At 69.4% G+C, this 57549-nt stretch carries 55 protein-coding genes and 1 tRNA gene (2 of these 56 running past the window's edge); 25 read left to right on the top strand and 31 right to left on the bottom strand.

Annotated elements, in window-relative coordinates; genetic code table 11:
• Positions 1-613, bottom strand: the 5' portion of a protein-coding gene (locus NTM_RS09525; protein ID WP_104862662.1) for a GntR family transcriptional regulator. The gene continues 89 nt to the left of window position 1, outside the view; the window shows 613 of its 702 coding nt (coding positions 1-613); its start codon is at positions 611-613; its stop codon lies off the left edge, out of view.
• 109 nt (positions 614-722) lie between these two features.
• On the opposite strand from NTM_RS09525, the gene NTM_RS09530 reads away from it, so the two are divergent.
• Complete coding sequence (locus NTM_RS09530; RefSeq protein ID WP_163766153.1) at positions 723-2090, top strand: carotenoid oxygenase family protein; 1368 nt, start codon at positions 723-725, stop codon at positions 2088-2090.
• A 13-nt stretch (positions 2091-2103) separates the two neighbouring features.
• Here the strand turns inward: NTM_RS09530 and NTM_RS09535 are convergent, their stop codons facing one another.
• Positions 2104-2940, bottom strand: a complete 837-nt coding sequence (locus NTM_RS09535; RefSeq protein ID WP_163766154.1) for an RDD family protein — start codon at positions 2938-2940, stop codon at positions 2104-2106.
• A 28-nt stretch (positions 2941-2968) separates the two neighbouring features.
• Here NTM_RS09535 and NTM_RS09540 point away from each other — a divergent pair, with 28 nt between their 5' ends.
• The gene (locus tag NTM_RS09540) at positions 2969-3961 is read left to right on the top strand and encodes a stage II sporulation protein M (protein WP_104862659.1); all 993 of its coding nucleotides are present in this window, start codon (positions 2969-2971) and stop codon (positions 3959-3961) included.
• Positions 3962-4028: 67 nt separating this feature from the next.
• Here NTM_RS09540 and NTM_RS09545 read toward each other — a convergent pair whose 3' ends face one another.
• The 7 genes from NTM_RS09545 to NTM_RS09575 all read right to left on the bottom strand — a co-directional run bounded on the left by NTM_RS09545 (position 4029) and on the right by NTM_RS09575 (position 11462).
• Positions 4029-4913 carry a type IV toxin-antitoxin system AbiEi family antitoxin domain-containing protein gene (locus NTM_RS09545; RefSeq protein WP_104862853.1) on the bottom strand — a complete coding sequence of 295 codons (885 nt, stop codon included), beginning with the start codon at positions 4911-4913 and terminating at the stop codon, positions 4029-4031.
• Positions 4914-5076: 163 nt separating this feature from the next.
• Positions 5077-6402 (bottom strand): DUF58 domain-containing protein, encoded by a 1326-nt coding sequence (locus NTM_RS09550; RefSeq protein WP_163766155.1) that lies wholly within the window; start codon positions 6400-6402, stop codon positions 5077-5079.
• Positions 6403-6411: 9 nt separating this feature from the next.
• The gene (locus tag NTM_RS09555; RefSeq protein WP_435405124.1) at positions 6412-7332 is read right to left on the bottom strand and encodes an AAA family ATPase; all 921 of its coding nucleotides are present in this window, start codon (positions 7330-7332) and stop codon (positions 6412-6414) included.
• Between the two features lie 38 nt (positions 7333-7370).
• Positions 7371-8462, bottom strand: coding sequence for a DUF4350 domain-containing protein (locus tag NTM_RS09560; RefSeq protein ID WP_232079910.1), 1092 nt, complete (start codon positions 8460-8462; stop codon positions 7371-7373).
• Positions 8463-8521: 59 nt separating this feature from the next.
• A complete protein-coding gene (locus tag NTM_RS09565) occupies positions 8522-9172 on the bottom strand; it encodes a DUF4129 domain-containing protein (protein ID WP_104862656.1) in 651 nt (216 codons plus the stop codon).
• 1 nt (position 9173) lies between these two features.
• Positions 9174-10307, bottom strand: a complete 1134-nt coding sequence (locus NTM_RS09570; RefSeq protein ID WP_179963911.1) for a glycerophosphodiester phosphodiesterase family protein — start codon at positions 10305-10307, stop codon at positions 9174-9176.
• Positions 10308-10391: 84 nt separating this feature from the next.
• Complete coding sequence (locus NTM_RS09575; RefSeq protein ID WP_163766158.1) at positions 10392-11462, bottom strand: NAD(P)-dependent alcohol dehydrogenase; 1071 nt, start codon at positions 11460-11462, stop codon at positions 10392-10394.
• Between the two features lie 151 nt (positions 11463-11613).
• On the opposite strand from NTM_RS09575, the gene NTM_RS09580 reads away from it, so the two are divergent.
• Complete coding sequence (locus NTM_RS09580) at positions 11614-12600, top strand: LLM class F420-dependent oxidoreductase (RefSeq protein ID WP_163766159.1); 987 nt, start codon at positions 11614-11616, stop codon at positions 12598-12600.
• Between the two features lie 10 nt (positions 12601-12610).
• Complete coding sequence (locus NTM_RS28995) at positions 12611-12739, top strand: hypothetical protein (RefSeq protein ID WP_272955227.1); 129 nt, start codon at positions 12611-12613, stop codon at positions 12737-12739.
• Positions 12740-12747: 8 nt separating this feature from the next.
• Here NTM_RS28995 and NTM_RS09585 read toward each other — a convergent pair whose 3' ends face one another.
• The 5 genes from NTM_RS09585 to NTM_RS09605 form a co-directional block, all read right to left on the bottom strand.
• On the bottom strand, positions 12748-13659 hold the full coding sequence (locus NTM_RS09585; protein ID WP_163766160.1) for a phosphatase PAP2 family protein: 912 nt from the start codon (positions 13657-13659) through the stop codon (positions 12748-12750).
• Positions 13660-13711: 52 nt separating this feature from the next.
• Positions 13712-14659, bottom strand: coding sequence for a hypothetical protein (locus tag NTM_RS09590; RefSeq protein ID WP_232079670.1), 948 nt, complete (start codon positions 14657-14659; stop codon positions 13712-13714).
• 201 nt (positions 14660-14860) lie between these two features.
• Complete coding sequence (locus tag NTM_RS09595; RefSeq protein ID WP_104862652.1) at positions 14861-15856, bottom strand: hypothetical protein; 996 nt, start codon at positions 15854-15856, stop codon at positions 14861-14863.
• On the bottom strand, positions 15846-17498 hold the full coding sequence (locus NTM_RS09600) for an N-6 DNA methylase (protein WP_163766161.1): 1653 nt from the start codon (positions 17496-17498) through the stop codon (positions 15846-15848). Before NTM_RS09600 ends, NTM_RS09595 begins: the two co-directional genes overlap by 11 nt.
• A gap of 56 nt (positions 17499-17554) precedes the next feature.
• Entirely contained in the window at positions 17555-18439 is an 885-nt protein-coding gene (locus NTM_RS09605) for a LysR substrate-binding domain-containing protein (RefSeq protein ID WP_163766162.1), read from the bottom strand.
• 69 nt (positions 18440-18508) lie between these two features.
• On the opposite strand from NTM_RS09605, the gene NTM_RS09610 reads away from it, so the two are divergent.
• From NTM_RS09610 to NTM_RS09625, 4 genes are read left to right on the top strand one after another with little or no spacing between them, the layout of a single operon-like run.
• Positions 18509-19735, top strand: coding sequence for an acetyl-CoA C-acetyltransferase (locus tag NTM_RS09610; protein WP_163766163.1), 1227 nt, complete (start codon positions 18509-18511; stop codon positions 19733-19735).
• Positions 19732-20502: a 3-oxoadipate enol-lactonase gene (pcaD, locus tag NTM_RS09615; RefSeq protein ID WP_104862648.1), complete on the top strand. Its 771-nt coding sequence runs from the start codon at positions 19732-19734 to the stop codon at positions 20500-20502. Before NTM_RS09610 ends, pcaD begins: the two co-directional genes overlap by 4 nt.
• A complete protein-coding gene (locus tag NTM_RS09620) occupies positions 20499-21284 on the top strand; it encodes a CoA transferase subunit A (RefSeq protein WP_163766164.1) in 786 nt (261 codons plus the stop codon). The genes pcaD and NTM_RS09620 overlap by 4 nt, the downstream gene beginning before the upstream one ends.
• Positions 21281-21967 (top strand): 3-oxoacid CoA-transferase subunit B, encoded by a 687-nt coding sequence (locus NTM_RS09625; protein WP_163766165.1) that lies wholly within the window; start codon positions 21281-21283, stop codon positions 21965-21967. Before NTM_RS09620 ends, NTM_RS09625 begins: the two co-directional genes overlap by 4 nt.
• Here the strand turns inward: NTM_RS09625 and NTM_RS09630 are convergent.
• Genes NTM_RS09630 through benA form a run of 4 tightly spaced genes read right to left on the bottom strand, consistent with a single transcriptional unit; the run spans position 21913 to position 29172 of the window.
• Positions 21913-24540, bottom strand: a complete 2628-nt coding sequence (locus NTM_RS09630) for a helix-turn-helix transcriptional regulator (RefSeq protein ID WP_163769434.1) — start codon at positions 24538-24540, stop codon at positions 21913-21915. The two genes, NTM_RS09625 and NTM_RS09630, sit on opposite strands and share 55 nt — an antisense overlap.
• Before the next feature lie 46 nt (positions 24541-24586).
• On the bottom strand, positions 24587-27271 hold the full coding sequence (gene benC / locus NTM_RS09635) for a benzoate 1,2-dioxygenase electron transfer component BenC (RefSeq protein ID WP_170311972.1): 2685 nt from the start codon (positions 27269-27271) through the stop codon (positions 24587-24589).
• On the bottom strand, positions 27246-27770 hold the full coding sequence (gene benB, locus NTM_RS09640) for a benzoate 1,2-dioxygenase small subunit (RefSeq protein WP_104862644.1): 525 nt from the start codon (positions 27768-27770) through the stop codon (positions 27246-27248). Before benB ends, benC begins: the two co-directional genes overlap by 26 nt.
• Position 27771: 1 nt before the next feature.
• Positions 27772-29172 carry a benzoate 1,2-dioxygenase large subunit gene (gene benA, locus NTM_RS09645; protein WP_163766167.1) on the bottom strand — a complete coding sequence of 467 codons (1401 nt, stop codon included), beginning with the start codon at positions 29170-29172 and terminating at the stop codon, positions 27772-27774.
• A 252-nt stretch (positions 29173-29424) separates the two neighbouring features.
• Between benA and NTM_RS09650 the strand changes: the two genes are divergently transcribed.
• Genes NTM_RS09650 through catC form a run of 4 tightly spaced genes read left to right on the top strand, consistent with a single transcriptional unit; the run spans position 29425 to position 32612 of the window.
• Positions 29425-30336, top strand: coding sequence for a LysR substrate-binding domain-containing protein (locus NTM_RS09650; protein WP_163766168.1), 912 nt, complete (start codon positions 29425-29427; stop codon positions 30334-30336).
• Positions 30333-31457, top strand: a complete 1125-nt coding sequence (locus NTM_RS09655; RefSeq protein ID WP_163766169.1) for a mandelate racemase/muconate lactonizing enzyme family protein — start codon at positions 30333-30335, stop codon at positions 31455-31457. Before NTM_RS09650 ends, NTM_RS09655 begins: the two co-directional genes overlap by 4 nt.
• Positions 31454-32320 carry a catechol 1,2-dioxygenase gene (gene catA / locus NTM_RS09660; protein WP_163766170.1) on the top strand — a complete coding sequence of 289 codons (867 nt, stop codon included), beginning with the start codon at positions 31454-31456 and terminating at the stop codon, positions 32318-32320. Before NTM_RS09655 ends, catA begins: the two co-directional genes overlap by 4 nt.
• 7 nt (positions 32321-32327) lie before the next feature.
• Positions 32328-32612, top strand: a complete 285-nt coding sequence (gene catC, locus NTM_RS09665) for a muconolactone Delta-isomerase (RefSeq protein ID WP_163766171.1) — start codon at positions 32328-32330, stop codon at positions 32610-32612.
• A 3-nt stretch (positions 32613-32615) separates the two neighbouring features.
• Here catC and NTM_RS09670 read toward each other — a convergent pair whose 3' ends face one another.
• The 5 genes from NTM_RS09670 to ponA2 form a co-directional block, all read right to left on the bottom strand.
• The gene (locus NTM_RS09670) at positions 32616-33542 is read right to left on the bottom strand and encodes a phosphatase PAP2 family protein (protein WP_163766172.1); all 927 of its coding nucleotides are present in this window, start codon (positions 33540-33542) and stop codon (positions 32616-32618) included.
• Positions 33543-33686: 144 nt separating this feature from the next.
• Positions 33687-33760: transfer RNA gene (locus tag NTM_RS09675), tRNA-Pro, on the bottom strand.
• A 243-nt stretch (positions 33761-34003) separates the two neighbouring features.
• Complete coding sequence (gene cds1, locus NTM_RS09685; protein WP_104862637.1) at positions 34004-35098, bottom strand: L-cysteine desulfhydrase Cds1; 1095 nt, start codon at positions 35096-35098, stop codon at positions 34004-34006.
• On the bottom strand, positions 35095-36066 hold the full coding sequence (locus tag NTM_RS09690; protein WP_104862636.1) for a metallophosphoesterase: 972 nt from the start codon (positions 36064-36066) through the stop codon (positions 35095-35097). Before NTM_RS09690 ends, cds1 begins: the two co-directional genes overlap by 4 nt.
• A 47-nt stretch (positions 36067-36113) precedes the next feature.
• Positions 36114-38570, bottom strand: a complete 2457-nt coding sequence (ponA2, locus tag NTM_RS09695; RefSeq protein WP_104862635.1) for a transglycosylase/D,D-transpeptidase PonA2 — start codon at positions 38568-38570, stop codon at positions 36114-36116.
• Positions 38571-38914: 344 nt separating this feature from the next.
• On the opposite strand from ponA2, the gene NTM_RS09700 reads away from it, so the two are divergent.
• Entirely contained in the window at positions 38915-39271 is a 357-nt protein-coding gene (locus tag NTM_RS09700) for a WhiB family transcriptional regulator (RefSeq protein WP_104862634.1), read from the top strand.
• 132 nt (positions 39272-39403) lie between these two features.
• Here the strand turns inward: NTM_RS09700 and bagB are convergent, their stop codons facing one another.
• Both bagB and bagA read right to left on the bottom strand, forming a co-directional pair.
• Complete coding sequence (bagB, locus tag NTM_RS09705) at positions 39404-40537, bottom strand: ArsA family ATPase (RefSeq protein ID WP_104862633.1); 1134 nt, start codon at positions 40535-40537, stop codon at positions 39404-39406.
• A 13-nt stretch (positions 40538-40550) separates the two neighbouring features.
• On the bottom strand, positions 40551-41594 hold the full coding sequence (gene bagA / locus NTM_RS09710) for an ATPase BagA (RefSeq protein ID WP_104862632.1): 1044 nt from the start codon (positions 41592-41594) through the stop codon (positions 40551-40553).
• Between the two features lie 48 nt (positions 41595-41642).
• Here bagA and sp36 point away from each other — a divergent pair, with 48 nt between their 5' ends.
• Genes sp36 through NTM_RS09725 form a run of 3 tightly spaced genes read left to right on the top strand, consistent with a single transcriptional unit; the run spans position 41643 to position 43032 of the window.
• The gene (gene sp36 / locus NTM_RS09715; RefSeq protein ID WP_104862631.1) at positions 41643-41804 is read left to right on the top strand and encodes a Sp36 family protein; all 162 of its coding nucleotides are present in this window, start codon (positions 41643-41645) and stop codon (positions 41802-41804) included.
• A complete protein-coding gene (locus NTM_RS09720; RefSeq protein WP_163766173.1) occupies positions 41801-42259 on the top strand; it encodes a RidA family protein in 459 nt (152 codons plus the stop codon). The genes sp36 and NTM_RS09720 overlap by 4 nt, the downstream gene beginning before the upstream one ends.
• Entirely contained in the window at positions 42256-43032 is a 777-nt protein-coding gene (locus NTM_RS09725; protein ID WP_163766174.1) for an MBL fold metallo-hydrolase, read from the top strand. The genes NTM_RS09720 and NTM_RS09725 overlap by 4 nt, the downstream gene beginning before the upstream one ends.
• 85 nt (positions 43033-43117) lie before the next feature.
• Here NTM_RS09725 and crp read toward each other — a convergent pair whose 3' ends face one another.
• Both crp and NTM_RS09735 read right to left on the bottom strand, forming a co-directional pair.
• The gene (gene crp, locus NTM_RS09730; protein ID WP_005138643.1) at positions 43118-43792 is read right to left on the bottom strand and encodes a cAMP-activated global transcriptional regulator CRP; all 675 of its coding nucleotides are present in this window, start codon (positions 43790-43792) and stop codon (positions 43118-43120) included.
• 101 nt (positions 43793-43893) lie between these two features.
• The gene (locus NTM_RS09735) at positions 43894-44238 is read right to left on the bottom strand and encodes a hypothetical protein (protein ID WP_163766175.1); all 345 of its coding nucleotides are present in this window, start codon (positions 44236-44238) and stop codon (positions 43894-43896) included.
• A gap of 104 nt (positions 44239-44342) precedes the next feature.
• Between NTM_RS09735 and nth the strand changes: the two genes are divergently transcribed.
• The 4 genes from nth to marP are packed head-to-tail and all read left to right on the top strand — an operon-like array spanning position 44343 to position 47758.
• Positions 44343-45140, top strand: coding sequence for an endonuclease III (gene nth, locus NTM_RS09740; protein WP_163766176.1), 798 nt, complete (start codon positions 44343-44345; stop codon positions 45138-45140).
• A 4-nt stretch (positions 45141-45144) separates the two neighbouring features.
• A complete protein-coding gene (locus NTM_RS09745; RefSeq protein ID WP_163766177.1) occupies positions 45145-45789 on the top strand; it encodes a TlpA family protein disulfide reductase in 645 nt (214 codons plus the stop codon).
• The gene (locus tag NTM_RS09750; RefSeq protein ID WP_163766178.1) at positions 45786-46568 is read left to right on the top strand and encodes an NUDIX hydrolase; all 783 of its coding nucleotides are present in this window, start codon (positions 45786-45788) and stop codon (positions 46566-46568) included. Before NTM_RS09745 ends, NTM_RS09750 begins: the two co-directional genes overlap by 4 nt.
• Positions 46565-47758, top strand: coding sequence for an acid resistance serine protease MarP (gene marP / locus NTM_RS09755; RefSeq protein ID WP_104862624.1), 1194 nt, complete (start codon positions 46565-46567; stop codon positions 47756-47758). The genes NTM_RS09750 and marP overlap by 4 nt, the downstream gene beginning before the upstream one ends.
• Before the next feature lie 3 nt (positions 47759-47761).
• Here marP and NTM_RS09760 read toward each other — a convergent pair whose 3' ends face one another.
• Both NTM_RS09760 and NTM_RS09765 read right to left on the bottom strand, forming a co-directional pair.
• Positions 47762-48727, bottom strand: coding sequence for an alpha/beta fold hydrolase (locus NTM_RS09760; protein ID WP_104862623.1), 966 nt, complete (start codon positions 48725-48727; stop codon positions 47762-47764).
• Positions 48727-49272, bottom strand: a complete 546-nt coding sequence (locus NTM_RS09765) for a phage holin family protein (RefSeq protein ID WP_104862622.1) — start codon at positions 49270-49272, stop codon at positions 48727-48729. Before NTM_RS09765 ends, NTM_RS09760 begins: the two co-directional genes overlap by 1 nt.
• Positions 49273-49446: 174 nt before the next feature.
• Here NTM_RS09765 and NTM_RS09770 point away from each other — a divergent pair, with 174 nt between their 5' ends.
• Complete coding sequence (locus tag NTM_RS09770; protein ID WP_104862849.1) at positions 49447-50109, top strand: chymotrypsin family serine protease; 663 nt, start codon at positions 49447-49449, stop codon at positions 50107-50109.
• A 4-nt stretch (positions 50110-50113) separates the two neighbouring features.
• On the opposite strand, the gene acs is transcribed toward NTM_RS09770, so the two are convergent.
• On the bottom strand, positions 50114-52075 hold the full coding sequence (acs, locus tag NTM_RS09775; RefSeq protein ID WP_163766180.1) for an acetate--CoA ligase: 1962 nt from the start codon (positions 52073-52075) through the stop codon (positions 50114-50116).
• Positions 52076-52195: 120 nt separating this feature from the next.
• On the opposite strand from acs, the gene NTM_RS09780 reads away from it, so the two are divergent.
• Positions 52196-52930, top strand: coding sequence for a Fic family protein (locus tag NTM_RS09780; RefSeq protein WP_163766181.1), 735 nt, complete (start codon positions 52196-52198; stop codon positions 52928-52930).
• Positions 52931-53369: 439 nt separating this feature from the next.
• On the opposite strand, the gene NTM_RS09785 is transcribed toward NTM_RS09780, so the two are convergent.
• Positions 53370-54209: an HAD-IB family hydrolase gene (locus NTM_RS09785; protein ID WP_163769435.1), complete on the bottom strand. Its 840-nt coding sequence runs from the start codon at positions 54207-54209 to the stop codon at positions 53370-53372.
• 433 nt (positions 54210-54642) lie between these two features.
• On the opposite strand from NTM_RS09785, the gene ssd reads away from it, so the two are divergent.
• The 3 genes in view from ssd to NTM_RS09800 are tightly spaced (each overlapping or abutting the next) and all read left to right on the top strand, a layout consistent with a single transcriptional unit that may run on beyond the window.
• Positions 54643-55755, top strand: coding sequence for a septum site-determining protein Ssd (gene ssd / locus NTM_RS09790; protein WP_163766182.1), 1113 nt, complete (start codon positions 54643-54645; stop codon positions 55753-55755).
• The gene (locus NTM_RS09795) at positions 55752-56921 is read left to right on the top strand and encodes a TadA family conjugal transfer-associated ATPase (protein WP_163766183.1); all 1170 of its coding nucleotides are present in this window, start codon (positions 55752-55754) and stop codon (positions 56919-56921) included. The genes ssd and NTM_RS09795 overlap by 4 nt, the downstream gene beginning before the upstream one ends.
• Positions 56918-57549, top strand: the 5' portion of a protein-coding gene (locus tag NTM_RS09800) for a type II secretion system F family protein (RefSeq protein ID WP_104862617.1). Its footprint extends 151 nt past the window's final position; 632 of the gene's 783 nt are visible here — the first part of the coding sequence; it begins with the start codon at positions 56918-56920; its stop codon lies beyond the right edge, outside the window. Before NTM_RS09795 ends, NTM_RS09800 begins: the two co-directional genes overlap by 4 nt.

Here is a 57549-nt window from a genome sequence, read left to right on the forward strand (position 1 = left end):
GCAGCGCTTCGGCGTCGCCGGAGAGGAACGCGTCGAGCATCACCCGGTGGTCCTCGTGCAGCAGGATGCGCTGTTGCGGCTCGACGTGCACCATCAACTGCACGGGTTCGGTGATGTTCCAAGCGGATTCGAGCATGTGCACCAGGCGCAGCATCCGCGACGGCCGGCTCAGCGCCATGTGAAACTGTCTGCTGTGCCGGTGGTAGGCCTGGGCGTCGTCGAATTTCAGTGCCTGCTGCAGGGTTTCGTGGACCTCGGCCAGGTGCGCGCGGTCGGAGTCGCTGGCGTGGACGACCGCGGCCGCCATCGCCGCCGACTCCAGCGTCTCGCGGACCAGATACATCTCGACGAGTTCGCTGGCGGTCAGTTGTGCGACGGCGTAGCCGGAGTTCTGCCGGTGCTGGACCAGTCCCTCGGCGGTGAGGGTCTTGAGGCTCTCCCGCACCGGGATGTGGCTGACGCCGAACATCTCGGCGACCTCGCCGACGGGGATCGGGGTGCCGGGCGGTACGGCGCCGTCGAGGATCACCCGGCGCAGCTCGTCGACGATGCTCACGGCGTCCCGGCCGACGGCCGCCTTGAACAGCGCGGCGGAGTGTCGGCGATCCCGCATCCCGCGATCTTCCTCCTTCCGCGGGTGGCCGGCGACCTAAAGACATTCCACTATTGACATGTCAGTAGTGGGGTGTCAGTGTGAGATAACCGATACAGGAGGTTCACCGATGACCGATACCGACGAATCCGTAGCAGTCGACTCCTCGGGCGAGCCCTCGTCGACCCTCTTCGGGACCGGCGAGTTCTTCCAGGTCGGCAACTATGCGCCGGTTCCCGGCGAACTCAGCGCAACCGATCTCCCCGTCGAGGGCGCCATCCCGCCGGAGATCGACGGCTGGTATCTGCGGAACGGGCCGAACCCCCGCGAGGCGACCGGGCACTGGTTCACCGGAGACGGCATGATCCACGGCGTCCGCATCGAGAACGGGCGCGCGGCGTGGTATCGCAACCGCTGGGTGCGCACCGACAGCTTCATCGACCCGTTCCCGGTCTACAACGAGGACGGCACCCGAAATCTGCGCTCCAGCGTCGCGAACACCCACGTCGTCAACCATGCGGGCAAGACGCTGGCGCTCGTCGAATCCTCGCTGCCCTACGAGATCACCAACGACCTGGAGACCGTCGGCGCCTACGACTTCGGCGGCAAGCTCACCGACGCGATGACCGCGCATCCGAAGATCTGTCCGACCACCGGTGAACTGCACTTCTTCGGGTACGGCAACATATTCGCCCCGCACGTCACCTACCATCGCGCAGATGCCAACGGGGAGTTGGTGATCGACCGACCGCTCGAGGTCCCGGCGTTGACGATGATGCACGATTTCGCGCTGACGCAGAACTACGTCGTGTTCATGGACCTGCCGATCGTGTTCAACTTCGACATCGCGATGCGCGGCGAAGGCGACATGCCCTACCGGTGGGATGACGCCTATGGGGCCCGGTTCGGGCTCCTGCGCCGCGACGATCCGTTCGGCGAGGTGCGGTGGTTCGACATCGACCCGTGCTACGTATTCCACGTCGCCAACGCCCACGAATCCGGCTCCACGCTGGTGCTGCAGGCGGTGCGATATCCCGAACTGTGGCGGGACAACGGCGGATTCGACGCCGACGGGGTGATGTGGACGTGGCGGATCGACCTCGGCACCGGCGCGGTCAGTGAGGGCCCGCTCGACGATCGCGTCGTCGAGTTCCCCCGCATCGACGACCGGCTCGCGACCCTGCCCGCGCGCTACGCGGTGTCCGTCGGCGACGCGCGCCTGGTCCGGCACGACCTGACCACCGGTGCGGCCGAGGAACACCGGTTCGGCACCCCGGAATCTCCGGGCGGGCCGGGCGAAGCCGTCTTCGTGCCGTCGGCGTCCGGTCCGGCCGACGAGAGCAGCGGGTGGTACATCGCCTACGTCTACGACCCGGCGCGCGCCGGCAGCGATCTGGTGATCATCGACGCGTCCGATTTCACCGGCCCGCCGGTGGCGAGGATCACGCTGCCGCAACGGGTTCCGTACGGGTTCCACGGCAACTGGATACCGGCCTGACAGGACGAGCCGGTCAGGACGGCGGGGCGAACCCGCCCGGGCCCGGCGGCGTGGGCATCGACGGGGGTGGCGGCGCGGTCCACTGGGATGTGGCCGGATTCTGCTGCAGGCGGTCGAGTTCGCGGCGGTGCCGCTCGGCCAGGACGGCGGCGAGCACCATCCCAGGGGGCGTCCCCGGCGGCGGTGGCGGCGAGATTCGCGACACCACCTCGGAGGTGATCCGATAGGCCATCTGGTCGCGCACCTGGGGGTCCAATTGCGGTGCGCGGGCCAGGAATTGGCGCGCCATATCGGCCTGCGCCGGGGTCAGTCCGGACAGCTGCAGCGTCGACGCCCACCACGCCAGTTGCGGTGGCATCGCCGGCGGCGGAGCCTGGCGTGCGGCCCGTTCGCTGATCACCACGGTGCCTGCGAAGATGTCGCCGACGCGTTTGCCCTGCGACGACAGCAGACTGCACAGCACGGCCGGGGCGCCGGTCAGCATCCAGAGTTCGATCACCCCGGCCAGTGCGCGGAACAGCGCCTGCCGGAAGCGTTCGGGGCTGCCGTCGTCGGACACCACCCGCAGACCCAGCGCCATCTTGCCGAGCGTCTTGCCCCGGGTGGCCGTCTCGAAGATCGCCGGATACCCGACGATCGCGAGCACCGTGAAGATGATCAGCACCGCCGCGGAGAACGCCGGGTCCGTGTCGGCCAGGGTCAGCGCCCACAGCAACACCCCGAGGACGTAGAGCAGCGCGACGACGGTGACGTCGATCAGCGCCGACAGCACCCGCACCGGCAGCTGGGCGATCTGGATGTCGAGGACCACGGCGTCGCCGGTCACCACGGGTTGTTGCTGGCCGACCATAACCAGCCACGCTACTAAAGTCGCGGGAGTGGATGTCGATGCGTTTGTCCTGGCGAACCGGCCGACGTGGGACCGCCTCGAGTATCTGGTCAAGCGGAAACGGCATCTGAGCGGCGCGGAGGTCGACGAATTGGTCGACCTGTACCAGCGAGTGTCGACGCACCTGTCGATCGTGCGGTCGTCGTCCTCGGATGCGGTGCTGGTCGGCAAGCTGTCCGGGCTCGTCGCGCGGGCGCGTGCCGTCGTCACCGGCGCCCACGCCCCGCTGTGGCGGGAGTTCGCCCGGTTCTGGACCGTGTCGTTCCCGGTGGTGGTGTTCCGCTCGTGGCGCTGGTGGGTGGCTTCCGGGGCGGCGTTCTACCTAGTTGCCGCTGTCGTCGCGGTGTGGGTTGCGCGCAATCCCGAGGTGCAGGCGGCGATCGGCACGCCCAGTGAGATCGCGCAGATCGTCAACCACGACTTCGCCGACTACTACAGCGAGCATCCGGCGTCGTCGTTCGCGCTGCAGGTGTGGGTGAACAACGCGTGGGTGGCCGCGCAATGCATCACCATGGCGATCCTGCTGGGGATCCCGATCCCGTACATCCTGTTCCAGAACGCGGCCAACCTCGGGGTCAACGCCGGCCTGATGTTCGACGCCGGTCGCGGTGACATCTTTCTCGGGCTGATCACCCCGCACGGGCTCATCGAGCTGACGGCCGTGTTCGTCGCGGCCGGGGTCGGGATGCGGCTGGGCTGGTCGGTGATCGCGCCGGGGGACCGCCCGCGCAGCCAGGTGCTCGCCGAGCAGGGCCGCGCCGTCATCTCGGTGGCGATCGGGTTGGTGGCGGTGCTGCTGGTGGCCGGCGCCATCGAAGGGTTCGTGACCCCGTCCTCGCTGCCGACCGCGGCGCGGGTGACGATCGGCGTACTGGCCCTTGCGGCGTTCGTCGGCTACGTCGTGTACTTCGGGCGGCGCGCCGTCGCGGCGGGGGAGACCGGCGACATCGAGAACGCCCCGGACGTGCTGCCCACGGGGTAGGCCTCTTCCTCGCGAGCAGACACAGACCCGCGCGACACGCAGGCGACACGCCGGACTTCGCGTCTGCTCAGCAAGCGATTGCGGCGCGCTCGAGGTGATCGGTGAGGCGTGCCGCCAGGCGTGCGGGATGGAGCCGGACATCGGAGACGACGATCGGGACGACCGTCCACCCGCCGTGCTGGATTCCGGCGAGACGCCTGCGGTCCCTGAGCATCTCAGCGGGACCCGAATGCCAATCGATACTTTCGTACTCGGCCGCCACCAGATGCTCGGGCCAGGCGAAGTCGACGCGCCAACTCTCGTCCGTGCCGTCGATGACGTACTGCAGCTCGGGACGGGGGACGCCGTGGTCGTGCATCACCAGCCGCGCCTCGCTCTCCATCGGGGATTCGGCGCGGGCGTCTGCGAGCGTGAGCAGGTCCCGCACCGCCACGATGCCGCGACGTCCGCGCTGCTCGTGAGCCGCGGCGTCAAGTTCGGCAGGCGAGCAGATCCCGGAGCGCAACGCGGCGTCCAGGGTGGCCAGGGCACGCGGGCGGGTGAGCGTGCGCGCGACCTCGACCGCCGTCCACGCCGGTGTGGTGGCCAGGCGACCGTCTGTGCGGCGCAGAGGTGCGCCGACGCGCTGATGGACCATGAGGCCGACCGTAGGACGAACACGGACTCCCGGATCGAGGATGTGAAGCGCCGTCGTGCCTTCGGTGTCGAAACCGTACAGCTTGGCGGCGGTGCCCATACATGCGACAGCGCGCCGGCCTATGAAGGTATCGAGGGCAGCCAGCTTTCCCCAGTAGTCGGGTTCAGCGCTCGCATACACCCCATGCCACACGCGTACCAGCTCGCCCCGGCGCACGAGCCCATCGAGCTGCTGACGCGAGATGGCTCCGAGCAGCGTGGATGTCCTTGCAAACCCGCCGGCGGCCCGCAAGAGGTCTTCGACTGCTTTCTGCACCCTTGGATCGTCGGCCGGTGCGCGGGGATGACGCGGCACCAGCTGCACCGGCTGGGGATGAAATCGGTTGTGGGGATGAGCCTCTGCTGCCGAGCAGACATGAACTCGTGCAACACGCCCGCGACACGCCGGAGTTTGCGTCTGCTCGCCGAAAAACGGTGACCTACAGGCGGCCGGTGGCTTTCATCGCCAGGTAGTGGTCGGCGAGGTCCGGGGCGAGCTCGTCGGGCGGCGAGTCGACGACCTCGACGCCCGTGCCGCGCAGCCGCGAGGCCACCGCGCGCCGGTCGTTGCGGGCCCGCTCCGCTGCGGCGGCGTCGTAGACCTCGACGGCGTCGGCGCGGCCCGCGGCCAGGCTGTCCACCCTCGGGTCGGACACCGCGGCCACCAGCACCCGATGTTTGGCCGTCAGCTGAGGCAGCACGCTGAGCAGCCCTTCGTCGATCGCCGACGCGTTCAGGTCGGTCAGCAGCACGACCAGTGCACTGCGTCGCACCCGCCGCTGCACCGCGGCGACCATCGCCCGGGCGTCGGATTCGACCAGCGCCGGTTCCAGCGGCGCCATCGCCGAGACCAGCTTGGCCAGCAGTTCGGTTCGCGACGCGTTGACCACCGCCGCGCGCGTCTCCCGGTCGTGGGCCAGCAGGTCGACGTGGTCACCGGCGCGGGCGGCCAACGCGGCCAACAGCAGCGCGGCGTCCATCGACCAGTCCAGCCGCGGCCAGCCGGTGGCGGGGTTCGCGCCGGTCGGATCCACCCCGACCCGGCCGGCCGATGTGCGACCGGTGTCGAGCACGATCACCACCCGCCGGTCCCGCTCGGGGCGCCAGGTGCGCACGACGACGTCGGCGCGGCGTGCCGTCGCGCGCCAGTCGATGGAGCGGACGTCATCGCCGACCACATACTCACGCAGCGAGTCGAATTCGGTGCCCTGGCCCCGGATCCGCACCGGCGTCATGCCCTCCAGCTCGCGCAGCCGCGCCAGCCGCGACGGGAGATGCTTGCGCGACAGGAACGGCGGCAGGATCCGGATCTGCCACGGCACCCGGTGCGACGCCTGCCGCCCGGCCAGCCCGAGCGGCCCGACCGAGCGCGCGGTGACCAGCGCCGAAACCTGATCCCCGCGCCGCACCGGCTGAAGCTCGGTGGTCACCTGGATGCGTTGTCCGGCGGCGAGATTCACCGGATGGATGCGCGGCTGAGCCCGTGCGCTCGGTGCCCACGCATCGCGGATCACCCCGCGGAACCGTGCGCGCCCGGGGTTCTCGACCGTCAGCTCCGCGACCACCGGTTGCCCGAGCCGCGCCGACGTCGGCCCGCTGCGCGTCAGCCGCAGCGCACGGGGGCTGCCCGCCAGCGCGACGTCGACGATCACCGCCACCGCCAGCAACACCGCCAGCGCCCCGAAAACGACTGCGGGGGATGGGGAGAGCGTGACGGGCAACGCGCACAGCAGTGCGATGAGCGCGACCCGGCCGGTGAGAACCACAGCGGCCGGCTATCTCGGCACGGGCACCGCGGACAGGATGCCCTCGATCACGCCGTCGGCGCTGGCGCCCTCCAGCTCGGCCTCCGGGCGTAGCGCGACCCGGTGCCGCAACGTCGGGCGCGCCATCGCCTTGACGTCGTCGGGAGTCACGTACCCGCGGCCGGACAGCCACGCCCACGCCCGCGCGGTCGACAGCAGCGCCGTCGCGCCGCGCGGGGACACCCCGAGCTGAAGCGACGGGGAATGCCTTGTCGCGCCGACGATGTCGACGATGTACCCGAGCACCTCGTCGGCGACGAGGACCTGTCGGACGGCGTCGCGGGCCGCTGCCAGCTCGGCCGGTCCGGCCACCGGCTGGACGAAGGTGAGATCGCGGGGATCGAAGCCGCGGGCGTGCCGACTCAGGATCGCGATCTCCTGATCACGCGGTGGCAGTGGCACATTGAGCTTGAGCAGGAACCGGTCGAGCTGCGCCTCGGGAAGCTGATAGGTGCCTTCGTACTCGATCGGGTTCTGGGTGGCCGCGACGATGAACGGGTCGGGCAGCGGGCGCGGCTGACCGTCGACGCTGACCTGCCGCTCCTCCATCGCCTCCAGCAGCGCCGCCTGGGTCTTCGGCGGGGTTCGGTTGATCTCGTCGGCGAGCATCAGGTTGGTGAACACCGGGCCGGCCCGGAACTCGAACTCGGCGGTGCGGGCGTCGTAGACCAGAGATCCGGTCACGTCGCCGGGCATCAGATCCGGTGTGAACTGCACCCTCTTGAACTCCAGCTGCAGCGCCGCGGCGAGGGTGCGCACCAGCAGCGTCTTCGCCACGCCGGGCACGCCTTCGAGCAGCACGTGGCCGCGGCACAGCAGCGCGACCACCAGGCCGCTGACGACGGCGTCCTGGCCGACGACGACCTTCGCGATCTCGGCGCGAAGCGCCATCAGCGCGGCGCGGGCGTCCTCGTGCGGGGAGGGCTGTGTCACGACTGTGCGACCTGCCTTTCGATGTCGTCGAGTGCACGTGCGAGGTTCACCAGTTCGGTGTCATCGGCCGGTGCGGGTCCGTACAGACTATGGGCGACGGACTGAGGATCCAGGCCGCACCGGTCGGCCACCGCCTGGGTGATCGCCGCGGGCGACGAAGCGTGGTTGAGGCCGAGCCGGGGTAGCAGCCGTTGCCGTGTCGCGGTGCGCAGCGCCTCGGCCGCGACGTCGCGGGCCCGCCGGGACCGGTACAGCCGGCCGCGGCCCTCCACGGTCTCCGATGCGCGCACCACCACCGGCAGCTGCTCGGCGACCAGCGGTCCGACCCGCCGACCCCGCCACCAGGCCAGCAGCGCGACGGCCAGCGCCAGCTGCAGAACCAGCCAATACACCTGCCGCGGAATGAGATCGGGCAGCGCCGCGTCACCGGCCGCACCGTCGCTCTCGCTGAACTGCGGGGCGAACCAGATCATCCGGGGATGGGTACCGGTGAGGTTCAACGCCAGCGCGGCGTTACCCTCCTGCAGCAGTTGGGAGTTCGTCACGAAACCATCGCTGCCGACCACCGTGACCGTGCGGCCGTCGTCGGTGTAGCGCGCCAGCGCGCCGTCGTAGCAGCGGGTCACCGGAACCGAGCCCGCCGCGTCATAGGTCTCGGCGATCCCGAACTGCACGGTGCCCGCACGGGTGGCCTCGCGCAGGTCGCACCCCGGCCGCAGCCCCGCGTACTCGGTCACGTCGTCGCGACGCAGTCGCGGCGCCAACGCCTCGCGGGTGCGCCCGATCGGGGCGATCAGCAGGCGGTCTCCGGGTACGTCGGCGAGGCGGTTCAGCAGTTCCTCGTCGAACAGGTGGAAGGTCTGGGCGGCCACCAGCAGGGTGTCCTCGCGTGCTTCGCGTGCTTCGCGTTCGACGTCGGCGATGGAGGCAGCCTCCACGACGGTGACACCGCGTTCGCGCAGCAGCGCGATCAACGCGTGGGTGCCGTCGGCGGATGTCGACCCGGGATCGAGCGGACCGCCGCTGCGGGGTGAGGTCAGCAGCGTGCTCAGCACCGCCACCGCGGCGATCGCGGCGAGTGCGAGCATCACCCAGCGCAGAACGCGCCACCGTTCGGTCAGGGTCGCCCCGACCACCGTCTGGGCGCTCACCGCACCTCGGCCCACGGCAGGTGCGCGTCGCCGTGCCCGGCTCCTGACGACGTGGGCGTGTGCCTGGCCAGTCCGTCGTCGAGCGCGGTGATCATCCGGTATTGATCCTCGGTGGCCGGCCGCTCGCCGTAGGTGACGTCGTTGAACACCTCGGCAGCGGTGTGCAGGTCAGCCGCCAGCGCGGGTAACGCGCCGCCGGCGGTGCGGGCCAGCTCGGTCGCGGTGCGCCCGGGCACCGGCTGCACCACCCCGGTGTCCTCCAGCTGCCGGGCGATGGCCCGCAGCCGGTGGCGGATCGCCGGAGCCCAATCCCCGGCCGCGGCATGGCGTTCCGCAGTGGCCCGGTGTTCTGCGGCGCTGAGCACGTGATCGTCGAACAGGGCGGGGGTGTCGCCGCGGCTGCTGCGCATCGCCCGGCGCGCGATGCGGACCGCGATGACGACGGCGGCGACGACCAGCACCGCCAGCACGGTGATGGTCAGCCACCCGCCGGGCATCTCCGACGCGCCGGCGGTGAGCCGGTAGAGCAGCCTCTCGAACCATTCCGAGAGCACGTCCATCAACGACGGCTTCGGATAGATCGATTTCGAGAGCTCTGCCTGCGCGGCATCGTGGGCCGCGTCGCGGTCGATGTCGATCGTCGACACGTCAGCGGGTCAGCCAGAGGTCGTCGGTGGACTCGGCCGGGGCGTACGGGCCGGCGGACGCGCCGGTCTGCAGCACCAGATCGAACGCCTCCGCGCGGATCCGGCGGTCGGTGTACTGCAGCACCGCCACCCCGGCGGTGAACGGGCCGGTGATGATCTGGCCGATCGCGCCGCCGATCGCGAGCAACACCAGCGACAGCACGAACGTCGCGTCCGACGGCGACACCGTCACCGCGAACTGCCCGCCCAGGGTGAACGGAATCGACACCGCGGTGGCGATGAACTGCGCGACGATGTAGGCCAGCAGCCAGATCCCGAACACCCGCCAGAAGTCGGCCTTGATCAGTGAGAACGAGCGCTTGACCGACGTGACGAGGTCGCGGCGCTCCAGCACGATGATGACCGGCGCGAAGGTCAGCATCACCGACAGCCACACTCCGGCCACCACCGAGACGATGACCAGCGGGATCGCCACCGCCACCGCGACGACCCCGTTGAGCACCACCGCGGCGACGCCGATGATCAGGCCGACGAGCGCGATCCACAGCAGGAACGCCAGCATCTTGAGCGCGGTGAACCCGATCAGCGCCCAGATCCGGGGCTTGAGTCTCCGCCAGGCCTCCCCGATGGTGATGTGCGCCCCGAACACCGAGCGGCCGATCACCACCGTCAACAGACCACTGAGCACCGTCATCGACAGCGTGGTGGTCACGGCGCCGGCCAGGCTCGAGGCGATCCAGCTGACGATGACCTCGGCCGACGCGGCGTCGGTCTCGAACGCGTCGGCGAACTGCCCGCCGAAGGTGAACGGCCACAGCGACAGCAGCAGCGCGATGATCTGCGTCGCGATCACCACGATCGCCGTCAGACCGAGCGTGGCCTTGGGATTGGTGCGCACGTAGGCGACGGCGCCGTTGAAGATGTCGGACAGCGTCAGCGGGCGCAGCGGCACCACTCCGGGCTTGAGCACCGGCGGGCCGTACGGCGGCGGATGCCCGGAGGGTTGCCAGTTCGGCGGGGGAGGGCCGTATCCGGGCGGGGGGTAGCCCGGATACCCGGGCGGGGGATAACCCGCGGGCGTCGCACCAGGGGGCGGCGGCCCCGGCGGGCCGTAACCGCCCGCGTTGTAGGTCATGATCACCATCCTGTCGATCACCGGCGAAATTGACAACGTCGCCGGTCAAGAGGACGTCGCCGGTCAACAGCCTGTCGCAGCCGGCTAGTCGTAGACGATGACCGCCCGACCCAGGACGTCGCCGCGCGCGATCGCCTCGAGGGTGTCGTTGACGTCGTCGAAACGGACCCGGGTGACCGAATGGGTGATCTGACCGGCCCGCGCCAGCGCCAACACCTCGGTGAGGTCGTTGTAGTTGCCCCAGAATGAGCCGTAATAGGTGTATTCGCGTGCCACCAAAGGAAACAGCGGGATATCGACGCGGTTGCCGATGAGGCCGACCGATGCGACGGCGCCCTCGGCGGCCAGCAGGGAGAAGGCGAGGCGGATCGACTCCGCGGAGCCCGCGCATTCGATGACCGCATCCAGTTCGCTTCTGCCGGTGGCAGATTCGAGCGCGGCGCGGATGGTGTCGGTGTCCTTGTCACGGACGTTGACGACGTGGTCGGCGCCGTTGTCGGCGGCGATCTGGAGTTTCTCGTCGCTGCGCGCGAACGCGACCACGGTGGCGCCGCCGCCGAGCAGCTTCGCGTATTGCACCGCGTAGCTGCCCAGACCGCCGATCCCCGACACCGCGACCGTGCGGCCCGGACCCAGATGACCGGCGTTGCGCAGCTTCTTCAGCCCCCGGTACGGCGTCAAACCGGCGTCGGTCAGTGGCGCCAGGGTCTCTGGAGAGAGCCCGCCGTGGCCCGGCATCTTGATCAGGTAGCGGTAGTCGACCGGCATGTACTCCTGGTATCCGCCGTGCCTGCCGAACCCGGCCCACACCCCGTGCGCGCACAGTTGCTCGTTGCCCTCGTGGCACTGGCGGCACGCACCGTCACCCCAGCTGCCGAACACCACCACCTGATCGCCTTCGGCCAGCCCCGCCGATTTCGGCACCGCCGATCCGATCCCGTCGACCCACCCGGCCACCTCGTGACCCGGAGTGATCGGGAAGTCCATCGACAGACCGGTGTCGAAATAGCCGTCGACGAGTTGAAAGTCGGTGCGGCACATGCCCGCGCCGCCGACCCGCACGAGTACCTCCTCCGGACCGGGGGTGGGCACGTCGATCTCTTCGAGACGCAGTGGCTGCTTATAGCCGTACATACGTGCTGCCCGCATTTTCATGGGCTTCTCCTCTGGATCAAGATCATTGTCGCGGATGGAGCGTCGTCCCCGCAGCACAGTTCCGAAATCGCGCCGGTGAAGTTCCGAGCCGTCGAATGCCGCGCCGAACTGCCGGCGGTTTCGGGTACCGGAGCGCGGGTAACCGTCCCGCATGACCCGTTTCGGCTACACCCTGATGACCGAGCAGAGCGGACCGAAAGACCTTGTCCGCTATGCGGTATCGGCAGAACAGGTCGGTTTCGACTTCGAGGTGTCCAGTGACCACTACTTCCCGTGGCTGGCCTCGCAGGGCCACGCTCCCTACGCGTGGTCGTTGCTCGGCGCGGTCGCGCACGCCACCGAGCGCGTCGAGTTGATGACCTATGTGACCTGTCCGACGCTGCGCTACCACCCGGCGATCGTCGCGCAGAAGGCTGCGACGTTGCAGATCCTCGCCGACGGCCGGTTCACCCTCGGAGTGGGCAGCGGCGAGAACCTGAACGAGCACGTGGTGGGCAAGGGCTGGCCCACCGTCGCCCGCCGCCAGGACATGCTCAAGGAGGCCATCCAGATCATCCGCGAGCTGCAGACCGGCGACCTGGTCGACTGGAAGGGTGAGTATTTCGAGGTCGACTCCGCCCGGCTGTGGGATGTGCCCGACGTGCCGCTGCCCATCGCGGCGGCGGTGTCCGGTGACAGGTCGGTCGAGACGTTCGCGCCGCTGGCCGACCATCTGATCGCCGTGCAGCCCGACAAGAGCATCGTCGACTCCTGGCACGAGGCGCGGCGGGCCACCGGTCTCCCCGGCGATGTGCGGGTGATCGGACAGATCCCGATCTGCTGGGACCCCGACCGTGACGCCGCGATCGACCGCGCACACGACCAGTTCCGCTGGTTCGCCGGGGGTTGGGCGGTCAACTCCGACCTGCCCACCACCGCGGGTTTCGACGGCGCCACACAGTTCGTCCGCAAGGAAGACGTCGCCGAATCCATCCCGTGCGGCCCCGACCTGGATGCGATCGTCGACGCCGTGCGCGAATACTGGGAGGCGGGCTTCACCGACATCGCGCTGATCCAGGTCGGCGGCGATACCCAGGAGAGGTTCCTCGCCGAGGCAGCATCGCCGCTGCTTGAGCTGCTCCGGTCCGCGTCCCACTGAGAGGTTTTCGATGACCCGAGGTCAAGGTATCTACGACGACGAAGACGGCTCCGCTGCGTCCAAGTCCTCCAGCACCGAGAAGGATCCCGAGAAGGACACCCCGGACGTCGACAAAGACGCCGACGAGCCCACGGCATGAGGTGAGGCCTAACGGGCTGCGACCGGATCGCCGCGGCGTTTGGTCTCCAGCCGGTGCCAGGTCCACCAGAACAGCAGCGCCGAGAAGATCGAACCGGCCGCGGCCACCCACTGCGCACTGAGGAACAGCGACCACTCGACATCACCGTCGATGGGTTGGTGCAGGGCGGCCACCAGCGCGGTGCCGCCAAGGGCCAGGCTCAGCGTCCCGACCACGGTGACCGCAGCGACGAACACGGTACGCAGGGTGAACCGGGCCGCGCCCGGTGACACCACCGCCCGCAGGCGGCCGGTACGGGCCAGGAAATGCGATGCGGCACAGGCGACGACCAGCGTCACCGCATCAGCGGCCAGGGTGTCGGACAATCGGTGCCACTGGGCGATCACGGTGTAGGCGCCGATCCCGACGGCCCAGGTGAGCGCGAAGAACATCGCGACGCCGCGGAAGCGGTAGGGCATCACGATCAGCGTCGCGAACAGCACCGACATCGCCGCGGTGGTGTGGCCGCTGGGCAGCGTGTTCTCCAGGTACTGGTGGGTGTTGAGCAGTTCTGGGCGTTGCAGCACAACGTATTTGAGGAACTGCGTGACTGCCTGACTGCCGAGGATGACCGCCATCGCGGCCACCGCGAGGTGGACCTGCCGGCGCAGTAGCCCGATCGCCCCGACCAACACGGTGGCCAGCGCGAGCGACGAATAGGTGATCGTGCTCAGCGCCTTGCTGGCGGCCAGATACGCCCGTGGACCGACCTGGTCGGCCCCGTTGAGCGCGGCGTTCTCGATCGCCTGCCCCGTCGTGGTGCGCACGGCGAGCAGGTACACCGCGACGAAGAACAGCGATGCGCAGATCGCGATGACCGTCCAGCGGTGACGGGCGTGGCGGAGCCGTGTTTCGTCGGGGTAGGAGAGGTCGGTCTGCACGAGAGCAGAATCCTCTCATGCCATCTCGGGTGTGCCGGCCCGGTGGTGCGGGTTACGCGGCGTCCTTGTCAGCGCCGGCGCCGTCGCCCGAGTCGGCGTCGTCGTCCGTGCCGGTGTCGCTGCCCGTGTCCTGATCGGACGCCGACGGGGTTTCGATGGCTGCACCGCGCATCCGGTGCGGCTTGGCGGAGGTGCGCGGCTCAGAATCGGCCTCAGAATCGGACCCAGCATCGGCCTCAGCATCGGACCCAGCATCGGACCCGGCGTCGGATTCCCCGGCCTCCGCTTCGGTGTCCGCGTCGTCGGTGGTCTCCTCGACCGCCGGGTCGACCGCGGTGACCGTGAGAGTCGCGGCGTTCGGATCCGGCACGTCGCCGACGCCCGCAGGGGTCTCGCGCGGCGGGATCGCGGCGCCCATGTCCTGGTCCAGGCTGGTGCCGACGGCGATCGGCCCCGGCGGGAGGTCGCCCGACAGCGGGCTGAGCAGCCCCGGGAGATCCTCCAGGATCCCGACCGAGGCACCCTGCACACCGTTGAGGACGCCGTCGACGATCCGGCCCGGGATGTTGAGTACCGCGTACGCGGCGCCGATCAGGTCGAGTTTGGTGAGCGCCTCGAACACCTCGCCGACAGCGCGGCCGGTGGCGACCAGACCCGCCAGCACCGGGCTGACCGCGATGAGGAAGAAGCCCTCGACGGCGAACGGCTGGCTCAGCAGCGCGCCCAGATGGGAGAGCGCGGCGGCGCCGCCGCGGAACGGTTCGAGCACCACGTCGGTGGCCGCCGCGGCGAACGCGTCGTAGTCACCGGCGTCGAGCGCTGCCACGGCGTCGGCCACCGCCGACGCCTGGTTCCGCAGAATCGCCCTGGTGATCGGGAACGGGTCGGCGAAGTACTGCTGAGCGACGGCTGAAGCATTGCTCAGCGACTGCTGAAAGACCTCCTGGTAGAGCTGCAGCGGGCTGGGGACCGCTGCCAACCGGACCGCCTGCGCAGTCACCGGAGCGGTCGGCGGCTGGACCGGATTTACTGGGTTTATCGCGATCGCACCCGCGCCGATCACCGCGACCCCCGCGGTGACACAAGACCGTACGCCCACCCTCATCCGGATCTCCCTTTTGACGTAGCAGCAAATTATCGATGATTGCTGGCGTAGATTACCTCGGAAGGCGGCGAGGTATCGGCGAGTTGGTGAACGCGATCAGCCGCGGCCCGTGGCGGCACCCCGGCGGCGACGGGCCTCCTCGTGCTGAGTGATGTTCGAGTTGTCCAGCACGATCGTCATCATCACCGCGAAGAACCGCGCCGGACTCAGTTCGTCGGGCACCAGATCGGTGCGCAGCGTGACTTCCGGCAGCGCGGCGAGTTGGGCGTCGACGTCGGTGGTCGCCGGCTCGTCGTCGCCGGTGTCGACCTCCACCTCGAACAGCTCGAGGATCACGTCGTCAGGTTCGGGGACCGGACCGGGCGGCGTGTCGCCCTCCCACTCCGGGACGACGAGCGCGCACGCGTCGTAGGCGTCGTCCTCGCGGCCGAGCTTGGTCAACAGGTCGACGATCCAGTCGAACTGCCGCCGCTCCTCGGTGTAGGCCGTCGAGCGTAGTGAGTACATGAAGCCCAGCGCGGCCAGGGGGTGGCGCAGTGCGAGGTTCTTCGCGTCCCCGTAGGACTCCTCGACACGATTGGCGGCGTTCTTGCCGAACGACGAATCCATCCGCTTGGTCGAGATCAGCAACTCCGGGCCGGTCTGCCAGGACGACATGATCACGTCGACCTGTTTGAAGTAGTTCTTGCCGGCGATGTTCGCCGACGCGGCGCCCACCCCGCCCGAGGATCCGGTGCGCAGCCGCTCCATCAGCTCGTCGCGACCGGCGGACTTCGGGATGGATCTGACGAAGTTCAGCACGTCGCGGTCGACGACCCGAGGAGCTTCGGCACGTGGCCACACCGCGTCGGGTTCCAAACCGGCGCGGCGCAATTCGTAGGCGACCCAGACATCCAGCGCCAGCGCGGGCACCCCGGATCGGCTTTCCGCGCCCAGCAGGATCGGCACGGCCAGCAGCTTGCGCAGCGCGCCATAGTCGGGGCAGAACGAGCCGTCGGCGGTCCACGGGTTGACCGTCTTGAACTCCGACCGGTCGACGATCGCGTCGAACAACGGCCAGGCGAGCGCCTTGGCGCTGGGTTTACCTGCCACCGTTGGCTTTTCCGCGGGCGATCCGGCGGGCCGTCAAGGCGCTGTGGTCGCGCCGGAGCGCGCGCAGCTGACGTTCGGTCAGAGTGGATGTCGCGAGCAGCAGCACCTCGTCGACCAGCTCGACCGCGGCGAGGAGGCGGCCCTCGCGTAGCCGGGCGGCCACCGCGGGCCGGACCTGACGAAGACCATCGGCGTTGCGGCGCACGAGATCCGGTGAGGGGACCGGCAGCACGTCGGCCTCCCGGGGCTCGATCTTCAGCATCCCGCCACCATAGGCGCGCCCGACGGTCTCGGCCCCCAGCAGGGTCACCGAGTTCAGCGCGGCCACCGGCAGCAGGTTCATGCCGTCGGTCCGCAGGCCGTCACGCAGGTAGACCCCGTGCACCGAGTTCAGGTGGTGTGCCCGGGCCCGGTTGGTGGTCAGCCGAGGGGTGTCGGCGTTCATATAGGTCAGGAACAGGTCGGCCGGCCGCAGATACGGCACCCGCCACCACGGTGTGCGGACGCGGCACTTGTAGGCATGGTGCACGTCGAGGTCCTCACCCGACTGGATGTAGTGCCACGCCGCCGGCGACGGCTCGTGGGCGGGCCGGAACAGGTGGGTCGCCCCGCCGGCATCGCCGAGGGCGCGCAGGGTGGCCGCGGTCAGGCCGAGGCCGCGCAGATGTCGCGACCCGGGCGGGGACAACGTGAGCACGTCGGACGGCGTGAGCCCGAGCGCGGCGACCTTGGCAGGAGACAGCGTGAAGAACCGGTTGCTGCCGGTGACCATGCCGAGCGTGGTGTCGCCCCACGTCTCCAGCACGGTGAACGCGTCGCTTCTGGCCGCGGCGTCGAACGCGGACAGGCCCGCGCTCGACAGCAGACCCGCCGACCACTTGGCGCCGTTGCCCGGTGGGGTCCACCGCCGCGACGCGGTCAGCCGGGCCAACCCCTCGGCATCGCGCACCTGCGACAACTCCATGTGTGGCGCGCCGGCACCGCCGTCGGTGCGGTAGCCGTCGGCGAGCAGCAGCACCACCTCTTCGAGCACGCCGGGGAACACCCGCTCGTCGAACAGCACCAGGCCCACGGAGGTGAAGTGGTCCATCAGGAACTGCCGCACCCCGGCGGCGTAGTTCACGCTGAGCAGTTCGGCGGGCAGCACCAGCCCGAGCCGGCCCCCGGGTTTGAGGTGCAGCGCCGAGTGCACGGTGAACGCCGCCCACGAGGACGCGAGGTTGGACAACGTCACACCGGCGCGTAGCGCGGCTTCGCGGGCACGGGCCCGTGATTCCCCTGCGAAGTCCTGGTAGCGCACGTACGGCGGGTTTCCGACCACCGCGTCATAGGCGCCGAACTCGTTGTGGGAGAAAAAGTCCCGAGCATGGATGGTGGCGTCGATGCCGACCTCGCGCAGGCTGTGCTCGGATGCGGCGGCGGAGTCGGCGTGGATCTCGACACCGACCAGGCGGCCGACGTGGCCGCCGCGGCGCCCGATCTCGTGCAGGAACACCGCCTCCCCGCAGGACGGTTCCAGCACGGCGTGGGCGGGATCGCGGACCGCCCAGTCGGCGAGGAAACGCGCCACCGGTGCCGGCGTGAAGAACGCGCCGCGCGCCTTGCGCAGCGCGGCGTCGTCCTTCGGGTCGCCGGGAAGCATGCCGATATCGTGCCGCAGCGCACCGACAGGCCCGCGGTGCCCCGCCGACGTGCGGTTCAGACGGTCGTACGCAGGATGTCGACCACCCGTGCCGTCAGCGGGGACGCGTCGGCGGTCACATAGGCCGCAAGCAGCTCGATGGTGGCGCCGGCTTCGGCGGCCAGCGGCCGGTAGGTCACCCCGCCGATCTCCAGTGCCGCGGTCGGCTCCGGGACGAGCGCGACCCCCAGCCCGGCGGCCACCAGGGTGACCAGCGTCGAGGTCTCGTCGACCTCGTCGCGGATGCGCGGCCGGAAACCGGCGTCGGCGCACAGACCCGCCAGCAGCGCGCTCATCCGGGACCGCCCACCGCCGGCATGACCGATGAAGTCGTCGTCCCGCAGCTCGGCCAGTGCCACCTCATCCTGCCCGGCGCAGCGATGGCCCGCCGGAAGCGCGACGAGCAGCCGGTCGCGGCGCAGCGGCACCGCCGTCAGCGCCGGGTCGTCGACGGGTGGACGCATCAACGCGAGGTCGATGTCCTTGGCGTGCAACGCCGCCAGCTGTGCCGATGCCAGCATCTCGCCGCGCACCCGCAGGTCCACGGCCGGCAGGGCGGCCCGCAGCTCCCGGACCAGTCGGGGCAGCAGCGAATACGTGGCCGAGCCGACACAACCCACCACCAGACGGCCCTCGGTGCCCGAGCCGATCCGGCGTGCCTGGTCGACCGCGTCGTCGACGGCGTCGAGGATGCGGACGGTGCGATCCAGGAACGCCCGCCCCGCCTCGGTGAGCTCGACGCTGCGGGTGGACCGCAGAAACAGGGTCACACCGACCTCGCGCTCCAGCTGACGGATCTGCTGGGACAGGGGCGGCTGCGCGATCAGCAGCCGCTGCGCCGCGCGCCCGAAGTGCAGTTCCTCGGCAACCGCGCGGAAGTACCGTAGGTGGCGTAGTTCCATATCTCCTGCATATCAATGTGCGCTATTTATGTATTTCAGAATATGTCCGCACCGGCCTACCGTCGAGGCATGGACGTCGTCATCTGCAATCCGGTACGGACGCCGGTCGGTCGCATGGGAGGTGCGCTCGCGCCCCTGACCGCCGCCGATCTGGCCACCGTCACGCTGCGCGCACTGATCGACCGCACAGGTCTGCGCGAGGGCGACGTCGACGACGTGATCCTCGGCAACGGCTACGCCAACGGGGAAGCGCCCGCACTCGGGCGGATCGCCGCACTCGACTCCGGGCTGGGCACCGCGGTGCCCGGTCTGCAGATCGACCGGCGCTGCGGGTCCGGACTGCAGGCCGTGCTGTACGCCGCCGGACAGGTCGCCACCGGGGCGGCTCGCACGGTGATCGCCGGAGGCGCGGAGTCGATGTCCAACGTCGAGCACTACGCACTCGGCCTGCGCAACGGTGTGCGCCAGGGTGGGATCGCACTGCGGGACCGCCTCGATCGAGCACGCGAAACCGCGGGCGGTACAAGTCATCCCATCGCCGGGGGCATGATCGAGACCGCCGAGAACCTGCGGGCCCAGTACGAGATCACCCGCCAGGAGCAGGACGAGCTCGCGGCGCGTTCGCACCGGCGCGCGGTGGCCGCGCACGACAACGGCCACTTCGCCGACGAACTCGTCCCGGTCACCGTCCCCGGCGCACGGGGACGTGCGGACACCATCGTCGAGCGCGACGAACACCCCCGCGCCGACCTCACCGTCGAGAAGCTCGCACAACTGCGCGCTGTCCGGTCGCGCCACGACTGCGCCGCGACCGTCACCGCGGGCAACGCGTCAGGCCAGAACGACGGCGCGGCGATGTGTGTCGTCACCACCCGCGCCGAAGCCGAAAAGCGGTCCTGGGAGCCGTTGTTGACACTGCGGTCCTCGGCGGTCACCGGCTGTGCGCCCGAGACCATGGGCCTCGGTCCGGTCGCCGCCACCGCCGCGGCACTGGAACGTGCCGGGCTGACCCTCGACGAGATCGACCTCATCGAGCTCAACGAGGCGTTCGCCGCGCAGGTGCTGGCCGTACTCGCCGAATGGAAGGTCGACCCGCTCGACGACCGCCTCAACCCGAACGGCTCCGGCATCTCGCTGGGCCACCCCATCGGCGCCACCGGCGCCAGGATTCTCGCCACCGCCGCCTACGAGGCGCGTCGGCGCGGCGCCCGCTACGTGCTGGAGACGATGTGCATCGGCGGGGGACAGGGTCTGGCCGCGGTGTTCGAAGCGACGCGGTTCGAGGTGACGCGATGAGCGCCGCCGACGTGCACGTGGTGGAAAGTGGCGTGCCGCACGGGCCCCCGGTGGTGCTGTCCAACTCGCTGGGCGCCACCCACCGGATGTGGGAACCCCAGGCGGACGCGCTGGAAAGCCGGTTCCGGGTGCTGCGCTACGACACCCGCGGCCATGGCGGTTCGCCGGTGCCCGGCGGCCCGTACTCGATCGACGACCTCGCCGACGACCTGATCGGGATCCTCGACCGCCGCGGCATCGAGCGCGCCCACCTGATCGGACTGTCCCTGGGCGGGATGACCGCGATGCGGGTGGCCGCACGCAACCCCGACCGGGTCGACCGGATGGTGCTGCTGTGCACCGCCGCCGAACTCGCACCCGCGCAGGCCTGGATGGATCGCGCAGCGGCGGTGCGTGCCGGCGGCGCCGAAGCCGTCGCGCCCGCCGTGATCGCCCGGTGGTTCACGCTGAGCTACCTGGAGACCCACCCGGCCGAACGCGCCGAATGGATGGCCATGATCGCGGCAACGCCGGCCGAAGGTTACGCCTCGTGCTGTGAGGCGATCGCCGAACTCGATCTGCGCGAACAACTCTCGACGATCACCGCGCCGACGCTGGCCATCGCCGGCGCCGACGACCCCGCGACCCCGCCGGCGAAACTTGAGCACATAGTCGCCGGCGTCCCCGGTGCGTCGCTGATGGTCGTCGACGGGGCGGCACATCTGGCCAACGCCGAACAACCCGAGCAGATCACCGCCGCCATCATCGAACACCTGGAGCAGTCATGACCCTCGACAAAGTGGTCGCCACGGCACGCGAGGCCGTCGACGACATCCCGTCCGGATCGAGTCTCGCGGTAGGCGGCTTCGGTCTGGCCGGTATCCCGTGGTTTTTGATCGAGGCGCTCATGGAGCAGGGCGCCGACGACCTGACCATCGTCAGCAACAACTGCGGCGTCGACGGCGGCGGTCTGGGGCTGCTGCTGGAGGCACACCGCATCACCCGGGTCATCGCGTCCTACGTCGGGGAGAACAAGGAGTTCGCCCGCCAGTATCTGTCCGGTGAGCTCACCGTGGAGCTCACCCCGCAGGGGACGCTGGCCGAGCGGTTGCGCGCCGGCGGCAGCGGCATCGGGGCGTTCTTCACCCCGACCGGGGTCGGCACGCTGGTCGCCGACGGCGGCCTGCCGTGGCGTTACCACCCCGACGGCAGTGTCGCGCTGGCCTCGCCGCCCAAGGAGGTCCGCTCCTTCCGTGGGCGCCGGATGCTGCTGGAGGAATCGATCGTCACCGACTACGCGCTGGTGCGCGCCGCCGTCGCCGACCGGGCCGGAAACTGCGTATTCCACGCCGCGGCACGCAATTTCAACCCGCCCGCGGCGATGGCCGGCCGGGTCACGGTGGTGGAGGCCGAGCGTGTCGTCGAGGTCGGTGAACTACACCCCGACGAGATCCACCTGCCCGGCATCTTCGTGCAGCGCATCGTCGAGCTCAGCCCGGAACAGGCGGCCCGCAAGGGCATTGAGAAGCGCACCACCCGACCGCGGACCCCGCAGGAGGCACTGGCATGAGCTGGACGCGTACCGAGATGGCCGCCCGCGCAGCGCGGGAACTGCGCGACGGCGACTACGTCAACCTGGGGATCGGACTGCCGACGCTGATCCCCGACCACCTGCCCGAAGGCTCCGATGTCACGTTGCACGCCGAGAACGGCATCCTGGGCGTCGGACCGTTCCCGTACGACGACGAGGTCGACCCGGACCTGGTCAACGCCGGTAAGCAGACCGTGTCCGTGCTGCCGGGCGCGTCGTTCTTCGACTCGGCAACCAGCTTCGCGATGATCCGCGGCGGGCACGTCGACGTCGCGGTGCTCGGCGGGATGCAGGTCGCGGTCAACGGTGATCTGGCGAACTGGATGGTGCCCGGCTCGATGGTCAAGGGTATGGGTGGGGCGATGGACCTCGTCAACGGTGCCGCCAAGGTGATCGTGTTGATGGACCACGTCGCGAAAAACGGTGACGCCAAACTTGTCTCGGAGTGCGACCTGCCGCTGACCGGAAAGGCGGTCGTGCAGCGGGTGATCACCGACCTCGGCGTGTTCGACGTCACCGGCACCGAGTTCGGTGTCGTCGAGCTCGCCCCCGGCGTCGACCTCGACGAGGTGGCCGCCAAGACCGGCGCACCGGTGGCCGACCACCGTCAACGTCTCAGCGCAGCCAGCTCGGAACGCGAACGGATGCCCAGCTTGGCGTAGATCCGGGTCAGGTGATACTGCACTGTCTTCGGTGACACGTACAGTTCGGCCGCGACCTCGCGATTGGAGAGCCCGCGCGACACCAGCGTCGAGACCGCCTCCTCCTGTGGGGTGAGTTCGACGGCGTGGCGGGACTCGCGGCTCTGGTGCAGCCCACCGGCTTTGAGCTCCCGGTCGCAGCGCGCCACGTAGGTGCCTGCGCCGAGGCCGTCGTAGAGCTCGCGCGCGGCGCTGATGACCGTGTCGGCTTCGCGCCGCTTACCCGCCCGGCGCAGGGTCTGCCCGTAGGCGAAATCGACCCGTGCCGTCTCGTAGCGCAACGGCAGCCCGTCCAGCAGGGCCAGGGACTGCTCGAAAGCCTCACGGGCGGCGGCGATATCGCCCTGCGCACCGAGAAGGCGGCCGCGAACCCACCCGAGCCGGGCCTGCGCGCTGCGGTGCCCCCGACTCCGGGCTCGCTGAGCGTGCGGGCGCAGGAAGTTCTCGGCCCCGGCCAGGTCGCCGGTCAGCACCATCGCGTTGGCCAGAACGTCGACCCACGGCCAGTACCCGGGTTCCTGCAGCGAGGTGCCGGGGGCCAGCGTCGTGAGCGGTTCCAGGATCCGGCGGACCGCCGCGTAATCGGCCTGTGCCTCCGCGATCTGGGCGCGCAGCAGCAGCGCGGGGATGCGCATCATCGCGTACTCGCCACCGTGGGCCGCGGCGCGCGCGGCGGCTTCCGCGGCCGCCCAGTCACCGCGTAGCGCGGCGATCTGCCCGGCGGTCCACTCCAGCAGCGGGGTGGCCAGCACGATTCCGCTGGCCTCGGCGAGCCGGCGGCCGTGCTCGACGTTGAGCAGTGCCGCATCCCATTCCCCGAGGCTGAACTGCGTGCGTGCCAGCCACGCATGCGACCAGAGTGTGATACGGGTCGATCCTCCGAGACCCGCGGCGGCAACCGCACTCTCGAGGCTGGAGCGGGCTCCCTCGACATCGTCGCGCATCAGCTGCACCCACCCGCGTCCCATCACGACGCGCTGCGCCTGGGCGCCGTGACGAACACGCTCGTGCAGGTCGTCGTACTCGGCGGCGGCGCGGCGGGGCTGTCCCGAGGCCAGCAGGCCCAGCCCGCGGATCGCGGCAGCCTCGATACCCGCGGGGGAGTCGCGGTCGGCAAGCGCCAGCGCGCGGTCGGCCCACGCCACCAACTGCTCACCCTGACAGTGCACCAGCGCGTGCAGGACGTAACGCTGGGCGATGAACGCCGCGGTGTCGGTGTCACGGTCGATGTGGACGATGTCCCAGGCGCGGCGCAGCCGTACCTCCGCCTCGGTGGCACGCCCCCGCAGGATCGCCAGATACGCCAGTGTGGCGTTGCGCAGCGGTGTTTCGCGCAGGTTCTCCACCGCGGGAATCATCGCCGCCGCCCCGACGCAGTCTCCGGCGGCGACCAGCGCGTCGACCGCCCGCGTGAGCCGTTCGTCGCGGCGTAGCGGATCGGAGGTGAGTCGCGCGGCGTCGCGGAACAGCGTCGCGGCACGACTCCACTCACCGTCGGTCCCCGAGGACCGCGCCAGTGCGTCCACCTCATCGGCCAGCGCCTCGTCGGGCACCGGGGTGGCGGCGACGCGATGGCGAAGCCGCGCAACAGGATCGGTGACAACCTCGGCGGCGCGGCGGTGCAGCTCGGCGGTGGCCCGGACACCGTGCACATCGAGGACCGCTGCCGCCGTGAGCGGATCGCGCAGTGCGGGATCCAGCGGATCACCGGGTGCCAGGAGGCCGGCGCCGGTCGCCGCCGCCACGGCAGCCAGCGGATCGTCGATGCCGGCCAGCTTCACGGCCTCCGACAACGTCGCTCCGTCGCCGAGGACGGCCAGCGCCACCGTCAGCGCACGCCCGTCCGGGCCTGCGGCGGCGAGATCCTGTTCGGCCTGCACGACAACCTCGCGCGGCGCCGGCAGACGGGCATCCAGCCTGCTCCATGTCTGAGCGGGCAGTTCGTCGAGCAGCGCGCGCAGATGTCCGGGGTGGCCCCCGGTGTGGCGGGTGAGCAACTCCGCGGTCGACGCGGGCAACACGTGCCCGCGCGCCGAGGCGAGTTCGGCCACCTCGCGGGTGCTCAGCCCGGCCACCACGAGCTCATCGCCGCCGAGCCCCGGTATGCAGAGGGGACGTCCGTCGGTCACCAACGCGATCAGGACGGGCAGCGTGCGGTGATGCCGGATCAAGGTCGAAAGGGCTTGCAGGGAAAGCGTGTCCGCGTACTGTGCATCGTCGATGACGAGTAGTGTCGGCTCCTCGGCCGACAGCGTACGCGCCAATTCCCCGGCCGCTCCGGCCGCGTCGGTCGGCGTCGGGCCGGTGAGCAGCTGGGACAGCACCGCGCCGTCGAGGGTGCTCTCCCACGGGACGGCGGTGGCCCACCGGACGGCCGGGACCTGCGCGGCCGTGCGCCGCAGCAGAGCGGTCTTGCCGATCCCCGCCGCGCCGCGGACGGTGACGACGGACGCACCGCCGGCCGCCGTGGCCGTCGTACGCCGAATCAACTCCTCCAGATCGGCGGCGCGACCGACGAACGTGACAGGCGCCATGGGCACCCACCCATCGTAGGGGCGGTGGCCGCCGCGTCCCCGCCGATCAGCCCAGATCGCCACCGGCGACGGGCAACACGGTCCCGGTGATGTACGCCGCCTCATCGGAGGCCAGGAAGCAGATCGCCGCCGCCTGCTCGTCGAGCGTCCCGTACCGCTTCATCAGCGAGGAGTCCAGCGTCTGGGTGATGTGCGCGTCGAACCACGCCTGCTCGGTGTCGTTGCGCGGCTTCGGGGTGCCGCGCGAGATCCGCCTGGGCGGCGCGGCGGTACCGCCGGGTGCGGTCGCGACGACCCTGATCCCCGCGTCGGCGTACTCCATCGCCAGCGACGCCGTGATCGCGTTGATACCGCCCTTGGCCGCCGAGTACGGGATGCGGTGAATACCCCTGGTGGCCGCCGAGGAGACGTTGACGATCACGCCGCGCCCCCGCGACACCATCGCGGGCAGCGCCGCATGACATGAGAACAGGGTGGTCATCAACGACCGGTCGATCTCGGCGCGCACCTCGGCGGGGGTGAACTCGGTGAACGGTTTGAAGTTGATGGCCCCGCCCACGTTGTTGATCAACACGTCGATCCGGCCGAAGGCCGAAAGGGCCTGTTGCACCAGAGATTCGGCACCTTCGTGGTGTTCGAGATCCGCGGTCACGGCCACCGCGGGTGACCGTGCGGCCAGCTCGTCGGCGAGTTCCTTGACCAGCTCAGACCGGTCGGCGAGCACCAGCACCCCGCCCTCGGCGTGGATGCGGCGGGCGGTGCGCTCACCGATGCCCTGCGCCGCGCCGGTCACCAGCACGACCTTGCCGGCGAACCGGCCCGGGGTCACGAACGCCGGTGCCGTCGCGTCCGCGGTGTCGGCCATCGCGCGTCGCATGGTCTGCTTGGACCGCTCGGCATGTGCGGTGATGAGAGCGCGGGCCGCCTCGCGGTCGCCGGCCTCGAACGCGGCGACGATGTCGACGTGGTCCTGCGCGCACCGGGGATGGCACCACGTCGCGTGGCGCAGCACCTCGGTCATCCGGCCCTTGACCCCCAGCGCCTGATACGCCTGCAGCAGGTGGTCGTTGCGGGTGAGCGTGAACAGGTAGTCGTGGAACGCCGCGTTGGTCTCGGTGTACTGCTCGGCGTCGACGAAATGGTCCCCGTCGACATAAGGCAGTGTCGACTCGGCCAGCAGCCGGTATCCGGCCAGCTGGGCACTCGAGAGGCGTCCCATCGTCAGCTCCAGCGCCCCGAGCTCCAGCGCGGACCTGGCCTCGAAGATCGCGTCGGACTCGCGGACCTCGGGATGCTCCTCGCCGATCTGATATCCGTCGTGGCTGACCACGGTCGCGGTGTCGACGGTCTGCGGTGCGTGTGCCGGCGCGGTGACCGGATCGAAGAGGGTCTGCCCGGCGATGCCACGTGCACCGGTGGGCAGCAGCAGGCCGTCGTCACCGTCGAGGGGGCAGGCCGCGTCACCGCCGGCCGCCACCATGACCTGTCCCGCGACCCGCCGGATCGCGTCGTCGTCCGTGACGACGGTGCGCGCGGCCACCGGTGCCAGGTCGGCGCGAGCCAATACGACCTGTCCGGCCACCGCGCGGGCGTCGGGGACCGGGAGCAAGACCTCCGCGGCGAGGCGGGCGGAACCGGAGGCCGGTGCGGGTTTCTGCGCGGAGGCCGCGGCCTTGGCGAGCCCGAACTTCTCGTAGTAGAAGCCGGTGGGCTCCACGCCCGCGGTGTTCAGGTGGGTACGCACCGACTCGACCATCGGCGGCGGTCCGCACAGATAGATGGCCAGGTCACCTCCGTGGAGGTGTTCGGGGGCGATCAGGTCGGTGACGTAGGGGCGGTCAGGACCCCGGTTGGGCGCCGAGCTCGCCGGATCGGACACGCAGAAGTCCCACGTGAAAGCCGGGAGCTGCGCCCCGATCTCCTCGATCTCGTCGACGGCGGTCAGGTCGTCGTCCGAGCTGACACCGTAGATCAGGTGGGTCGCGCGGGTGCTGCCCGCGGCCCGCATCGCCCGCAGCATCGCCAGGATCGGCGCCAGGCCCGTGCCACCGGCCAACAGCAGTACCGGACGTTGCGCCTCCCGCAGGAAGAACGATCCGTTCGGGCCGGTGAACGACAGCGCGTCCCCGACCTGTGCGCGGTGGGTCAGGTAGTCCGACATCGCGCCGCCGGGAACCAGCTTGACCAGGAACGTCAGCAGTTCCTCGTGCGGGGCGTTGGAGAACGAGTACGAACGGGTCTGGTCAGTGCCCGGGACGGCGATGTTGACGTACTGACCGGGCAGGAAGGCGAGTTCACCGCGGTTGGGGATCTCGATGCCGATCTTGACGGTGGTCGGGGAGAGCCGCTCCAGCAGCGTCAGGGTGCCCTGGTAGGTGGCGGCCTGGGTCTTCGCCGAATCCGAGGTGGCCGCGATCTGCAGGACCAGATCCGAGCGCGGCTTCATGCTGCACGGCAGCACGAAGCCGGCGGCCGCCTCGTCGGGCGCCAGCGCGTCGTCGATGTAGGTGCCGACGTCGTATTTCCCGCTCTCGCACAGCGCCTTACAGGTTCCGCAGGCGCCGTCGCGGCAGTCCAGCGGGATGTTGATGCGCTGCCGGTAGGACGCGTCGGCGACGGTCTGATCGGGCCGGCAGTTGATGAATCGCGTGACGCCGTCTTCGAAAGACAAGGCCACCGAATATGTTTCGGTCACTGTGCTCACCTCAGAAGTGGTAGACGTCCACCACATGGTGGATGTAGTCGTTCTTGAGCACCACGGTCTTGCGGCGGATCAACGGCTGCTCACCGCCGAAGTCGATGGTGTAGAAGGAGGTGCCGTAGTACGGATCGATGGTCTTGTAGCGGAAGTACATGGTGTGCCAGTTGAATCGCACGTCCACGACGTCGCCTCGGCGCTCGATGACCTCCACGTTCGAGATGTTGTGGCTGGTGCGCGGTTCCGGCAGTGAGGTCGCCGACGACCGTTCGGTGCGGATCCGGAACACGCGGTCCTCCAGGCCACCCTTGTTCGAGTAGTAGATCAGCGAGATGTCGCGTTGGGGATCCTCGACGAGCCGGTCGTCGTCGGTCCAGGCCGGCATCCAGTAGACGACGTCGTCGGCGTAGCAGTCCAGCCACTTCTCGAATTCGCGGTCGTCCAGATACCGGGCCTCGCGATACAAGAACTGCTCGATCGCGTTCTGGGTGATGAGTGTTCCGGTGGTGACGGCATTTTCGGTGGTGGTCATGTCAGTGAACATCCTTCTGCGCCGCGGCGCGCATCGTTTGCAGCCAGTAGCCGTGCTGCACCGGGTAGAGACCTTCGTCTTCGTTCTTGACGCCGGAGGAGATCACGTTGTCGAGCCCGAGGGAGCGCGCGACGTCGTCGGGGCCGTCGAGCCAGTGCTGGGCGCCGCGGCTCATGTCGTTCCACGGTGCCGCCTCGGCGCGGAAGGTGAGTTGGCAGGACCGGAACTCCTCGAGGTCGTCCGGGGTGGCCATGCCGGAGGCGTTGAAGAAGTCCTCGTACTGCCGGATCCGGTTGGCGCGGGCCTGTGCGCTCTCACCCTTGGGTGCGATGCAGTAGATGGTCACCTCGGTCCGGTCCGGCGCGATCGGGCGGAAGTGCCGGATCTGGGTCGAGAATTGGTCCATCACATAAACATTCGGGTAGATGCACAGGTTGCGCGACCCCTTGACCATGAATTCGCCCTTGGCGTCGCCATGGGTGGCCTTGAGGTCGTCGAGCTTGTCCCACAGCGGCCGGTCCTGCGGGTTGGCCGCCCACGTCCACAGGCACAGGTGGCCGTGCGGGAACGACCAGTACCCGCCGCCGGACTTGCCCCACCCGCCGGCGTCGAGGGCCTTGGTCTCGTTCTTGGACTCGCCGGTGCCGCGGCGGCTGGTGGTCGCCGCATAGTTCCAGTGTGTCGCGGTGACGTGGTATCCGTCGGCACCGTTCTCCGCCTGGACTTTCCAGTTGCCGTCGTAGGTGTAGGTGGAGGATCCGCGCAGCACCTCCAGGCCGTCGGGGGACTGGTCGACGAGCATGTCGATGACCTTGGTCGCGTCGCCGAGATGCTCGGTCAGGCCGACCACGTCGGCGTTGAGGCTGCCGAACAGGAAGCCGCGGTAGCTCTCGAAGCGGGCGACGCGGGTCATGTTGTGCGAGCCGCCCACGTTGAACGCGTCCGGGTACCCGGCGCCGTCGGGGTCCTTCACCTTCAGCAGCGCGCCGTCGTTGCGGAACGTCCAGCCGTGGAACGGGCACGTCAGCGTCATGCGGTTGTCGGTCTTGCGCCGGCAGATCATCGCGCCGCGGTGCGCGCACGCGTTGATCAGACAGTTCAGGCTGCCGTCCTTGGAGCGGGTGATCACCACGGGCTGACGGCCGATGTAGGTGGTGAAGTAGTCGCCCGGATTGGCGACCTGGCTCTCGTGGGCCAGGTAGACCCAGTTGCCCTCGAAGATGTGTTTCATCTCGAGTTCGAAGATCTCCTCGTCGGTGAAGATGCGCCGGTTGGCCCGGAACACGCCGGCCTCCGGGTCGTCGATGACCGCGTCGGCGAGGACCGCCGCCACGTGTGTCCTGGGTTCGGTCGATGCCGTGGTTGTCGATGTCGTGGTTGTCGATGTCGTGGTCTGCGCCATCAGGGGGCCTCCGCGAGTCCGGAAAAGTGATGTCTACCTGCACACTGACAGCGAGTGGCAGCCGTCACACTAGGGCTATTGCTAGTCCTGGCCTGGACGTCGATTGATAGATGAATTCGCTTAAAAGCGCCAAATCAGGTCTTTGTCATGTATGGATCGCGGGTCTACCGTCGAGGGTGTCGACGGTCACACAGCGACCGTCAGAGGACCCCGACCACACCGCCCGGCCGCCGGGAGAGCAAGGAGTCACCGATGGAACTGCGTCACCTGCGCTACTTCCTGGCTGTGGCCGACACCTGCCATTTCGGGCAGGCAGCCGAACAGCTGCACATCGCGCAGCCCGCGCTGTCCTACGCCATCCGGCAGCTCGAGAACTCGGTGGACGCGACCCTGTTCACCCGGACCACACGGCACGTGGCGTTGACCCCGGCAGGGGAGTTCCTCCGGGCGGAGGCCACGCGGATCCTCGACGGTGTCGATGCGGCGCAGCGAGGGGTGCGCCGCATCGCCGCCGGACGCAGCGGTCTGCTGCGGCTCGGCCTGACCGGCACCGCGGCGTTCTCGCACCTGCCGAGGATCGCCCGCATCGTCCGGCAGGAGCTGCCGGCCGTCGCACTCGACATCCACGCCGACCTGCTGACGCCGGCCCAGTGCGAGGGGCTGCGCACCGGCGCGCTCGACCTCGGTGTGCTGCGCCCTCCGGCGGTCGGTGGCGACGTGACAACCCGCACCGTCGACGCGGAGCCGTTGATCCTCGCGCTGTCGGCCGACCACCGACTGGCCGCCGAACCGGTGGTGTCGCTGGCCGATCTGCGCAGCGAGCCGTTCATCGGCTATTCCGCGCAGGATTCCGCCGTCAACGACGCGGTGACGCGCAGCTGCCGCACGGCCGGCTTCGTGCCGCACCGCGAGCACAGTGCCCCGGGGACCGCTGTGCTGCTCGCCCTCGTCGCCGCCGGCCTCGGCGTGTCCGTCGTCCCGGCGTCGGTCCGCGCACTGCCGTTGCACGGCGTCGTGTTCCGGGATCTCGTCGACGGCGGAACCGTCGACCTGGCGCTGGCCTGGCGCGACGGCGCCGACAACCCGGTGGTCGACGCGGTCGTCGCCGTGCTCACCGGGGCACTGACCCCACTGGACCATTCCGCCTTTCAGGAGCAACCGTGAAAATCACTGCCGTCGAGGCGATCCCGTTCGCGATTCCGTACAGCAAGCCGCTGAAGTTCGCCTCCGGAGAGGTGCACGCCGCCGAGCACGTGCTGGTGCGGGTGCACACCGACGAAGGTGTCGTGGGTGTGGCCGAGGCGCCACCGCGGCCCTTCACCTACGGCGAGACCCAGGACGGCATCCTCGCGGTGATCCGGCAGATATTCGCCCCGCAGATCGTCGGCCTGACACTGACCGAACGGGAAGTGGTGGCCTCTCGGCTCGCGCGCACCGTCGGCAACCCAACCGCGAAAGCCGCTGTGGACATGGCGATCTGGGATGCGCTGGGACGCAGCCTCGACCTGTCGGTCAGCGCGATGCTCGGCGGCTACGGCGACCACATGCGCGTCAGTCACATGCTCGGCTTCGACACCCCCGACAAGATGGTGGCCGAGGCCGAACGGATCCAGGCCGAGTACGGGATCTCGACGTTCAAGGTGAAGGTGGGGCGCAGGCCCGTCACGCTGGACACCGCGGTGGTCCGCGCGCTGCGGGAGCACTTCGGCGACACCGTGGACCTCTACGTCGACGGCAACCGCGGCTGGACGGCGTCGGAATCGCTGCGCGCGCTCAAGGAAATGGCCGACCTCGACCTGATCTTCGCCGAGGAGTTGTGTCCCGCCGACGACGTACTGGGCCGGCGATGGCTGGTCGAGCACACCGACATCCCGTTCATCGCCGACGAATCCGTGCCGACTCCCGCCGACGTGACCCGCGAGGTGCTCGGCGGATCGGCCACCGCGATCAGCATCAAGACCGCCCGCACCGGCTTCACCGGATCCCAGCGCGTCCACCACCTCGCCGAGGGGCTCGGCCTGGAAATCGTGATGGGCAATCAGATCGACGGCCAACTCGGCACCGCCTGCGCGGTGGCGTTCGGCGCCGCGTTCGAGCTGACGTCGAGGCGGGCCGGGGAGCTGTCGAACTTCCTGGACATGTCCGACGACCTGCTCGCCACCCCGTTGCGTATTCGCGACGGACTTCTCCACGTACCTCCGGGACCCGGCCTCGGAATCGAGATCGACCCGGACAAGCTCGACCACTACCGCACCGATCACCAGAACCAGAAGGACCAGCCATGACCACCATCGAGAGCCCGATCGACACCGCATCGGCCGCAGCCTCCGGCGCCTCGGCCACCGAACGCTTCCAGACCGACAAGTCGCCGTTTGACGCGGTGCGTGACACCCCGGCCGAGCGGGTCGATCTGCTTGCCCGCGAAGTGCTCTCGGCGGTGCACGACACCATCCGCCGCCACCGCGTCACCTATGACGAGTACAACGCCCTCAAGGCGTGGCTGATCAACGTCGGCGCCGACGGGGAATGGCCGCTGTTCCTCGACGTCTGGGTCGAGCACGTCGTCGAAGACGTCGCGACCGACCACCGCCAAGGCAACAAGGGCACCATCGAGGGCCCCTACTACGTGCCGAACTCACCCGAATGCGGTGCCTGCGGCACCATTCCGATGCGCGACGGAGAGCAGGGCACCCCGCTGGTGTGGGACGGCGTCATCACCAGCACCGACGGAACGCCGCTGCCGGGCAAGGTCGAACTCTGGCACGCCGACGCCGACGGCTTCTACTCGCAGTTCGCCCCGAACCTGCCCGAGTGGAATCTGCGGGGATCCTTCAGCACCGGCGCCGACGGCGCATTCGAGATCACCACGATCCGTCCCGCGCCCTATCAGATCCCGACCGACGGATCCTGCGGCAAGCTCATCGCCGCGGCCGGCTGGCATGCGTGGCGTCCCGCGCACCTGCACGTGAAGGTCTCCGCGCCCGGCCATGAACTACTGACCGCGCAGCTCTACTTTCCCGGTGATCCGCACAACGACGACGACATCGCCGGTGCGGTCAAGGACGAACTGATCCTCCAGCCGCGCGAGCAGGCCGACGGCACCCACCGGGTCAGCTACAACTTCGTCCTCGACCCGGTGAAGGCGTGATCGGCTGATGCTCTTCCACGTACGCATGGATGTCGCGATCCCACCGGACATGGATCCGCAGGTGCGGGCGCAGACTGTGCACCGGGAGAAGGAGTACTCCCAGCAGCTGCAGCGCGACGGCAAGTGGCCCCAAATCTGGCGCATCGTCGGCGAGTACGCGAACTACTCCATCTTCGACGTCGACTCCAATGACGAACTGCACCAGATCCTTTCGGGTCTGCCGCTGTTCCCGTACATGAAAATCCACGTCACACCGCTGGCGGTGCATCCGTCGGATGTGAAGGCGGGCTAGGGGTCAGCGGCTGCCCACAGGATCGTGGCGGCGTTTGGTCTCCAACCGATACCACGTCCACCAGAACAACAGCGCTGCGGCGATCGAGCCGGCCGCGGCCAGCCACTGCGAACTGAGGAACAGTCGCCACGCCGTCGGCTCGTCGTTCAGGTGCGCAGACGCGGCGAGCACCGTCTGGACCACACCGAGAGCGAGGCTGGCCGCCCCGACCGCACCGACCAGGACGACGAAGATCGTCCGCAGCGTGTAGCGGTGGGGTTCGGGCGACACCACCGCCCGGATCCGGCCGGTCCGCGCCAGCAGCAGGGAGGCGGTGGACGCCACGAACAGGGCGACGGCATTGGCGGCCAGCGTGTCGGACAGTCGGTGCGCGCCGATGATGACGGTGTAGGCGCCGATACCCACCGCCCAGGTGAGCGTGACGAACATCGCCACACCGCGGAAGCGATACGGCATCACCATCAACGTCGCGAACAGGAGGCACATCGCGGCCGTGGTGTGTCCACTCGGCAGCGTGTTCTCGGCGGAACCGCCGTCCGTCGCGGCAAGGTCGGGACGGGTCAGCAGGTGATACTTCAACACCTGGGTGACGGCCTGTCCGCCGAGGATGACGCCCAGTCCCGCGACGGCCAGCATGACCTGCCTGCGGAGCAAGCCGATCAGCGCGACGATGAACGCGGCACCGAGTTGCGACGTCACCGAGATCGTGTGGAACGCCTCCAACGCGACCCGATGCAGTTCGGGCTCGACCTGATCGGAACCGCGCAGGGCCGCGTCCTCGAGTCGTTGTCCGGTCGTGGTGTGCACGGCCAGCAGGTACACCGCGGCGCCGAACAGCAGCGCGAACCCCAGGACCGCCGCCCACTTGAATCGGGCTCCCCGCAACCGCCGATCACCGGCGACCACCACCAGCTTCTGTGACCGCGTCACCGGCCCTCCCGTCCGCTCAGTTTCACGACTGGCGGGTCGCGGCGATGAGAACCCCCCGGTGCTGGTCGTCCCGACGTCGACACTAGCGCGCGCAGCAAGAAGGCCCCGACCGGAACGGTCAGGGCCTTTCGCTGTTCACACGAGTCGGGGTGGCGGGATTCGAACCCACGACCTCTTCGTCCCGAACGAAGCACGCTACCAAGCTGCGCCACACCCCGAGTGAAGCCACGACAGCGTATCGCACGGCATGCCCTTGAAGCCAAACGGCCCGATCCGTTTACGACACGCCGCGGGAAGGAACAGGGGTGTCGGTGGCGTTATGCACACTGAGAAAAGAATTCGACCGGAACGGGGCGTGACATGACTGGCTTGGGCGCATCGATTTACCTGGGATTCTTCCTGCTGGCAGCGCTCTGGCTGTTCCTGACCTCCGATGTTCCGCTAACCCGGCGGCCCAAGGATCAGGACCAGCGGCCCGACCGCTCGAACTCCGCCAGCGACGCCGCGGACTCCGACGGCTCCATGCCGTGGCTGGTGAGCCACTCGTCGCAGAAGTAGGTGTCGTCGTAGCGGTCACCGCTGTCGGCGAGCAACGTCACCACCGAGCCGCTGCAACCGTTCTCGACCATCTCCGCCAGTAGTTTGAACGCACCCCACATGTTGGTTCCGGTGGACGGACCCACCCTGCGGCCCAGTACCCGGCTCACGTGGTGCGCGACGGCCACCGAACCGCTGTCGGGGACGCTGATCATCCGGTCCACCACCCCGGGCACGAACGACGGCTCCACCCGGGGGCGACCGATGCCCTCGATCCGCGACGACGCACCCGTCACCACGTCCGCGCCCTGCTCGTACGACGGAAAGAACGCCGAGTTCTCCGGATCGACCACACACAGCCGGGTCGGGTAGCGCCGGTACCGGATATAGCGCCCGATCGTCGCGCTCGTGCCGCCCGTGCCCGCTCCGACGACGATCCATTCCGGAACGGGATGGGTCTCTTCGCCGAGCTGCTGGAAGATCGACTCGGCGATGTTGTTGTTGCCGCGCCAGTCCGTGGCTCTTTCGGCGTTGGTGAACTGATCGAGGTAATGCCCGTTGGTCTGCTCGGCCAGCCGTTGCGCCTCGGCGTAGACCTCCGCCGCTTCCGAGACGAAATGGCAACGCCCGCCCTGTGATTCGATCAACGCGATCTTCGCCGCGCTCGTCGACGCCGGCATCACCGCGATGAACGGCAACCCCAGCATCGCCGCGAAGTAGGCCTCCGACACCGCCGTCGACCCCGACGACGCCTCGATCACCGTGGTGTCCTCGCCGATCCAGCCGTTGCACAGCGAGTACAGGAACAGCGAGCGCGCCAGTCGGTGCTTGAGACTGCCGGTGATGTGGGTGGTCTCGTCCTTCAGATACAGCGCGACGTCGACGTCGCCCGCCCAGCGTGACGGCAGCGGATATCGCAGCAGGTGCGTGTCAGCGCTGCGCCGCGCGTCGGCCTCGATCAACCGGACCGCGTTGTCCACCCATGCCCGGGACTGCTGACATCGACCCGACGGGCTCACCGCGCCGAGACGGCCGGATGCGACAACCCGGCGCCCGATCCGACGCCGGAGCCGCCGGTCGGCGCCGCAACCAAAGTCAGCAGCGTGGCCTCGGGCCGGCAGCAGAACCGCAGGGGCGCATACGGTGACGTACCGATACCGGCCGACACGTGCAACTGGGTGCGCGCACCCCACCGCGACGGGCCCTTCGCCCTGGACCGGTCGAGTTCGCAGTTGGTGACGATCGCGCCGTAGAACGGCACACACAGCTGACCGCCGTGGGTGTGACCGGCCATCACCAGTTGGTAGCCGTCGGCGGCGAACCGGTCCAGCACGCGCGGCTCGGGGGAGTGCGTCAGCCCCAGCGTCAGGTTCGCGGCCGGGTTCGCCGGGCCGGCGATCGTGTCGTAGCGGTCGCGTTTGAGATGCGGGTCGTCGACGCCTGCGGCCGCGATGTGCAGGCCGTTGACCTCGAACTCGCGCCGGGTGTGCGTCATGTCCAGCCAGCCGCGCTCGGTGAACGCCGCCCGCAGATCCTGCCACGGCAACGGCTCACCGTGGATGCGGCTGTTGGGCTTGGTCAGGTAATTGGCCGGGTTCTTCAACTTCGGCGCGAAATAGTCGTTGCTGCCGAACACGAAGACGCCGGGCACCGACAACAGATCCCCGAGCGCCTGCACCACCGACGGCACCGCCTTCGGGTGCGACAGGTTGTCCCCGGTGTTGACGACGAAGTCCGGCTCCCAGCGCGCGAGGTCGCGCAGCCAGGCCTGCTTGCGCCGCTGCTGCGGGCGCATGTGGATGTCGCTGATGTGCAACACCTTCAGCGGCGACGAACCCGGCGTGAGCACCGGCATCGTCGCCTCGCGGACGACGAACGCGTTGCGCTCGATCAGCGACGCGTACCCGATGCCTGCCACGAGCGTTCCCACCGACGCGGCGGCGGTGGTCTTGAGGATGGCGGCGGGGCCCCCGGAACGTGCAGACATGCACGCCAGTTTACTGCCCCGCGCCGGCGGTCACCGATCGTCGCGGATCAGCCGGGCGGCGGCGGTGGCGGCGGCGGAGGCGGGCCGAGCACGGGCACCGTGATCGGCGGAAGACCCGGTATCTCGATGACGGTCTGCCCCACCGGAGCCGGGGGCGCTCCCGGCGGCCCGCCGGGCGGGGGCGGCGGGGGAGCCGGCGCGACGCCGTTGGAGATCTGGATCGTGATGATCGAACCGGGCACCGTCTGGCCGCTGGGCGCCGTGCCCACGACCGCGCCGTAGGGCGAGGAACTGTTCACCGGCGTGGCCTGGTCGGCGACCTGGAAGCCGGCCTCACGCAGGCGTGCGCGGGCTGCGTCCTGGCTCATCCCCGCCACGGTCGGCACCTTCGATCCCGGCGCACCGTCCACATACCGCGGATCGGTCGGGGGCAGCGCCACGTCGCCGAACGAGGTGGCGATCGGCTTCATCGCGGTGAACCACGTCCGGGCCGGCTCATTGCCGCCGAACAGGTTCCCGGAACCGCACTGGCGCAGCGGGAACGAACACAGTTCGGTCGGCGCGGTGGAGTCGTCGTAGATGTAGCTGGCTGCGGCATAGCGGTTGGTGAAGCCCAGGAACGCCGAGGACCGGTTGGACTCGGTGGTCCCGGTCTTGCCCGACATCGGCAGATCCCAGCCGACCGATCCGGCGGCGCCTGCCGCGGTTCCCGCACCAGTGTCGTCCTTGCTCATCGCGTTGGCCAGTGTGTTGGCCAGACCCTCGGGGACCACCTGCTCACAGGTCTCGGTGGTGACCGACACCGGCTCGCCGTAGCGGTCGTGCACCTCGGCGATCGGGTTCGGCGGGCACCACACGCCGCCGGAGGCCAGCGTCGCGCCGACGTTGGACAGCTCCAGCGCGTTCACCTCGATCGGCCCGAGGGTGAACGAACCGATGTTCTGCCGCTTGACGAAATCGGCGAGGCTCTCGCTGCTCTCGGGGTCGTAGTCGCGCGCGGTGCCCGGCAGCGCGTAGGACCGCAGCCCGAGCCGCACGGCCATGTCGACCGCCCGCTGGACGCCGACCTGGGCGATCAGCTTCGCGAACGCGGTGTTCGGGGAGGTGGCCAGCGCGTCGGTGACGCTCATCGTGCCGCGGTAGTTGCCGGCGTTCTGCACGCACCAGGTCGCCGGCGGGCAGCCGCGGGCACCGCCGCTGCCCAGCCCCTTGGCCTCGAACCGCGACGGCGAGTCGAGCTGGGCGTTGATGCCCATGCCCATCTCCATCGCCGCGGCCGTGGTGAAGATCTTGAACACGGATCCGGCACCGTTGCCGACCAGGGAGAACGGCTGCGGCTGCATGGTCTCGCCGGCGTCGAGGTTCAGGCCGTAGGTGCGGTTGCTGGCCATCGCGAGCACCGGGTGCGATTCCTTGCCGGGCGCCACGACGCTCATCACGCTCGCGACACCGGGCAGGTCAGGGCTCGCGAACTGGGTGATCGCGTTCTTGACCGAGGCCTGGACATCGGGGTCCAGGGTCGTCTTGATCATGTAGCCGCCCTTGGCGACCTGATCCTTGCTGATCCCGGCGCGGGCCAGGTAGTCCAGCGCGTAGTCACAGAAGAAAGCGCGGTCGCCGGCGGCGATGCAGCCGCGCGGCAGCTCCTTGGGCTGCGGCAGGATGCCCAGCGGCTCCGCGCGGGCGGCACGCAGTTCGTCGGCGTACTCCGGCAGGTTCTCGATCATCGTGTCGAGCACGACGTTGCGGCGCGCCAGGGCGCCGTCGGGGTTGGTGTACGGGTTCAGCGCGCTCGTGGACTGGACCATGCCCGCCAGCAGTGCGGCCTGCTGCCAGTTCAGGTCGGTGGCGTTGATCCCGAAGTAGGTCTGCGCGGCGTCCTGCACGCCGAAGGCGCCGTTACCGAAGGAGACCAGGTTCAGGTAGCGCGTCAGGATCTCGGGCTTGGTGAACGTCTTGTCCAGCGTCAGCGCCATCCGGATCTCACGCAGCTTGCGCGCCGGCGTGGTCTCGATCGCGGCGCGCTTCTCGGCATCGGTCTGCGCGATCACCAGCAGCTGGTAGTTCTTGACGTACTGCTGCTCGATGGTCGATCCGCCGCGGGTGTCGAGGTTCCCCGACAGGTAACCGGACAAGCCGGTCAGCGTGCCCTGCCAGTCCACACCGTTGTGATCGGCAAACCTTTTGTCCTCGATGGACACGATCGCCAGTTTCATCGTGTTGGCGATCTGATCGCTCGGAACCTCGAACCTGCGCTGGCTGTAGAGCCAGGCGATCACGTTGCCCTTCGAGTCGGTCATCGTGGAGACCTGAGGGACCTCGCCCTCCACCAACTGGGCCGACCCGTTGGCCACCACATCGGAGGCCCGGTTCGACACCAACCCGAATCCGCCGACGACCGGAAACATCAATGCGGCGACGATCACGCTCGCCAGCACGACGCACCAGCCGAGCTTGATGACCGTCACCGCACGCGGTGGCTGTGTCGGGGGCTGCTCCGGCATGCGTACAGAGTAGCGACGAGTGCGCGCGCCGCATCCCTCGAGCAGCCACGACGACCGCCGGCGGGCACCTGGCAGAGGTCCGCCAAACGCCGCTGACTAGCACTTGTGCACGAACCGGGCGAGTGTGCGCGCGCACTGTACGCGCCGGACTGCACGGGCGTCCCAAAAAAGTGGTCACAGACGTATTGCGCAGAACGCCTTTGACCACCTAAATTGAGCGCACAGTGCGATGCAGGTCACACCAGGTACTCGCAATGTGGCGTAGATCGCACAAGCTTTCGACGCAAGGGTTAATAATCGTCTGCGTTGTCGGGGCGCGGCCAGAACGATAAGGGGAATCGCTGGTGTCAACAACCAAGCCCGCGGCTCGTCATACCACCGCCAATCCATCTGCTTCCGTCGTCGTGCACGGCAAGGAGGCCGAGGCCCGCATCGCGTGGGTCTCGCAGGCGCGGTGCCGTCAGACCGATCCGGACGAGCTGTTCGTCCGGGGGGCCGCACAGCGCAAGGCGGCAGTGATCTGCCGTCACTGCCCGGTGATCGCCGAGTGCGGCGCCGACGCGTTGGACAACCGCGTCGAGTTCGGTGTCTGGGGAGGTATGACCGAGCGTCAGCGGCGAGCACTTCTGAAGCAGCATCCAGAGGTTGTTTCGTGGGCTGACTTTTTTGCCGCGCAGCGCAAGCACCGCACTGCTGGCTAAGTCGACAGCCGGTCGAACCGCGATGGCCTGAGTTGCGGATCGGCCCTCTGCCGAACAAATTCACATCCCGATTCGTATGGCCGCGCCAGAAGGTGCGGCCATACGACTGTTCGGGCCTGATTCGCGGCCCAGCTACGCCGCGGGTGTCCCCTCGCCCGTGATCTGATCGGCGATCGCACGCAGCGCGTCCAGATCGGACACGTCGAACGGGAGCGAGGGCACACCGACCAATGCGACGTGCGGATTGGCGCCGGTGAACCGCGACAGCAGCCGCACCTCCCGTTTGGCGGTCAGCGCGCGCGCCGCGTGGATGCGCAGCGCCGCCACCGCGATCGAATCCGGGTCGGTCTTCTCCAGTTCGTCGGCGGCTTCGGCGGCCTTGTCGGCGTGCAGCTCACACAGCGTCGGATGAGTGCGGTTGAGGATCAGCCCGGCCAGCGGCATACGCTCCGACGAGAGCCGGTCGACGAAGAACGTCGCCTCGCGCAACGCGTCGGGTTCGGCCGCCGACACCACCACGAACTGGGTGCCGCGTCGCTTCAGCAGATCGTAGGTGCGGTCGGCCTTCTCGCGGAAACCACCGAACGTCGCGTCCAGCGATTGCACGAATCCTGCTGCGTCGGAGAGCATCTGGGAACCGAGAATGGTGGACATGCCCTTCATCGCCAGGCCCACCGCGCCGGTGACGAACCGGCCTAGACCCCGCCCCGGGGCAAGCAGCAGCCGCCACAGCCGGCTGTCCATGAAGCTGCCCAGCCGTTTCGGCGCATCCAGGAAGTCCAGCGCGTTGCGCGACGGTGGGGTGTCCACCACGATCAGATCCCACTTGTCTTCTGCCAGAAGCTGTCCCAGCTTCTCCATCGCCATGTACTCCTGCGTGCCGGCGAGTGAGGTGGCGACGGTTTGGTAGAACTGGTTGTCCAGAATCGCGTCCGCGGTCCCGGGTCCCGAGTACTGGATCACCATCTCGTCGAAGGTGCGCCGCATGTCGAGCATCATCGCGTGCAGCTCGCCGGTCACCTCGGGCGCCAACGGCACCCGCTGCGGGGTGTTGCCGAGGTCGCGGATGCCCAGTGCCTGCGCGAGCCGTTTGGCCGGGTCGATGGTCAACACCACGACGGTGCGCCCGTATTCGGCGGCCCGCAGCGCCATCGCGGCGGCCGTGGTCGTCTTGCCGACACCGCCCGCACCGCAACACACCACCACGCGGTTGGAGGTGTCGCGAAGGATCGAGGCCATGTCCAGGGCTGGTGGGTTCGCGCTCATGCTGTTCCTCCGCTCACCGCACGCCCTGGTGGGCGAGCTCGTCTGCGAGTTCGTACAGGCTGCCGAGGTCCACACCGTCGGGCAGCGTGGGCAGGTCGAGGCGCGCCACGTCGAGCGCGGCGAGCTGCTCGGCGCTCTCGGTGCGCGCCCTGATGCGGGTCGCGTGCTGGATCGTCTCGGTCAGCAGCCCGGCGAAATCGCTGTCGGACAACGTGATTCCGACGCGCCCCAGGCCGGCCCGGACCGCGTCGGCGTCGATGACACCCTCGGCGGCCTTGGCCAGGTCGTCCGGGGCCAGATAGGACGGGATGTTGCGGTTGACGATGACGCTGCCGATCGGCAGGCCCATCTCGCGCAGTTCGTCGATCGCCTCCAGCGTCTCCTGGATCGGCAGCGCCTCCAACAACGTGACGAGATGGATCGCCGTCAGATCGGAGTGCAGCAGCTTGACCACGCCGTCGGCCTGCGAGTGCACCGGCCCGCCCTTGGCGAGGTCCGACACCGCCTTCGTGACGTCGAGGAACCGCGCGATGCGCCCCGTCGGGGGGGAGTCGACGACCACCGCGTCGTACGCGGTGCCCCTGCCGCGTGGCTGCTCTTTCTCGTTGCGGGTGACGATCTCCTTGATCTTCCCGGTCAACAGCACATCACGCAGACCCGGCGCGATCGTCGTCGCGAACTCGACGGCCCCGATCCGGCGCATCGCCCGGCCGGCCAGCCCCAGGTTGTAGAACATGTCGAGGTATTCCAGGAACGCCGCCTCGGTGTCGATCGCCAGCGCGTTGACCTGGCCCCCACCTTCGGCGGTGGCGATCTTGACCTCTTCGTAGGGCAGCGGAGGCACATCGAAGAGTTGTGCAATGCCTTGGCGGCCTTCCACTTCCACCAACAGCACCTTGCGCCCGCCGGCCGCCAGCGCCAAGGCCAGCGCCGCGGCGATCGTCGACTTGCCGGTGCCGCCCTTGCCCGACACGAAATGCAGGCGGGCTTTGGTCAGGCGCGACGGCCATCCGACCGGCTTGGGACCGTCCGTTGTCCCCGAAGATGTGGTAGCCACTCAAGCATGCTAGCCATAGCTCGTTCGTCGGCGGATAAGCTCAGCCGCATGACCGAACGGACCCAATGGGAGTACGCGACCGTCCCTCTGCTGACGCACGCCACCAAGCAGATCCTCGACCAGTGGGGTGAGGACGGCTGGGAACTGGTCTCGGTGCTGCCGGGGCCCACCGGCGAGCAACACGTCGCCTACCTGAAGCGGGCCAAGTGAGCGCGTGGTCGGAGCGGCTTGCCGAGCTCGGGATCGAGTTGCCCCAGGCCGTCGCGCCGCTGGCGGCCTATGTTCCGGCGGTGCGCACCGGCAACCTCGTCTACACCGCGGGCCAGTTGCCGATCAGCGGCGGTGAGTTGCAGGCGACCGGCAAGGTCGGTGCCGACGTGAGCCCCGACGACGCCAAGCACCTGGCCCGGCAGTGCGCGCTCAACGCGCTGGCGGCCGTGCATGCGCTGGCCGGAATCGATTCGGTGGTCAAGATCGTCAAGGTCGTCGGCTTCGTCGCGTCGGCGCCCGGATTCGACGGGCAGCCCGGCGTGATCAACGGCGCTTCGGAACTGTTCGGCGAGATCTTCGGCGAGGCCGGTGCGCATGCCCGGTCGGCGGTCGGGGTGTCGGAGTTGCCGCGCAACGCGCCGGTGGAAGTGGAAGTGATCGTAGAGGTCGCGTGAGCGAGCACCCGGCCTACGGACTACTGCGGCCCGTCACCGACACCGCGTCGGTGCTGCTGTGCGAGAACCCGGGGCTGATGACGCTGGACGGCACCAACACCTGGGTGCTGCGTGGACCCGGCAGCGACGAGATGGTCGTGATCGACCCGGGCCCCGACGACAAGGACGAGCACATCGAGCGCCTCGCCGCGCTGGGCCCGATCCCGCTGGTGCTGATCAGTCACCGGCACAGCGACCACACCGGCGGCATCGACCGTCTCGTCGACATGACCGGCGCCGTGGTGCGGTCGGTCGGCAGCGGTTTCCAGCGCGGCCTGGGCGGCCCGCTCGTCGACGGTGAGGTGATCGACGCCGCCGGCCTGGAGATCACGGTGATGGCGACGCCCGGGCACACCGCGGACTCGGTGTCGTTCCTGCTCGACGATGCGGTGCTGACCGCCGACACCATCCTCGGCCGCGGCACCACCGTCATCGACAAGGAGGACGGCGGCCTCGGGGACTATCTGGAGTCGCTGCGCCGGTTGCGCGGCATCGGTCACCGCACGGTGCTTCCGGGACACGGCCCCGAACTCGACGACCTGGTGGCCGTCAGCGACATGTACCTCGCCCATCGCGAGGAACGTCTCGAACAGGTGCGGGGAGCGCTCCGCGACCTCGGTGAAGACGCCGCCGCCCGTCAGGTCGTCGAGCACGTCTACACCGATGTCGACGAGAAACTGTGGGACGCGGCCGAATGGTCGGTCCAGGCCCAGTTGGACTTCCTGCGGAGCTGAGCCTCGCCGACATTGCGTTCCGGCAGACGTCTACTCGCACTTCTTCTGCTGGAATGCCATTTCGGCGGAGGAACTACCTCGCTCGTTACCTCGCTCGGCGCGCCAGCCGTTCGCTGTCGCTGATCAGCACGCTCTTGCCCTCCAGCCGGATCCAGCCGCGGTGGGCGAAATCGGCCAGCGCCTTGTTCACGGTCTCGCGCGATGCACCGACCAGCTGGGCGATCTCTTCCTGGGTCAGGTCGTGGGTCACGCGCAGCGCGCCGCCCTCCTGCGTCCCGAAGCGCTGCGCGAGCTGCAGCAGCTGCTTGGCGACACGGCCGGGCACATCGGTGAAGATCAGGTCGGCGAGGTTGTTGTTGGTGCGGCGCAGCCGGCGGGCCAGCACGCGCAGCAACTGCTCGGCGATCTCGGGCCGGTCGGCGATCCACGCGCGCAGCGCGTCGCGGTCCATCGACACCGCGCGCACCTCGGTGATCGTGGTGGCGCTCGAGGTCCGCGGGCCGGGATCGAAGATCGACAGCTCGCCGAACATGTCCGACGGGCCCATGATCGTCAGCAGGTTCTCGCGGCCGTCCGGCGAACGACGTCCGATCTTCACCTTGCCGGAGATGATGATGTACAGCCGATCGCCGGGCTCACCCTCCGCGAACACGGTGTGCCCGCGCGGAAAGTCGACAGGTTGGAGTTGCTTGGTCAGCGCGGAGACCGCGCTGGGCTCGACTCCCTGGAAGATTCCGGCCCTCGCCAGGATCTCGTCCACGTTGCCCCTTTGATGTGCGTTCGGTGTTCAGCAAGTTTGCGAGGCGACCTCGAAAGGTCGTGAGATCAGTCTAGTGGTTCGCCCTTTGTGACCTGCTCACGCTACACACGATTGGCATGTCGAGTCTGCCGAAATTCAGGATTGGCGAGGTGCTGGAGGTAGTCGCCGGTCGGCAAAGCGCGGGCGGAGATGGCTTCGGTGTACATGGGCAACGACGCGGGCAACGATGCGCTCTGCTCGCACACACACTCTGATCCGGTGTAGGGCACCGTGTCCGCGACCTCGCGGGCGCGGGCTTCGGCCTCGGTGGCCTTGGCCTGCTCCAGGAATTCGTCGACGTCGGCCGCTGACAGGGTGCCGTCACGCAACCCGGACTCGACGCGCTCCAACCCGAAGGTCGCAACCATCAGCAACCCCGGGATCAGCACGACGAGCAACCACGACACGAGGGGAAGTAAACACCGCCAAGGTCTCAGCGGGATCACGAAAAGTCCACGTTAAGGACCGATCCGCGCCGGGCGCGTCGCGTGTCGGTCAGTACGCTGGCCTGGTGACCGTCAGTGAGTCCTCGGCCGGTGGCCGCACCGGCGCGACGACGGCCCGCCGGAAGAGTTCCGCCAAGTGGGACAAAGAAACCCGGCTGGGTCTGGTGCGCCGTGCGCGTCGCATGAATCGTGCTCTGGCGGAGGCTTTCCCGCATGTCTACTGCGAGCTGGATTTCACCAACCCGCTGGAGCTGACCGTCGCGACCATCCTGTCGGCCCAGAGCACCGACAAACGGGTCAACCTGACCACCCCCGCGCTGTTCGCCAAGTACCGGACCGCCCGCGACTACGCCACCGCCGACCGCGCCGAACTCGAAGAGTTGATCCGGCCCACCGGCTTCTACCGGAACAAGGCCACCGCGCTCATCGGTCTGGGCCAGGCGCTGGAGGAACGCTTCGACGGCGAGGTGCCCCGCACGCTCGACGAACTCGTCACCCTGCCCGGTATCGGGCGCAAGACGGCCAACGTGGTGCTGGGCAACGCGTTCGACATCCCCGGCATCACCGTCGACACCCATTTCGGAAGGCTCGTGCGCCGCTGGCGGTGGACGGCCGAGGAGGACCCGGTCAAGGTCGAGCACGCCGTCGGCGAGCTGATCGAGCGCAGCGAGTGGACACTGCTCAGCCACCGGGTGATCTTCCACGGCCGCCGCGTCTGCCACGCGCGCAAGCCGGCCTGCGGGGTGTGCGTGCTCGCCAAGGACTGCCCGTCCTACGGCCTCGGTCCCACCGATCCGGTGGTCGCCGCACCGCTGGTGAAGGGTCCCGAAACCGAGCACCTGCTGGCGCTGGCCGGGCTCTAGGGGCGTGAGCGCATCCGCCCGCTGGAGCGTCGTGGCGTTGGTCATCCTCGTCGCGCTGGGCATCGCACTGTGGACCGAGCTCGGTGACGACCCGGGCACCTCGTCGCGCACCGAAGTCCCGTCCGCGCGGGACCGGCGCGACGCCGACACCCCCGAAGCACTTGCGGCGCCGCGCGCCGCGGCCGCGCTGCAACCCTGTCCCGCGCCCGGGGGTGGGGCCGGGCCGGACGCGCTGCGCGGCATCGTCCTCGAATGCGTCGGCGACGGATCGCAGGTCGACATCGCCCGTGCCGTCGCGGGCCGGCCCGTCGTACTGAACTTGTGGGCCTACTGGTGCGGGCCGTGCGCCGACGAACTACCCGCGATGGCCGAGTACCAGCGCCGGGTCGGCCCCGAGGTGCTGGTGCTGACCGTCCACCAGGACGAGAACGAGAGCGCCGCGCTGCTGCGGCTGGCCGAACTGGGCGTGCACCTGCCAACCGTGCAGGACGGTCGCCGTCGCATCGCCGCCGCGCTGGGCGTCCCGAACGTGATGCCCGCAACTGTGGTGTTGCGCGCCGACGGTAGCGTTGCCGAAATCCTGCCCCGGTCCTTCGCGACGGCCGACGACATCGCCGCAGCGGTCGACCCGAAGATTGGAGTCCCGTGAGCTGGGACAGCCCAGAAGGTGAGCTGACGCCGTCGGCCGCGCCGCCCTGGCTGGCGCCGCTGGTCGACAACCCCGGCGCCGTCAAGAACGCCTATCGCCGCCGCGTGCCCGCCGAGGTGCTGGCCGCGCTGACCGCCGCCAACACGACGGCGGCGGTGACCGGGACCCGCCGCGACGCCGCGGTGCTCGCGCTGTTCTCGGGGCCCGTGAACGGCGCCCCCGGTTCGCTGCCCGACGACGCGGACCTGCTCGTCACCGTGCGGGCCGCGACGCTACGTCACCACGCGGGACAGGCCGCGTTCCCCGGCGGCGCCGCCGACCCGGACGATCGCAGCCCCGTCCACACCGCGCTGCGGGAGGCCACCGAGGAGACCGGCCTCGCCGCCGGCCGGGTGCAGCCGCTGGCCACGCTGGACAAGATGTTCATCCCGCCGTCGGGATTCCACGTCGTGCCCGTGCTCGCGTACTCACCGGATCCGGGCCCGGTGACGGTCGTCGACAAGTCCGAGACCGCGCACGTCGCACGCGTTCCGGTGCGCGCGTTCGTCAACCCGGAGAACCGGATCATGGTGTACCGCGGCGAGAACACGCGCCGCACCGCGGGCCCGGCGTTCCTGCTCAACGAGATGCTGGTGTGGGGGTTCACCGGCCAGGTCATCTCCGCGATGCTCGACGTCGCCGGGTGGGCGCAGCCGTGGGAAACCGACAAACTCTACGAACTCAGCGATGCAATGGCGCTCCTGGACGCCGAGGACAGCTACGGTGAGGCCCAACGATGAACTCGTCACAATGGCTTGATATCGCCATCCTCGCCGTGGCGCTCCTCGCCGCCGTATCGGGCTGGCGATCAGGGGCGCCCGGTTCGTTGATGGCCCTGGTCGGTGTCGCGCTCGGCGCCGGCGCCGGAATCCTGCTGGCCCCGCACGTCGTGAGCTACTTCGACGGACCCCGCACGAAACTGTTCGTGACCCTGTTCCTGATCCTGGTGCTCGTCGTGATCGGCGAGATCGCCGGTGTGGTGCTGGGTCGCGCGGTGCGCGGCGCGATCCGCAACCCCGCTCTGCGACTGGCGGATTCGGTCGTCGGCGTCGCGCTGCAACTGGTCCTGGTACTCACCGCGTCGTGGCTGCTCGGCACGGCGCTGGTGTCCTCGCCGCAACCGAACCTGGCCGCCGCGGTGTCCGGGTCGAAGGTGATCGCCGAGGTCGACTCGGTGGCCCCCGGCTGGCTGCGCGCGGTGCCCAACCGGTTGTCGGCGCTGTGGGAGACCGCGGGCCTGCACGACGTGCTCAAACCGTTCGGGCCGACCCCGGTCGCCGAGATCGACCCGCCGGACGCGGCGCTCGCCACCTCGCCGATCGTGAACCAGACGCGCTCCAGCGTGGTCAAGGTCAAGGGCGTCGCGCAGAGCTGCCAGAAAGTGCTCGAAGGCACCGGTTTCGTCGTCGCCCCGAACCGGGTGATGTCCAACGCGCATGTGGTGGCCGGTTCGGACACCGTCACCATCCTGGTCGACGACCAGGAGTACGAGGCCAGCGTGGTGTCGTATGACCCCAACGCCGACATCTCGATCCTCGACGTCCCGAACCTGCCGTCGGCCCCGCTACAGTTCGTCGACCAGATCGCGGCGAGCGGCACCGACGGCATCGTGATGGGTTATCCCGGTGGAGGCGACTTCACCCCGACCCCCGCGCGGGTCCGCGAGGTCATCGAGCTCAACGGTCCCGACATCTACCGCTCGACGACCGTCACCCGCGAGGTCTACACCATCCGCGGCCAGGTCAAGCAGGGCAATTCGGGCGGACCGATGATCAACCGGCAGGGCAAGGTGCTCGGGGTGGTGTTCGGCGCCGCCGTCGACGACGTCGACACCGGCTTCGTGCTGACCGCCGAAGAGGTGGCGCCGCAGATGGCCAAGGTCGGCAACGTCGCGCCGGTCCCGACGGGAACCTGCATCAGCGCCGGTTGAGGCTCAGGCGTATACCTGCCGCAGGAAGCGCATCAGCTGGTCGTTGACCGCCTCCGGCGCCTCCTCGTGGGCGAAATGCCCGGCGCCCGCGATCGACACGTAGCGTCCGTGCGGCGCGTAGCGCTGGGTTCGGTACACCGGGTCGGGCAGCACATACGGGTCGGTGTCGCCGCGCAGGTGCAGCATCGGCACCGCCAGCGGCCGGCGCATCGAGCGCATGAAACGCCGCCCCTCGGCGCGCAGCTGGCTGCGCACCGCCCACCGCTGGTATTCCAGCGCACAGTGCGCGGCGGACGGGATCTGGATGGCCCGGCGAAGGTGCCCGATGGTCTCCGCGAAATCCTCACCGACCTGCCATCGCGCGCTGGACCGGCTGCGCACCAGACGTTCGAGCTCGGCGCCGTCGTGGCGGGTCAGCGCCTTCTCCGGCCACATCGGAACCTGGTAGCGCAGCATCCACGGCAGCAATGCCCGGCCCTGGTCGCGCCGGCGCATCGTCGAGGCCCTCAATGCGGCCGGATGCGGGGAGCTGACGACCGCGATGGCCCGCACCACCCGCGGGTGCAGCACCGAGGTAGCCCAGCAGACCAGGCCGCCGTCCGCGTGCCCGACCAGCGTCGCGCTGTTGTGCCCCAGCGCGCGCACCAGCCCGGCGGTGTCGCCGGCCAGCGTCCAGCCGTCATAGCCGCGCGGCGGCTTGTCGCTGCCGCCGTACCCGCGCAGATCGACGGCCACCACCCGCGCCCCGGACAGCCCTTTGAGTTGGTGACGCCACGACCACCAGAACGAGCCGAAGCCGTGCAGCAGGATCACCAGCGGCCGGTCGGTGAGCGGCCGGGTCGGGTCGGCGGGGACGTCGTCATCCGGCCGCAGCGCCTCCACCACGTGGAAGCGGATCCCGTTGGCGTGGACATCGAGATGGCGCCAGGGCCCCCCGATGCGTACGACCGACGGGTCGGGTCGGCCCATTACCAGCCGGACGGGTCTTTTTGCGCCGCGGGCTGACCGTCGGTCGTCGCGACGGCCCTCTTGTCGTGACCGGGGGTGAACGCGTCGGGAAGTTCCTTGACCGTCTCGATGGTCTTCTGCGGACCGCGGATCCGGCGGACCTTCAGATAGCCCAACAACGCCAGCAGCGCCGTGACCACGACCATGATCCCGAACACGATCAGGTACGCCGCCCAGGTGTACAGCCACTCGTCGAGCAGCACGGCCACGAACAGGAAGAAGAAGAACGTCGAGTAGAACAGCACGACCAGCGCCGCGATGAAGAAGACGCTGCCGGTCAGGCCCTTCTTGACGTCGCGGGTGATCTCGGCCTTGGCCAGCTCGACCTCGGCGCGCACCAGCGTCGAGACCTGCGCGGTGGCGTCCTTGACCAGATCGCCGATCGACGGATCGGGCTTCGGTGCGTGCGGGTCCACCAGCGGTATCGACGTCACGGTATTGGGCACGCCGTTCCTGCGGTCGCTCACGAAAGCTTCCTTCCCGCTTGTGTCCTGGGTCGCGTTCATGTTGCCACGTGGCGCGCCGCTAAACGATTCCGGCCGACGATAGACTGCCTACATTCCTTGCTGGGGGTTCAGGCACGTCGGGGATTTCGGGCTTTGAGATCGGGAGGGACCAACTTGGCGACCACCAACCCCCGGCTGACGGTGCGTGCCGCGGCCACGGTTCTGCTTGCCGCGCTGACCGTCATCGCGGGTGCGGTCACCGGCATCTCCGCCGCGCACGCACAGACCGGGATCCCGCTCGGCGGCGGGTCGGGCCTGGTCGTCAACGGTGAGACATTGTGCACGCTGACCGCGATCGGCACCGACAACCGGGGCAATCTCATCGGCTTCACGTCCGCGCACTGCGGCGGACCCGGTGCCGTGGTCGCCGCCGAAGCCGCCCAGAACGCCGGCGTCGTCGGCGAGATGGTGGCGGGCAACGACATGCTCGACTACGCGGTGATCAAGTTCGATCCCACCAAGGTGGTGCCCGTCAACGAGGTCAACGGCTTCCGTATCGACGGGCTCGGCCCCGACCCGGCGTTCGGTGATGTGGCGTGCAAGCTGGGCCGCACCACCGGCTACTCGTGCGGCGTCACCTGGGGTCCAGGCCAGGAGCCGGGCACCATCCTCAACCAGGTGTGCGGAGGTCCGGGCGACTCGGGTGGCCCGGTCACCGTCAACAACCGACTGGTCGGCATGCTGCACGGCGCCTTCTCCGAGGACCTGCCGACGTGCGTCGTGAAGTTCATCCCGCTGCACACCCCTGCGGTGACGATGTCGTTCAACACCCAGCTGGCCGACATCGTCGCCAAGAACCGACCGGGAAGCGGATTCGTCCCGGTCGGCTCCCGCTGACGGACTACTTGCTGGCGCGGATCGCCTCGAACACGCTCGGGTCGACCAGCGTCGAGGTGTCGCCGAGTTCGCGGCCTTCGGCCACGTCGCGCAGCAGCCGGCGCATGATCTTGCCGCTGCGGGTCTTGGGCAACTCGGGGACGACGTGGATCTCGCGCGGCTTGGCGATCGGCGAGATCTCGCGTGCCACCTCGGCGCGCAGTTCGTCGATCATGTTCTCCTCGCCGCCGTGCGCGGAGGACTTCAGGATCACGAAGGCGCAGATGGCCTGCCCGGTCTGCTCGTCGGTGGCGCCGACGACGGCGGCTTCGGCGACCCCGGAGTGACCGACGAGCGCCGACTCGACCTCGGCGGTCGAGATGCGGTGGCCCGACACGTTCATCACGTCGTCGATGCGGCCCAGCACCCAGATCTCCCCGTCGCTGCCATAGCGGGCGCCGTCACCGGCGAAGTACCAGCCCTGCTCGGCGAACCGTGCCCAATAGGTGTCCTTGAACCGTTCGTCGTCGCCCCAGATGCCGCGCAGCATCGCCGGCCACGGCTTGTCCAGCACCAGGTAGCCGGTCTCGTGCTCACCGTGATCGGGGCTGGGGTCGAGCTGCTTGCCGTCGTCGTCGACGATCTTGGCCGAGATACCCGGCAGCGCGCGCATCGCCGAGCCGGGCTTGCATTCGGTGACGCCGGGCAGCGGGGAGATCATGATCGCGCCGGTCTCGGTTTGCCACCAGGTGTCGACGATCGGGGTCTTGTCGGCGCCGAACACGGTGCGGTACCAACGCCACGCCTCCGGATTGATCGGCTCGCCGACCGACCCGAGCAGCCGCAGACTGGACAGATCGTGCTCGGCGGCGATCTGGCGGCCCCACTTCATGAAGGTGCGCACCAGCGTCGGGGCGGTGTAATAGATGGTGACGCCGTACTTTTCGATGGTCTCGAAGTGGCGGTGCTCGGTCGGTGAGGCCGGGGTGCCCTCGTAGACGACCTGGGTCACGCCGTTGGACAGCGGGCCGTACACGATGTAGGTGTGCCCGGTCACCCAGCCGATGTCGGCGGTGCACCAGTACACGTCGGATTCGGGTTTGATGTCGAAGACGTAGTGGTGGGTGTAGGACGCCTGGGTCAGGTAGCCGCCCGAGGTGTGCATGATGCCCTTGGGCTTGCCGGTGGTACCGGAGGTGTACAGCAGGAACAGCGGATGCTCGGAGTCGAACGCCTCAGGGGTGTGCTCGGTGGAGGCCTTCGGCACGACCTCGTCCCACCACAGGTCGCGTCCGTCGACCCACGGGGTGTCGATGCCGGTGCGGCGCACCACGACGACGTGCTCGACCGGGCTGTCCTCACCGAGACCCTCGATGGCCTCGTCGACGCCGGTCTTGAGCGACACCGCCTGGCCGCGCCGGTACTGGCCGTCGGTGGTGATGACCAGCTTGGCCTTCGCGTCGTCGATGCGGGCCTTCAGCGCACTGGCCGAGAATCCGGCGAACACCACGCTGTGCATCGCGCCCAGGCGGGCGCACGCGAGCATCGCGATGATCGCCTCGGGCACCATCGGCATGTAGATCGCGACGCGGTCGCCGGACTTGAGGCCGAGTTCGGTGAACGCGTTGGCGGCTTGGGACACCTCGTCTTTGAGCTGGGCGTAGGTGATGTCGCGCGAGTGCCCGACCGGTTCGCCTTCCCAGTGGATCGCGACGCGGTCGCCGTTGCCGGCTTCGACGTGGCGGTCGACGCAGTTGTAGGCGACGTTGAGCTTGCCGCCGACGAACCACTTCGCGAACGGGGCCTGCGACCAGTCGAGCACCTCGGTGAACGGGGTCTCCCAGCTCAGCCGCTGCGCCTGGTCGGCCCAGAAGGCCAGCCGGTCTGCTTCGGCCTTGTCGTAGAGGTCCGCGGTCGCGTTGGCCTGCGCGGTGAACTCGGGTGCCGGAGGATAGGACGACGGGGCGTCGACATGCGTCTCGGTCATAGTTGTGAGGGTAGTCACCCAACGTTGCATCGTCGTTGGCATGTCACTTCTGACGCTGCGGACGGCATCTGTGCTGCGACGAACGTCGCCGCGTGTCGGCCCAGCGGTATCTTCTGGGGCGTGACTGACCCGTTGGCTCCGCTGACAGAACTGCCCGGCGTCGCGGAGGCCGGCGACGAGGCGCGCGAGGCGCTCGGCCGGGCGCACCGGCACCGGTCGAACCTGCGCGGGTGGCCGAAGAACGCCGCCGAGGCGGCGCTGCGGGCGGCGCGCGCGTCCTCGGTACTCGACGGCGGACCGCTGCAGTTCGCCCCGGACGGTGAGCGCGATCCGGTGCTCGCCGGTGCGCTGCGAGTGGCCGAGGCCCTCGAAGGCGGCGAGGGGGCGCTGGTCGGGGTGTGGCGGCGCGCGCCGCTGCAGGCCATGGCCCGACTGCATGCGCTGGCCGCGGCGGACCTGGTCGGCGACGACGCGCTGGGCCGGCCGCGGGAGGGTGCCGGACGTCGGCTGGAGTTGCTCGCCGAACTCGCGACCGGGGCGACGCGGGTGCCGGCCACCATCCTGGCGGCGGTCGCGCACGGCGAACTGCTGACGCTGGAACCCTTCGGCAGTGCCGACGGGGTCGTCGCGCGCGGGGTGTCGCGGCTGATCACGATCGCCAGCGGACTGGACCCGCACGGCCTCGGGGTGCCGGAGGTGCACTGGATGCGGCGGTCCAACGACTATCGCGCCGCGGCACGGGGATTCGCGTCCGGGACGCCTGACGGGCTGGCGGCGTGGCTGGTGCTCAGTAGTGAGGCGCTACATGCCGGGGCGCGTGAGGCGCTGTCGATCGCCCAGGCCGCCACGTCCTGAGTCGCTGTCTCGCGCATGCGCCCGGCAAACATGAAGCGGGCGGCGATCCGCGTGGCCTTGCGACCACAGCAGCTCACCGCCCGCTAGCACGGGGCACGGTTACCATGCGTGCCGTATGGGTTGCGTGGGTGGCCTCGGCGCCTTTACGACTCGTTACGACCGCAGCCCTACCCAAAGGGCCGTCGGGGCCGTCCGGTTTTCGCAACTACGCAGGCCCGCAACACTTTTACCTTTATCGCGGTATGTGCTCCGCGTGGGTACCGGGACCCGTGCTGGGAATCTGAGGTCGGGAGGCCGAGCCTTCTCTTCCGACTCGGTCTTGGCCTCTCTCAGCTTCCGTACGTCCTTTGTACTACGTGACCACGGTCACAGCAAGGGTGAAATGCGCGTGACCCCAGATCGTTACGCGCACGCTCCAGCTACTCGCAAGTAGCTTGTGTCATAACGCGAATCGACGCAGCAGCGAGTACGTCAGCGCCCCGGCGGCGAGGGCGCTGAAGCCGACGGCGGCCGTGGTCGCCACCGCCGCGCCGGACGGCGCGGGGATGCGGTCGCGCAGCGAGACCGGATTGGAGAAGGTACGGATCGGCCAGTGCCGGGCGGCGGCTTCTCGGCGCAGCGCGCGGTCGGGGTTCACCACGGTCGGGTGGCCGACGGTCTCCAGCATCGGAATGTCGGTGATCGAGTCCGAATAGGCGTAGCAGTGCTCAAGGGCGTAACCCTCGCGTTCGGCCAGTGCGCGGATCGCCTCGGCCTTGCCCTCGCCGTAGCAGTAGAACGCGATCTCGCCGGTGTACTTGCCGTCCTCGACGACCATCCGGGTCGCCATCGCGTGCGTGGCGCCGAGGGCGCGCGCGATCGGCGCGACGATCTCCTCTCCGGAGGCCGACACGATCACCACGTCGCGTCCGCACAGTTTGTGGTCTGAGATCAACTCGGCAGCTTCAGCGAACACGAGCGGATCGACGATGTCGTGCAGTGTCTCGCCGACGATCGCCTTGACCTGCTCGACGTCCCACCCGGTGCACATGTTGGTCAGGTAACTGCGCATCCGGTCCATCTGCTCGTGATCGGCGCCCGACATCAGGAACAGGAATTGCGCATAGCTGGATTTCAGCACCGCCCGCCTGTTGATTAGCCCCTGACTGAAGAACGGTTTGCTGAAAGCCAAAGTGCTTGATTTGGCGATCACTGTCTTGTCGAGGTCAAAGAACGCCGCGGTGCGGACGGGGAGCTGCGGCGCGCCGGGCCCGTCGGGCGCGGGGCTACCCCCAACCACCGGGTCGGATGAGGTCACCCCGTCAGCATAGAGCCGCATCGCGTGACAAATGACGGCAGATCGTACAAATTGGCAGTTCACGACACGTGTCAAGCGCCGAACGCTTTCGACAACCATGCGGAGCGTTGCCATTTCGATACTTGCGCTCGGGCTCACTGGCGTGTGTATAGTGGGCATTACTCGGCTTATGCCGGGTGTGCATCAGCCCGACCCCCCGGGGCTGATACACGACGACCTCCGCCTCCTCCCCCCCTGGCGGGGGTCGTCCCTTTTGTGGGGTGTTTTCGCCAGACGGATAGTTGCTTCCTCCCGAATCGGTAGCGGAACGGTGTTTTCAGCGACGTCCGAGTCGGCTGTCCACAGATCCGCGTTGATCCCCAGAACGCCGCACTGACACTTCCGGGCGATGCCGGTCCCGGCCCAGGCTGAGGACATGAAGTCCGCAGACGGAATCCTCGCCCTGGTCGACGACCAGACCCTCGCCACCCAGGTCGACCGTGTCGTCGCAGCCGCCGGCCTGCGGATCGTACGGGCCAGCGAGCCGTCGAGCCGACGGGTGTGGACCAGCGCCGCCGCGGTTCTGCTCGACACCACCGCGGCCCGCCGCTGCGTCGAGCGTGGGCTGCCGCGCCGGCCCAGGGTGCTGTTGATCACCGCGGATGTCCCGGCTCCGGACGACTGGCAGGCCGCGGTCGCCGTTGGCGCACAACAGATAGTGACGTTGCCGACAGATGACCACCACGTGATGGCCGTGCTTGCCGACGCGACCGGACCCGGACACGACGATCTGGGGCGGGGGCCGGTGGTGAGCGTGGTGTCCGGCCGCGGAGGCGGTGGCGCGTCGGTGTTCGCGACGGCGCTGGCCCAGTTCGCGGCGGAATCCCTGGCCGTCGAATCCTTCCTCGTCGACGGCGATCCGTGGGGCGGCGGACTGGACCTGGTGCTCGGCAGCGAGACCGAACCGGGCCTGCGGTGGCCCGACCTCGCGCTGGCAGGCGGCCGGGTCGGTTATCCGGCGCTGCGGGACGCGCTGCCGCGACGGCACGGCGTCACAGTGCTCTCTGGCAGCCGCGTGTTGTCCGGCGACCGCCCGGGCAGCGACATCGACCCCGCCCCGCTGAGCGCGGTGATCGACGCGGGCAGTCGGGCCGGGGTCGCGGTGGTGTGCGACGTCGCGCGACGGCCCCACACCGCCACCGAAATCGCGCTGGCGGCAGCCGATCTCGTGGTGCTGGTGACACCGGCCGACTTGCGGTCGTGTGCCGCTGCCGCCGCGACGGCGCGGTGGGTGACCGCGGCCAACCCGAACACCGGGGTGGTCGTGCGCGGCCCGGCGCCGGGTGGGCTGCGGCCCGCGGACGTCGCGCGCATCGTCGGGCTGCCGGTGCTGGCGGCGATGCGGCCGCAGCCGGGTCTCGACGCCGCACTGGAGCGCGGGGGTCTGCGGGTCCGGGCGCGCTCGCCGCTGGCCCGGGCCGCCCGCGAGGTGCTGTCCGTCCTCGATCAGAACCCGCATCTGCACCGGGCCGCGGAGTCGGCGGCGTGAACGCGCCGCTGGTCGACCGGGTCCGGGAACGGCTGGCAGCCGAGACGGCGCCGCTGCGTCCGAGCGTGGTCGCGGCCGCGATCCGCGCGGAGTCCGGGGGAGTCCTCGGCGACGCGCAGGTGCTCTCGAGTCTGCGGGAACTGCAGACCGAACTCACCGGGGCCGGTCTTCTGGAGCCGCTGCTGGCCGCGCCGGGCACCACCGACGTACTCGTCACGGCGCCCGACGCGGTGTGGGTGGACGACGGAAACGGTTTGCGACGCACCACCGTGCGCTTCGCTGACGAGGCGGCCGTGCGCAGGCTCGCGCAGCGGCTGGCGCTCAATGCGGGCCGTCGTCTCGACGAGGCCCAGCCGTGGGTCGACGGACACCTGAGTGCGTCCTCTCCCGGTGGAGTGCTCACCGTCCGGTTGCACGCGGTGCTGCCGCCGGTCGCCGCGGCGGGAACCTGTGTGTCCCTTCGGGTGCTGCGGCCCGCCAACCAGAATCTCGACGCACTCGTCCGGGCGGGTGCGATCGACGGCGATGCGGCCGGCCTGCTGCGCGACGTGATCACCGCGCGGCTGGCCTTCGTGGTCTCGGGAGGAACCGGCGCGGGCAAGACCACCCTGCTGGCCGGGCTGCTCGCCGAGGTCGGCCACGACGAGCGCATCGTCTGCGTCGAGGACGCCGCCGAGCTCGCGCCCGCGCACCCGCATCTGGTGAAACTCGTCGCACGCGGCGCCAACGTCGAAGGTGCCGGTGCGGTCACGGTGCGCGATCTGGTGCGGCAGGCCTTGCGGATGCGCCCCGACCGGATCGTCATCGGGGAGGTGCGCGGTGCCGAGGTCGTGGACCTGCTGACCGCGTTGAACACCGGCCACGACGGCGGCGCGGGAACGGTGCACGCCAACAATCCCGCCGAGGTACCCGCCCGGTTCGAGGCCCTGGCCGCACTCGGTGGACTGGACCGCGCCGCGCTGCACAGTCAGTTGGCCGCGGCCATCCAGGTGGTCCTGCACGTCGCCCGAGACCGGACGGGCCGGCGCGGGCTGGCGGAAGTCGGGTTGATGCATCGAGAGCCGGACGGCCGGGTCGGCGTGCTGCGGTGCTGGCGCCGAAGCAGCGGCTTCGACGTGGGCGCGGACGCGTTGCGGGAGCTGATCGAGAGCAGGGCCCGGCCGTGATGGTCGCCGCGCTCGTGCTCGCGCTGGCGGTGTTGAGCGCCCCGGCCGGTCCGCGAAGGCCGGTGCCGCTGCTGCACCGAGCCCGGAACCGGCGGCGGCCGCCGGAGACGTTGTGCGCGGTCGCGGTCTGCGCGGCCGTCGCCGCCGCGCACACCGCGACTTCCGCGGCGGCACTGGGCCTACTGCTCGCGACGCTGATCGCTCGCCGCCGCGCCGGCCGGCGGCGCCGGCTGCGCGTCACGGAGGCGGCGGCATTGCAGGACGCGCTGGACGTGCTGGTCGGCGAGCTGCGGGTGGGCGCCCATCCGGTCGCCGCGATCAGGGTGGCGGCCCAGGAGGCCCGAGAGCAGACCGCCGACTCGCTGACGGGGGTCGCGGCGCGGGCGCTGCTGGGAGCCGATGTGGCCGCGGGACTGCGCGCGGTGGGCCGGCGCTCGACCTCGCCGCATCACTGGGACCGGCTGGCCGTGTGCTGGCATCTCGCCCAGACCCACGGACTGGCCGTCGCCACGCTGATGCAGGCCGCGCAGCGCGACATCGCCGAACGCGAACGATTCCGGGGGCGGGTCGAGGCCGGGATGGCCGGGGCGCGCGCGACCGCCGCGATTCTGGCCGGGCTCCCGCTTGT

It is taken from the genome of Mycolicibacterium parafortuitum (genome assembly GCF_010725485.1).
In the GTDB taxonomy this organism is placed as follows: Bacteria; Actinomycetota; Actinomycetes; order Mycobacteriales; family Mycobacteriaceae; genus Mycobacterium.

Coding starts and splice junctions, on each gene's coding strand:
- NTM_RS09530 (WP_163766153.1), top strand. CDS start 723: ATGACCGATACCGACGAATCCGTAGCAGTCGACTCCTCGGGCGAGCCC.
- NTM_RS09535 (WP_163766154.1), bottom strand. CDS start 2,940: ATGGTCGGCCAGCAACAACCCGTGGTGACCGGCGACGCCGTGGTCCTC.
- NTM_RS09555 (WP_435405124.1), bottom strand. CDS start 7,332: ATGGCGCTTCGCGCCGAGATCGCGAAGGTCGTCGTCGGCCAGGACGCC.
- NTM_RS09560 (WP_232079910.1), bottom strand. CDS start 8,462: ATGCTCGCACTCGCCGCGATCGCCGCGGTGGCGGTGCTGAGCACGCTG.
- NTM_RS09570 (WP_179963911.1), bottom strand. CDS start 10,307: ATGACCTACAACGCGGGCGGTTACGGCCCGCCGGGGCCGCCGCCCCCT.
- NTM_RS09575 (WP_163766158.1), bottom strand. CDS start 11,462: ATGAAAATGCGGGCAGCACGTATGTACGGCTATAAGCAGCCACTGCGT.
- NTM_RS09580 (WP_163766159.1), top strand. CDS start 11,614: ATGACCCGTTTCGGCTACACCCTGATGACCGAGCAGAGCGGACCGAAA.
- NTM_RS28995 (WP_272955227.1), top strand. CDS start 12,611: ATGACCCGAGGTCAAGGTATCTACGACGACGAAGACGGCTCCGCTGCG.
- NTM_RS09600 (WP_163766161.1), bottom strand. CDS start 17,498: ATGCTTCCCGGCGACCCGAAGGACGACGCCGCGCTGCGCAAGGCGCGC.
- NTM_RS09605 (WP_163766162.1), bottom strand. CDS start 18,439: ATGGAACTACGCCACCTACGGTACTTCCGCGCGGTTGCCGAGGAACTG.
- NTM_RS09610 (WP_163766163.1), top strand. CDS start 18,509: ATGGACGTCGTCATCTGCAATCCGGTACGGACGCCGGTCGGTCGCATG.
- pcaD (WP_104862648.1), top strand. CDS start 19,732: ATGAGCGCCGCCGACGTGCACGTGGTGGAAAGTGGCGTGCCGCACGGG.
- NTM_RS09620 (WP_163766164.1), top strand. CDS start 20,499: ATGACCCTCGACAAAGTGGTCGCCACGGCACGCGAGGCCGTCGACGAC.
- NTM_RS09625 (WP_163766165.1), top strand. CDS start 21,281: ATGAGCTGGACGCGTACCGAGATGGCCGCCCGCGCAGCGCGGGAACTG.
- NTM_RS09630 (WP_163769434.1), bottom strand. CDS start 24,540: ATGGCGCCTGTCACGTTCGTCGGTCGCGCCGCCGATCTGGAGGAGTTG.
- benC (WP_170311972.1), bottom strand. CDS start 27,271: ATGTGGTGGACGTCTACCACTTCTGAGGTGAGCACAGTGACCGAAACA.
- benB (WP_104862644.1), bottom strand. CDS start 27,770: ATGACCACCACCGAAAATGCCGTCACCACCGGAACACTCATCACCCAG.
- benA (WP_163766167.1), bottom strand. CDS start 29,172: ATGGCGCAGACCACGACATCGACAACCACGACATCGACAACCACGGCA.
- NTM_RS09650 (WP_163766168.1), top strand. CDS start 29,425: ATGGAACTGCGTCACCTGCGCTACTTCCTGGCTGTGGCCGACACCTGC.
- catA (WP_163766170.1), top strand. CDS start 31,454: ATGACCACCATCGAGAGCCCGATCGACACCGCATCGGCCGCAGCCTCC.
- catC (WP_163766171.1), top strand. CDS start 32,328: ATGCTCTTCCACGTACGCATGGATGTCGCGATCCCACCGGACATGGAT.
- NTM_RS09690 (WP_104862636.1), bottom strand. CDS start 36,066: ATGTCTGCACGTTCCGGGGGCCCCGCCGCCATCCTCAAGACCACCGCC.
- ponA2 (WP_104862635.1), bottom strand. CDS start 38,570: ATGCCGGAGCAGCCCCCGACACAGCCACCGCGTGCGGTGACGGTCATC.
- bagB (WP_104862633.1), bottom strand. CDS start 40,537: ATGAGCGCGAACCCACCAGCCCTGGACATGGCCTCGATCCTTCGCGAC.
- sp36 (WP_104862631.1), top strand. CDS start 41,643: ATGACCGAACGGACCCAATGGGAGTACGCGACCGTCCCTCTGCTGACG.
- marP (WP_104862624.1), top strand. CDS start 46,565: ATGAACTCGTCACAATGGCTTGATATCGCCATCCTCGCCGTGGCGCTC.
- NTM_RS09760 (WP_104862623.1), bottom strand. CDS start 48,727: ATGGGCCGACCCGACCCGTCGGTCGTACGCATCGGGGGGCCCTGGCGC.
- NTM_RS09765 (WP_104862622.1), bottom strand. CDS start 49,272: ATGAACGCGACCCAGGACACAAGCGGGAAGGAAGCTTTCGTGAGCGAC.
- acs (WP_163766180.1), bottom strand. CDS start 52,075: ATGACCGAGACGCATGTCGACGCCCCGTCGTCCTATCCTCCGGCACCC.
- ssd (WP_163766182.1), top strand. CDS start 54,643: ATGAAGTCCGCAGACGGAATCCTCGCCCTGGTCGACGACCAGACCCTC.